This is a genomic window from uncultured Williamsia sp., assembly GCF_947494875.1.
Classification (GTDB): Bacteria; Actinomycetota; Actinomycetes; order Mycobacteriales; family Mycobacteriaceae; genus Williamsia_A.
In genome coordinates this window covers 55,244-101,696 of sequence record NZ_CANLWM010000011.1, presented here as the reverse complement: position 1 = coordinate 101,696, position 46,453 = coordinate 55,244, and the positions used below count along the sequence as shown (strand labels likewise).

General features: G+C 65.4%; 46 protein-coding genes and 1 pseudogene (1 of these 47 only partly in view). 23 read left to right on the top strand and 24 right to left on the bottom strand.

Features of this window, described 5'->3' with window-relative positions; genetic code table 11:
* The 6 genes and pseudogenes from Q1A98_RS22305 to Q1A98_RS22280 all read left to right on the top strand — a co-directional run.
* A pseudogene (locus Q1A98_RS22305) lies at window positions 1-254 on the top strand (hypothetical protein); the annotation flags it as partial.
* On the top strand, window positions 251-1,675 hold the full coding sequence (locus Q1A98_RS22300; protein ID WP_299577633.1) for a dynamin family protein: 1,425 nt from the start codon (window positions 251-253) through the stop codon (window positions 1,673-1,675). The pseudogene Q1A98_RS22305 and the gene Q1A98_RS22300, both read left to right, overlap by 4 nt.
* A gap of 24 nt (window positions 1,676-1,699) precedes the next feature.
* Entirely contained in the window at window positions 1,700-3,529 is a 1,830-nt protein-coding gene (locus Q1A98_RS22295; protein WP_299577631.1) for an Hsp70 family protein, read from the top strand.
* Between the two features lie 101 nt (window positions 3,530-3,630).
* Window positions 3,631-3,759, top strand: a complete 129-nt coding sequence (locus tag Q1A98_RS22290) for a hypothetical protein (RefSeq protein WP_299577629.1) — start codon at window positions 3,631-3,633, stop codon at window positions 3,757-3,759.
* Window positions 3,756-4,139 carry a hypothetical protein gene (locus tag Q1A98_RS22285; RefSeq protein ID WP_299577627.1) on the top strand — a complete coding sequence of 128 codons (384 nt, stop codon included), beginning with the start codon at window positions 3,756-3,758 and terminating at the stop codon, window positions 4,137-4,139. The genes Q1A98_RS22290 and Q1A98_RS22285 overlap by 4 nt, the downstream gene beginning before the upstream one ends.
* Window positions 4,136-4,720, top strand: a complete 585-nt coding sequence (locus Q1A98_RS22280; protein WP_299577625.1) for a sigma-70 family RNA polymerase sigma factor — start codon at window positions 4,136-4,138, stop codon at window positions 4,718-4,720. The genes Q1A98_RS22285 and Q1A98_RS22280 overlap by 4 nt, the downstream gene beginning before the upstream one ends.
* Window positions 4,721-4,891: 171 nt before the next feature.
* On the opposite strand, the gene Q1A98_RS22275 is transcribed toward Q1A98_RS22280, so the two are convergent.
* From Q1A98_RS22275 to Q1A98_RS22265, 3 genes are all read right to left on the bottom strand, one after another.
* Window positions 4,892-5,296 (bottom strand): CD225/dispanin family protein, encoded by a 405-nt coding sequence (locus tag Q1A98_RS22275; RefSeq protein WP_299577623.1) that lies wholly within the window; start codon window positions 5,294-5,296, stop codon window positions 4,892-4,894.
* Window positions 5,297-5,607: 311 nt separating this feature from the next.
* Window positions 5,608-6,237, bottom strand: a complete 630-nt coding sequence (locus tag Q1A98_RS22270; RefSeq protein ID WP_299577621.1) for an MspA family porin — start codon at window positions 6,235-6,237, stop codon at window positions 5,608-5,610.
* Between the two features lie 150 nt (window positions 6,238-6,387).
* Complete coding sequence (locus Q1A98_RS22265) at window positions 6,388-7,098, bottom strand: hypothetical protein (RefSeq protein WP_299577619.1); 711 nt, start codon at window positions 7,096-7,098, stop codon at window positions 6,388-6,390.
* Between the two features lie 273 nt (window positions 7,099-7,371).
* Here Q1A98_RS22265 and Q1A98_RS22260 point away from each other — a divergent pair, with 273 nt between their 5' ends.
* Window positions 7,372-7,653, top strand: a complete 282-nt coding sequence (locus Q1A98_RS22260) for a hypothetical protein (RefSeq protein WP_299577617.1) — start codon at window positions 7,372-7,374, stop codon at window positions 7,651-7,653.
* A 251-nt stretch (window positions 7,654-7,904) separates the two neighbouring features.
* Entirely contained in the window at window positions 7,905-8,480 is a 576-nt protein-coding gene (locus Q1A98_RS22255; protein ID WP_299577615.1) for a TetR/AcrR family transcriptional regulator, read from the top strand.
* A gap of 10 nt (window positions 8,481-8,490) precedes the next feature.
* On the opposite strand, the gene ligD is transcribed toward Q1A98_RS22255, so the two are convergent.
* Window positions 8,491-9,450 (bottom strand): non-homologous end-joining DNA ligase, encoded by a 960-nt coding sequence (gene ligD, locus Q1A98_RS22250; RefSeq protein ID WP_299577613.1) that lies wholly within the window; start codon window positions 9,448-9,450, stop codon window positions 8,491-8,493.
* Window positions 9,451-9,505: 55 nt separating this feature from the next.
* Between ligD and Q1A98_RS22245 the strand changes: the two genes are divergently transcribed.
* Window positions 9,506-10,288 (top strand): TetR family transcriptional regulator, encoded by a 783-nt coding sequence (locus tag Q1A98_RS22245; protein WP_299577611.1) that lies wholly within the window; start codon window positions 9,506-9,508, stop codon window positions 10,286-10,288.
* A 22-nt stretch (window positions 10,289-10,310) separates the two neighbouring features.
* On the opposite strand, the gene Q1A98_RS22240 is transcribed toward Q1A98_RS22245, so the two are convergent.
* A complete protein-coding gene (locus tag Q1A98_RS22240) occupies window positions 10,311-10,514 on the bottom strand; it encodes a hypothetical protein (protein WP_299577609.1) in 204 nt (67 codons plus the stop codon).
* Window positions 10,515-10,589: 75 nt separating this feature from the next.
* Window positions 10,590-10,862, bottom strand: coding sequence for a hypothetical protein (locus Q1A98_RS22235; protein ID WP_299577607.1), 273 nt, complete (start codon window positions 10,860-10,862; stop codon window positions 10,590-10,592).
* 330 nt (window positions 10,863-11,192) lie between these two features.
* Between Q1A98_RS22235 and Q1A98_RS22230 the strand changes: the two genes are divergently transcribed.
* Complete coding sequence (locus Q1A98_RS22230; RefSeq protein WP_299577605.1) at window positions 11,193-12,482, top strand: diguanylate cyclase; 1,290 nt, start codon at window positions 11,193-11,195, stop codon at window positions 12,480-12,482.
* A gap of 64 nt (window positions 12,483-12,546) precedes the next feature.
* Here the strand turns inward: Q1A98_RS22230 and Q1A98_RS22225 are convergent, their stop codons facing one another.
* A complete protein-coding gene (locus tag Q1A98_RS22225) occupies window positions 12,547-13,980 on the bottom strand; it encodes a diguanylate cyclase (RefSeq protein WP_299577603.1) in 1,434 nt (477 codons plus the stop codon).
* Window positions 13,981-14,227: 247 nt separating this feature from the next.
* On the opposite strand from Q1A98_RS22225, the gene Q1A98_RS22220 reads away from it, so the two are divergent.
* Window positions 14,228-15,391: a beta-ketoacyl synthase N-terminal-like domain-containing protein gene (locus Q1A98_RS22220; RefSeq protein WP_299577601.1), complete on the top strand. Its 1,164-nt coding sequence runs from the start codon at window positions 14,228-14,230 to the stop codon at window positions 15,389-15,391.
* A gap of 473 nt (window positions 15,392-15,864) precedes the next feature.
* Here the strand turns inward: Q1A98_RS22220 and Q1A98_RS22215 are convergent, their stop codons facing one another.
* Both Q1A98_RS22215 and Q1A98_RS22210 read right to left on the bottom strand, forming a co-directional pair.
* Window positions 15,865-16,077, bottom strand: coding sequence for a hypothetical protein (locus Q1A98_RS22215; protein ID WP_299577599.1), 213 nt, complete (start codon window positions 16,075-16,077; stop codon window positions 15,865-15,867).
* A 241-nt stretch (window positions 16,078-16,318) separates the two neighbouring features.
* Complete coding sequence (locus tag Q1A98_RS22210; protein ID WP_299577597.1) at window positions 16,319-18,538, bottom strand: hypothetical protein; 2,220 nt, start codon at window positions 18,536-18,538, stop codon at window positions 16,319-16,321.
* A 369-nt stretch (window positions 18,539-18,907) separates the two neighbouring features.
* Here Q1A98_RS22210 and Q1A98_RS22205 point away from each other — a divergent pair, with 369 nt between their 5' ends.
* The gene (locus tag Q1A98_RS22205) at window positions 18,908-19,411 is read left to right on the top strand and encodes a hypothetical protein (RefSeq protein ID WP_299577595.1); all 504 of its coding nucleotides are present in this window, start codon (window positions 18,908-18,910) and stop codon (window positions 19,409-19,411) included.
* Between the two features lie 107 nt (window positions 19,412-19,518).
* Window positions 19,519-20,136: an SMI1/KNR4 family protein gene (locus tag Q1A98_RS22200; protein WP_299577593.1), complete on the top strand. Its 618-nt coding sequence runs from the start codon at window positions 19,519-19,521 to the stop codon at window positions 20,134-20,136.
* Window positions 20,137-20,710: 574 nt separating this feature from the next.
* Here the strand turns inward: Q1A98_RS22200 and Q1A98_RS22195 are convergent.
* A complete protein-coding gene (locus Q1A98_RS22195; RefSeq protein WP_299577591.1) occupies window positions 20,711-22,273 on the bottom strand; it encodes a hypothetical protein in 1,563 nt (520 codons plus the stop codon).
* A gap of 757 nt (window positions 22,274-23,030) precedes the next feature.
* Here Q1A98_RS22195 and Q1A98_RS22190 point away from each other — a divergent pair.
* The 3 genes from Q1A98_RS22190 (at window position 23,031) to Q1A98_RS22180 (ending at window position 25,321) form a co-directional block, all read left to right on the top strand.
* Window positions 23,031-23,507, top strand: coding sequence for an HNH endonuclease (locus Q1A98_RS22190; protein ID WP_299577589.1), 477 nt, complete (start codon window positions 23,031-23,033; stop codon window positions 23,505-23,507).
* A gap of 181 nt (window positions 23,508-23,688) precedes the next feature.
* Complete coding sequence (locus Q1A98_RS22185) at window positions 23,689-24,876, top strand: DUF1524 domain-containing protein (RefSeq protein WP_299577587.1); 1,188 nt, start codon at window positions 23,689-23,691, stop codon at window positions 24,874-24,876.
* Between the two features lie 196 nt (window positions 24,877-25,072).
* The gene (locus Q1A98_RS22180; protein WP_299577585.1) at window positions 25,073-25,321 is read left to right on the top strand and encodes a hypothetical protein; all 249 of its coding nucleotides are present in this window, start codon (window positions 25,073-25,075) and stop codon (window positions 25,319-25,321) included.
* A gap of 206 nt (window positions 25,322-25,527) precedes the next feature.
* Here the strand turns inward: Q1A98_RS22180 and Q1A98_RS22175 are convergent, their stop codons facing one another.
* Together Q1A98_RS22175 and Q1A98_RS22170 are read right to left on the bottom strand one after the other, a co-directional pair.
* Window positions 25,528-26,793: an adenylate/guanylate cyclase domain-containing protein gene (locus tag Q1A98_RS22175; protein ID WP_299577583.1), complete on the bottom strand. Its 1,266-nt coding sequence runs from the start codon at window positions 26,791-26,793 to the stop codon at window positions 25,528-25,530.
* Between the two features lie 691 nt (window positions 26,794-27,484).
* Entirely contained in the window at window positions 27,485-28,297 is an 813-nt protein-coding gene (locus Q1A98_RS22170) for an acyl-CoA thioesterase domain-containing protein (protein WP_299577581.1), read from the bottom strand.
* Window positions 28,298-28,461: 164 nt separating this feature from the next.
* Between Q1A98_RS22170 and Q1A98_RS22165 the strand changes: the two genes are divergently transcribed.
* On the top strand, window positions 28,462-29,577 hold the full coding sequence (locus Q1A98_RS22165) for an ATP-binding protein (RefSeq protein WP_299577579.1): 1,116 nt from the start codon (window positions 28,462-28,464) through the stop codon (window positions 29,575-29,577).
* A 198-nt stretch (window positions 29,578-29,775) separates the two neighbouring features.
* On the opposite strand, the gene Q1A98_RS22160 is transcribed toward Q1A98_RS22165, so the two are convergent.
* The 4 genes from Q1A98_RS22160 to Q1A98_RS22145 form a co-directional block, all read right to left on the bottom strand.
* Window positions 29,776-30,867, bottom strand: coding sequence for a patatin-like phospholipase family protein (locus Q1A98_RS22160; protein WP_299577577.1), 1,092 nt, complete (start codon window positions 30,865-30,867; stop codon window positions 29,776-29,778).
* The gene (locus Q1A98_RS22155; protein ID WP_299577575.1) at window positions 30,864-33,482 is read right to left on the bottom strand and encodes a ThiF family adenylyltransferase; all 2,619 of its coding nucleotides are present in this window, start codon (window positions 33,480-33,482) and stop codon (window positions 30,864-30,866) included. The genes Q1A98_RS22160 and Q1A98_RS22155 overlap by 4 nt, the downstream gene beginning before the upstream one ends.
* On the bottom strand, window positions 33,475-34,779 hold the full coding sequence (locus tag Q1A98_RS22150; RefSeq protein ID WP_299577573.1) for a hypothetical protein: 1,305 nt from the start codon (window positions 34,777-34,779) through the stop codon (window positions 33,475-33,477). Before Q1A98_RS22150 ends, Q1A98_RS22155 begins: the two co-directional genes overlap by 8 nt.
* Window positions 34,780-35,259: 480 nt before the next feature.
* Window positions 35,260-36,468: a pyridoxal phosphate-dependent aminotransferase gene (locus Q1A98_RS22145; RefSeq protein ID WP_299577571.1), complete on the bottom strand. Its 1,209-nt coding sequence runs from the start codon at window positions 36,466-36,468 to the stop codon at window positions 35,260-35,262.
* A 67-nt stretch (window positions 36,469-36,535) separates the two neighbouring features.
* On the opposite strand from Q1A98_RS22145, the gene Q1A98_RS22140 reads away from it, so the two are divergent.
* Entirely contained in the window at window positions 36,536-37,099 is a 564-nt protein-coding gene (locus tag Q1A98_RS22140) for a helix-turn-helix domain-containing protein (RefSeq protein WP_299577569.1), read from the top strand.
* Window positions 37,100-37,268: 169 nt separating this feature from the next.
* Here the strand turns inward: Q1A98_RS22140 and Q1A98_RS22135 are convergent, their stop codons facing one another.
* The 4 genes from Q1A98_RS22135 to Q1A98_RS22120 form a co-directional block, all read right to left on the bottom strand.
* A complete protein-coding gene (locus Q1A98_RS22135; RefSeq protein ID WP_299577567.1) occupies window positions 37,269-38,336 on the bottom strand; it encodes an LLM class flavin-dependent oxidoreductase in 1,068 nt (355 codons plus the stop codon).
* Window positions 38,324-39,268: a 3-oxoacyl-ACP synthase III family protein gene (locus Q1A98_RS22130; protein WP_299577565.1), complete on the bottom strand. Its 945-nt coding sequence runs from the start codon at window positions 39,266-39,268 to the stop codon at window positions 38,324-38,326. The genes Q1A98_RS22135 and Q1A98_RS22130 overlap by 13 nt, the downstream gene beginning before the upstream one ends.
* Before the next feature lie 195 nt (window positions 39,269-39,463).
* Window positions 39,464-40,000, bottom strand: a complete 537-nt coding sequence (locus Q1A98_RS22125; RefSeq protein ID WP_299577563.1) for a GNAT family N-acetyltransferase — start codon at window positions 39,998-40,000, stop codon at window positions 39,464-39,466.
* Window positions 40,001-40,293: 293 nt separating this feature from the next.
* Entirely contained in the window at window positions 40,294-40,659 is a 366-nt protein-coding gene (locus tag Q1A98_RS22120; RefSeq protein ID WP_299577561.1) for an Lsr2 family protein, read from the bottom strand.
* A 905-nt stretch (window positions 40,660-41,564) separates the two neighbouring features.
* On the opposite strand from Q1A98_RS22120, the gene Q1A98_RS22115 reads away from it, so the two are divergent.
* The gene (locus Q1A98_RS22115) at window positions 41,565-43,010 is read left to right on the top strand and encodes a hypothetical protein (protein WP_299577559.1); all 1,446 of its coding nucleotides are present in this window, start codon (window positions 41,565-41,567) and stop codon (window positions 43,008-43,010) included.
* Window positions 43,011-43,207: 197 nt separating this feature from the next.
* Here Q1A98_RS22115 and Q1A98_RS22110 read toward each other — a convergent pair whose 3' ends face one another.
* The 4 genes from Q1A98_RS22110 to Q1A98_RS22095 form a co-directional block, all read right to left on the bottom strand.
* Window positions 43,208-43,639, bottom strand: coding sequence for a hypothetical protein (locus Q1A98_RS22110; protein ID WP_299577557.1), 432 nt, complete (start codon window positions 43,637-43,639; stop codon window positions 43,208-43,210).
* A gap of 201 nt (window positions 43,640-43,840) precedes the next feature.
* Entirely contained in the window at window positions 43,841-44,245 is a 405-nt protein-coding gene (locus Q1A98_RS22105; protein WP_299577555.1) for a hypothetical protein, read from the bottom strand.
* A gap of 39 nt (window positions 44,246-44,284) precedes the next feature.
* Window positions 44,285-44,701 carry a hypothetical protein gene (locus Q1A98_RS22100; RefSeq protein ID WP_299577553.1) on the bottom strand — a complete coding sequence of 139 codons (417 nt, stop codon included), beginning with the start codon at window positions 44,699-44,701 and terminating at the stop codon, window positions 44,285-44,287.
* Between the two features lie 39 nt (window positions 44,702-44,740).
* The gene (locus tag Q1A98_RS22095) at window positions 44,741-45,112 is read right to left on the bottom strand and encodes a helix-turn-helix transcriptional regulator (protein WP_299577551.1); all 372 of its coding nucleotides are present in this window, start codon (window positions 45,110-45,112) and stop codon (window positions 44,741-44,743) included.
* An 80-nt stretch (window positions 45,113-45,192) separates the two neighbouring features.
* Here Q1A98_RS22095 and Q1A98_RS22090 point away from each other — a divergent pair, with 80 nt between their 5' ends.
* The 4 genes in view from Q1A98_RS22090 to Q1A98_RS22075 are tightly spaced (at most 25 nt apart) and all read left to right on the top strand, a layout consistent with a single transcriptional unit that may run on beyond the window.
* Complete coding sequence (locus Q1A98_RS22090; protein WP_299577549.1) at window positions 45,193-45,492, top strand: hypothetical protein; 300 nt, start codon at window positions 45,193-45,195, stop codon at window positions 45,490-45,492.
* A 14-nt stretch (window positions 45,493-45,506) separates the two neighbouring features.
* Entirely contained in the window at window positions 45,507-45,743 is a 237-nt protein-coding gene (locus tag Q1A98_RS22085) for a hypothetical protein (RefSeq protein WP_299577547.1), read from the top strand.
* Window positions 45,744-45,768: 25 nt separating this feature from the next.
* Entirely contained in the window at window positions 45,769-46,335 is a 567-nt protein-coding gene (locus tag Q1A98_RS22080; protein WP_299577545.1) for a hypothetical protein, read from the top strand.
* Window positions 46,332-46,453: the 5' portion of a hypothetical protein gene (locus Q1A98_RS22075; protein ID WP_299577543.1), read on the top strand. It continues 115 nt past the right edge of the window; only the first 122 of its 237 coding nucleotides appear in the window; it begins with the start codon at window positions 46,332-46,334; its stop codon lies off the right edge, out of view. Before Q1A98_RS22080 ends, Q1A98_RS22075 begins: the two co-directional genes overlap by 4 nt.

The following is a 46,453-nucleotide window of genomic DNA, read 5'->3' as shown; positions in this document are numbered from 1 at the left end:
CCGCGCGCCTGCTCGAAGGCGCCATCGCCCAGGCCCGTCCCGACATCGTCGTGCGCTACCGCGAATACCTGCGCACCTCGATCGAGGACCTGCAGAAGCAGGTCAAGTCCGCCCGCGACGCCGCCGCGACCAGCGCTGCCGAACGCGACAAGGAGATCGCCCGCCTGACCAGCAACGCCGACATCGTCACCAAACGACTGCGCGATGTCGACTCCAACATCACCCGCATGCACTCCGGAGGTAGCGCGGCATGACCGGCATCGTGATGGACCCCGTGCAAGAGGCCCTCGACCACGGACTACGCAGCCTCGCCGGGCTCGGCGGGGACCTCGTCGACCACGCCAACCGCATCGGCGCCACCCTGTTCTCCCCGCCGCGCGTGGTCATCGTCGGCCGTCTCAAGGCCGGCAAGTCGACCCTGGTCAACGCTCTCATCGGCGCCCCGGTCGCCGAGACCGCCGCACTCGAGGCCACCCGCCTGGTGGCCGTCTACCAGGACGGAGCGCCGTCGCGGGCCGAGGCCGTGGCCGTCGACGGCACCCGGCACCCGATCACGCTGACCCGCGGGCAGACCGCGCGGATGCCGATCGAGGAAGAACGCATCGCCTACATCAACCGGTGGCTGCCCTCGGCGGCGATCCGCGACCTCACCCTCATCGACACCCCCGGCCTGGCCACCCTGACCACCCGCAACGAGACCGCCACCCGCCGGGTGCTCATCGACGGTTTCGAGCAGACCCGCACCGCCTCGGTCGACGCCGACGCCGCGGTGTTCCTTTTCGACTCCACCCCCCGCGCCGACGAACTGGCGTTCCTGCAGGAACTGCCGCTGTCCCCGCTCAACACCCTCGGCGTGCTGTCGCGGGCCGACGGGTTCGGCGAAGGCGCACTGGGCAGCCGCGACCCGATCGAGCAGGCCGCCGAACACGCCGGCCGCGTCGCCACCCGCCTCGCGCACGCGGTCAGCGCGGTCGTCCCCATCTCCGGGCTGATGGCCCAGACCAGCCACACCGGTGCCCTGTCCGAACAGCACGCCCGCACCCTGGCCGCGCTGTCAGCCCTCGACGCCGAGGAGCTCGTCGACGAACTCGACCGCGACGACGACGGCGTCATCGACGCCCGCATGCGCGGCGAGCTGCTCGACTTGCTCGGCGAATACGGAATCCTGCACGGCCGCATGATCGCCCGCGACGGTGCCGCCGCCCTCAACCAGTGGTTGTCGCAGCGATCGGGGGTGCCCATGCTGCACCAGTTGATGCAGTCCTCGCTCAGCGAGTTCGCCATCCTCAACCGTGCCCGCCGGGTGATCGCCTACGTCGACCAACTCGCCTACAACCACCCCGCCCGCGACCAGATCCGGATGATCGTGCACCAGATGCGCACCCACCCCGCGATGCTGCGGGTGGCGCTGCTCGACGATCTGCAGAAGCTCCTCGCCGCCGACCCCTACTCGGGCGTGGTCGAGGAGATCCGCACCCTGCTCCTCGCCGCCGACCCCGCCGAATGCGTCGGGCTGCCCGCGGGGTCGTCCACCCAGGACGTCCACCTCCACGCCAACCAGCGGCTGTCCGCAGCGCAGACCCAGGCCCTGTCGACCGCAACCGCGGCCGAGGACGCCGCCCTGGTCGACGTGGCCCGCGCCTACACCGCCCTCGCCACCACCGGCCGTCTCTAAATCCTCGGAAGGACACCACATCCCATGGCTTCGGACTGGGTTCTCAGTATCGACTTCGGCACCTCGAACACCGCCGCCGCGCACTCGGCCGCGGTGTCGGGGGCGATCGAGTCGCTGTCGCTGTCGCACGCCAGCAACCTGATGGCCTCGGGGGTGTTCGTGGAGAACCCCGACCGGATCGCCGTCGGCGATCACGCGGTCAACGAGAGCCAGCGCAACCCCGCCGCCTACATCCCCTCACCCAAACGCCAGATCGGCCCGCCGACCATCTCGGTCAACGGCTACAGCATCCCGACCTGGCTGCCGGTGGCGGCGGTGTTCTCCTCGGTGCTGTCGCGGGCCAGTTCCGCCCACGCCGGCGAACTGCCCGCGCACCTGGTCCTGACCCACCCCGAGGCGTGGCCGCAGCCGCAGATCAAGGTCCTCATCGACGCCGCGGTGTCAGCGGGGATGCCCGCCGAGGCCATCACGACTGTCTCCGAACCCCGCGCCGCGGTCGCCCACTACGCCCGCTCCACCCGTCTCGCCGAGGGCGCCCGGGTCGCGGTGTTCGACTTCGGTGGCGGCACCCTCGACGTCGCGGTCCTGGAAAAGCAGGCCGACAACTCGTTCACCGTGCTCGCCGCCCGCGGCGACAACTCGCTGGGCGGGAAGAACTTCGACGCCCTCATCCGCCGTTGGGTCGACCAGCAACTCGACGCCCGCAACCCCGAGCTGCTGCAGTACCTGCGGCGCGAGGCGCCGATCGGCATCCGGGTGCAGCTCGACGACTCCATTCGCCGCGCCAAAGAACTGCTCTCCGACACCCCTTCGGCGACCATCACCGTCGCCGGCGGCGGCTTTCACGAGACACTGCAGCTGACCCGCGACGAGCTCGAAGAACTCATCACCCCACCGTTGACCGTGGCCCGCCAGCTCACCCAGGCCACCCTCGCCGACGCCGGCATCCGCGGGCCCGGCGACCTCGCCGCGCTCTACCTCACCGGCGGAACCTCCCGCATCCCCCTCGTCCACGACACCCTCGCCCCGCTCGGCCCGGTCGCCACCCTCGACGACCCGAAAACCGTCGTGGCGCAGGGAGCGTTGGCGACGTGGATGGCCGCCAACCCTGAACCGTCCGGAAGCCAGGCGCCCTACATGCCCGACTTCACCGGCGGCCGCGACACCACCACCCGGCCACTGGGCGGAACAACCGCACCCCCGGGATGGGCTGCCGCCCCCGACTCGAGCCCGCCCAACCAGACGGCGGCCACGAAGTCACGACGCACACCACTGCTCATCGGGGGAGTGGTCGCCGCGATCATCGTCATCGCCGCCGTCGCGGCGATCGTCCTCACCTCCGGCGGGGGTTCATCGAACAACACCTCAGCACCGTCATCAGCGGCACCGTCGTCGCCACCGGTCACGCTGTCCTACAACCAGGATCAGGTGTTCGCCCAGCTTCCCGCGAAGCTGCGCAGCGACCTGCAGAACTGTGTGCAAGACCCGTACGGGGGCAGCACCTTCAACGCCTACACCGTGAAATGTGTGGTCCGCGTCGACAGCTCGCTGTTGTCGGGGATCGCCGACTCCAGCGACGACATCAGCGTCAGCGCCTACATCGACCAGCGGTCCAGCCAGCGCAACCTCGTGAAATACGAGGACGTGCAGAGCGGCGGGGGATACGTGCGCAACTTCGTCGCCGGCCCGGACTCCACCAGCGGTGTGCAGTTCACCCAGTCCACCGCCGACGCCGGCCCGAACTGGACCGCGTCGTACGCCAACAGCAACACCTACCTGAGCCTCGACGTCGGGAACTTCAGCAGCGAGGACAACGCCAAAACCTTCCTGCAGCGAGTCGGTTTGTTGTCGTGAGCGACGACAAACACCCAGGTCGGGAACATTCGGGCAGTCCACCCGCATCAGATAGCGTGAGGGCACATCGTATCCCGGCGACGTCGTAGAGGAGGGCAGCGGTGAACGAGGCCACCTCCGTCCTGCACGCACTCGGTGTCGACGTCGATCACGACTACGCGGTTCCCGCCGACGTGTGGCGCCGCGTCACCGCCGCGGTGGCCACCGCGACCGCGAAGGAGACACCGTGACCGCACCCGACCCGCAATCGGTTCTCGCATCACTGGGCATCGACCTCGACAGCGTCCCTGAACCCGACGGCGACCAGTGGCAGGCCATGCTCAACACCGCCTTTGACCCCGACACCGCGCCGGCCGACCCATCGGTCGTCCCGGTCATGGACGACGAACAGACCTACCCCGACGACGATGCACCCACCCCGCCTGCCGGCAACGACGACGGACACGACCACCACGACCCGGGACGCGACCACGACGCCGGTGCGCACCACCCCGATCCGACGGACCCGCATAGCGACCCCAGCCTGAGCGATCACCCCGACACCGAGCACCACACCGATCACCCGGGCGACGACCCCGGACACCACGAAGCCGGACCGTGGCACGGATGATCGACCACGCCAAGTCGGCCCTGGACGACAGCGAACTCCTCGTCCAAGCCCGCGACGGGGATCAAGCGGCATTCGCCGAGATCGCCACCCGCCACCGCACCCGCATATGGGCGGTGTGTCTCAACATCGTCGGCAACCAGGCCGACGCCGAGGATGCTTTGCAGGACACACTGATCGCGGCCTGGCAGAACCTTCACAAGTTCCGCGGCGAGGCCAAACTGACCACGTGGCTGCACCGCATCGCCGCCAACAGTGCCCTCGCGGTGGTCCGCCGGCGCAAGCCCAACACCGACATTGTCGACTTCAACGACCCCGAACGCCCCGTCCTCCTCGACGACGACCCGCCACTGGCGTTCGACGACCACCTCGCCATCCAAGACCAGCTGCGCATCGCACTCGCCGAGATTCCCGACGCGTTCCGCGAGGCCCTGGTGCTCCGCGAGTTCGCGGACATGACCTACGAACAGATCGCCGAGCACCAACAGGTCCCGGTGCAAACCGTGCGATCCCGGCTCAACCGAGCGAGAAAGCAACTTGCCGAACGCATCCAGGCATACGACTACATCGACACCGGCCAATAGGCGGCCCGGGTACAGCCGCAACAATTCGCCGCCAAGATAAAGACGCGACGGTGTACGCGCACGGGCACTCGGACCCGGTGAGGAGATGCAACCTCGGGGCTCTGTGCGCGCACGGTGGACACGTCTGTGGGCCGCACCCGTCCGGGTGCGGCCCACAGAGGTGAGGTGGGATCAGTATCCGCCGGAGTTGTAGCTGGGCAGCTCGCTGTAGGTGGGGATCGACCCGTGGGGCACGCTGCTGGCGGCGTCGTTGACCGCCATCAGGATCACCACCACGTAGAACAGCACCAGCAGCACGGTGAGGACGATCCCGATGATGACGGCGATCTTGCCGAGGCGGGCGACGGACGCCGAGGCGTCCTGGGCCTCCTGGTAGCGGCCCTCGGCCCACAGCATGGGCACCGACAGGGCGCGGCTGAACGCGACGAACGCCAACGGCCAGAAGAAGATCAGCGTGGCCGCGGCCCATCCGCCGTGCGGGCGGGGAGCGACGGGGCCGGCGGCAGTGTCGCTGCCGTAGCGGTTCTCCGAGGCGTAGGTGTACTGGTCGGGACGGTAGGTGCCGGGGTTGGACATAATAAGTTCCTTCTGCCTGGTCCGAGGTCGGCCGCGGTCATGCGGCCACACAACTTGGATGGGGCGGGGCAGCGGTTAGTTCCCGCCGCCATCCCACGAATTCGTCGGGCGGTCTCGCGCACACCGGTGGGCCACAGCGCGGCCCGGCCCGGCGGGCAGGTCGGGGGATCGGGTGTGGTGCTGTTCGGTGCGACGGTCATCTGTGTTCCTTTTCCGGTCGTGGTCGACGCACCCGGGTGGTTGCGGCGACGCCGCCGAGCCCGGCCACCGAACGGTGACCGGGCCAGCGGTGCCCAGGGGTGGAAGGTCGATCAGAGACCGATCGGTGTGCCGTAGACGGTGTTGCCGTCGTCGCTGGCCGGGGTGCTCAGCTGCACGGTGGTGTAGGAGCGGGCGGTGACCGGGCCGATGCAGCCGTCGACCTTGATGTGGGCGTTACGAACGCGGATGGTGGCGTCGGGGCCGACCATGCTCTTCTTGCCCAGCGGAACGTCGGTGATCTCGCCGGGCCCGAGGTTGACGGTGATGCTGGGGCCGATGGAGGCGTTCGGGCCGAGGCTGCCCCCGCCGGTGCCCGCGGTCCCACCGATCCCGACGGTGGCGTTCGCGCCGATCCCGACGCCCTGGAAGCTGGCCATGCACCCGATCTGGTAGCCGGTGACCAGGGTGCCGACGGTGCCCGGAGTTGCCCCGGCCACGCTCGTCGAAGCGGTGAGGGTCGCGAAGCCCTCGCGGGTGGTGCCGGCGGTGGTCAGCGGCGGCACCTTGTTGATGACCTCGCCGGTGGATGAGACGGTGGCGGTGGCGCCGTCGTCGAGCTTCCAGGTGATCTGGTGGTCGGCGGCGTGCACCGGCTCGGCGAGCGCGGTGCCGGCGGCGAGGGTGCTCACCGCCGCCGCGGCAGCAGCTGCGGTCAGGGTGGCGCGAATGGCCGTACGCATGATGAGGATTCCTCCCGGTCAATTCGGCCCAGCCGCAGTGGGTGTGGCGCCGAAATGGTCTGCAGGCGAGGCGGTGTGCTCACCTGTCGACACCTCTGATGGCCGGACTGGGTAGGAAAGTTCCCGAATTTCTGCGATGGCGACGGGGGTCTAGCGCATCTTGGCTGCTGTGGCGTCGATCGCCTGCTGCAGGACCGCGGTGTCGATGGGGCCGCCGGTGGCGACGAGTTGGATGACGGCGTCCCGGGTTTCGAGCAGGGCGATGGAGGCCGTGTCGCGTTCTGGGGGTGTGGAAGCCAGCTGGGTGAGCGTGGTTCGTCTGACCGCCACGGCCTGCGGCACGCCGGTCGCCACGAGAGGAAGTTCAGTGGTCAGCTGCGTCACCGTGTATGGCTTGCCGCCCGTTCGGCCCGCGACGGTGACTGTGGCGCAGTCCCCGAGCGTCGTGCGCCGGAACGTCGACACCGAGGCGTAGGGCCCGCCGTCGGCGGGGTCGATCACCGTCGATGAGATCACTGCACCTGACGTCTGGTCGACGAAGGTGGTTCTCGGCCGGATCGCGGCAGTAGGCAGCGTGACCGGGGAACGACACGCAGCCGGTGTGATGACCTGATCCATCTGTGCGCCGCCGGATGGCGCTGGGATGACCGGAAGCTGCTTCTGGCGATAGCTCGACGGGACATCCTGCTGTGTCAACAGGTACCGCGCGGCCGTTGGCGTCGACGATTCCGCAGCGGCGGGTGGGGCAGCCCGAGAAGCCGAGGGCGGGTGAACCGCGGCCGGCAGGCCCAGGCCGGCGACCGTTTGCGACGCACACCCCGCCAGGGCCAGCGCGGAACAGATGGCGACTGCGAGCCGCATACAGCGCATGAGAGTTCCATTTCGGGTCGATTCGTCCGGGCGGTGTGGGTGGGACACGGGCGTTCCCCAGGTCAGCACGGACAGCGGGTCCTCATCGCGGCGGATCGCGCCGGGCCGGCGGTCCGTACGAACGGACAGGCTATCCAATCGGGCGGTGTGCCCCGACCCTTCAGCGAATGCAAACCGTTCTGCCCACAGCGGGAACCTTTCGACGCGCTGCTCGCATCAGACCGTCGTCCGGTAATTCACCGGACATGACCACAAGGAGAAGTTATGCAGCAGAAGTCGAAGACCGGCGGTCGCCGGACGAACAAGCACCGTCTCGCCGTGGCCGCATCCCTGGCAGCCGGCGCGGCCGCACTCACGATCGGCGCAGGGAGCGCATCGGCCTACACGTGGCTGGCGCCGCCACACGGCTACGGCGACGGCTTGCAGCCGCGGGCCTGGGAATGCAGTGAGCAGTTCCCATGCTCGAACACCTGGGCCAACGATCTGCAGTCCAGGAACGGGATCCAGGGCCCCTACCTTCCGTACACGATGCTCCCTCCCCGCTGACCGCGATCATTGTTCGAGTCCCGCCCGGGCGACCTGGCGGCGCTACGACGGCGGGCTGACTCGGTCGGTGATCCCACCCCAGAACGTCGCTGCCTGCGCTCTCCCTAGCCCGGGCGGCGACGTTCTGGCTTCTACGGGGTCGTTCCCCGCCATCGGCTCCGTCTCGTCCTGTCGTGGCGGTTGCGTCGGGGCTCACGCAGTCGTCGCCCCTGGCCCCGGCCCGACCTCTGCGGGCATGGCACCGTGGCACCGTGACCGCGAACAAATCGACGACCCGCGGCGGTGCACGCGCATACACGCTGGAGAAAGTGTGGGAACTCATCGCCGATGGGGGAGTCGGCGCGTTCTCCATGCGCGACGTCGCGACTACGGCTGGCGTGAGTTTGGGGACCGTGACCCACCACTTCGGCAGCCGGGAACGCCTCGTCGACGAAGCATTCGCCGCCCTCGCGGAGCGGTACAGCACCATCGGTCACGTCGCGATCACCAGCTCACGCAGTGGATCTCACAACGAGGCGTGCAACACCCTGATCTACGCCCTGCATCACCTGTGGGGTGAACGCGCCATCACTTTGGCCGCCGCCGAGTTGCGTACTCACGCCGCACGAAGCGCCGCAGCTCGAGAATGCGCCGAGTCGGTGACAGAGATCTGCCGACTCGTCGTCGCGGAGCTGCACCGCATCACCGATCGGACCGGGACCCCGCCGAGCCAGGTTGTCGATCTTCTCGACACCGCCGCGGTGCGGCTGGCAGTACGCCACCAGTCGCCGGACAACTTCCGCGTCGCCATCCGCCGGCACGTCAACAACGTCTACGTCTACGCCTGACGCCGGGGGATCAGCCCGGCCACCGTGCATCGGCTAGTGCAGCGTCGGGGCGCAGCCCGCGCCAGCTCGCGTGACGTAGACGGGTCGTGAACTCACGAAAGTGCACCTCGCCGAGCAGGACTGGGTGCACCCACCGGACGTGATCACCGGAGGCCCATCGCGGGGGAGGGCTCGCGAACGGGTGCGTCGGACGTTCGATCGCGCCGAGCTGGTCCAGGAGGTCCTCCCGGTCGACCCGGGTGAAGCCGGTCCCGACATGACCGATGTAGCGCAGCCCACCCGTCGGGTGCACCGCAGCGAGCAGCAGTGACTCCATCTTCTCGGGTGTCCCGATCCAGCCCGCAACGACCACCGTCGCGCTGACCCGCAACGGTTGCTTGATCCAGTCGGGGGAGCGCTGACCGGGCCGGTAGCGCGACGACAGGCGCTTGGCCACCACGCCCTCGAGGCCGTGCTCGGCGGCGAGCTCGAGCATCACCTGGCCGTCGACCCCGTCGGCCGCGGTCCACGACGGCGGTACCTGCACCACTGGATCGCCCGGGCTCACGAGATCCTCGAGCAGTGCCCGGCGCCCGGTGTAGGGCAGGCCCGTCACGTCCCGGCCGTCGCTGGCGAGGACGTCGAACACGAAGAACCGCGCCGGCACCTCACGCACGAGAGCCGCAGCGGCCCGCTGGGTGTGCATGCGACGTTGCAACAGCCCAAACGAGGGACGGCCGGACTCATCCAGGGCGACCACCTCACCGTCCAGGATGGCCTCGCGCCCGCCCAGTACCCGGCGGATGCCGGCGACGACGTCGGGGTAGGTGCGGGTGATGGTGGTGCCGTTGCGGCTCGACAGCCGCACACCTCGACCGTCCACGGTCGCCATGCCGCGCTGGCCGTCGTACTTCATCTCGTAGGCGAACCCATCGCCGAGCAGCACCGATCCCGGTGTCGCCAGCATGGGCGCGACCCGAACGGCAGCCATCCACCCAGGATGGCGTGCGTTCGGCGCGCGCTGCGCCACCGGTCAGAATGGGGGTGTGGTCAGGCCCTCCCTTTACGACGAACAGACCCGGCGACAAGCCGTCGAGATGTACCGAGAACGTATTGCCGCGACCGGAGAGTCCCTGGTCAAGGCCCGCCGTTACGTCGGCGACGAGCTCGGTATCAAGCAAGGAACACTGCACCGCTGGATCCGGACGGCTGACGCCGACCAGGCCGCGGCACGAGACGGCGTCGGGCAAGTATCACGATCAACCTCGCCGGGAACCATTCGCCGCGGGACCGGCCGCGCCGCCCTGGCCGCCGGCGCCATCGGCGAGATCGCCGAACTCGGGGTCGGGGGAATGCGGCTGCGCGAGGTCGCCCACCGCGCAGGCATCTCCGTCGGGTCGGTGGCCTACCACTTCCCCGAGCGCAAGGACCTCGTCGACGCCGCTGTCGACACCTTCGCCGAGCGCCTCGACACCCGCTGTGCCGAAGTGTCGGACCGACGGGCTGCGGCCGCGGTGCTGCGGGACTTCTACACGAACCGTGAGGCGTCGCTGTTCTGGGCCGAAACCCGCATCCACGCCACCCGTGACGATCACGCCGGCGACGTCGCCGACCACATTCACACCGCGCTGGCCGCCCTGGTCCGGCGGGCCACTGACACGACCGTGTCGGCTGCGGGAGCTCGCGCGATCGTCGCGACGCTCAACACCGCCGCGGTCGACACCGCCCGTCGCCACCGCGACCCCGGCCCCTACAGCCGGGCGATGACGCAGACCGTCCGCCGCGCCCTCGCGGGCCCCTCTGCCACGACACCGGCCGGCAGCCAATAACCGGTCGCCCGCTCAGCCGCGCCTAGAGAAGCGGCTCGACGGTGCCGCCGACCTCGTCGGCGTAGCGCTGGGCAGCGGTGCGCTCGTTACCGGTGAATGCTTGGACCGCGGCGGGATGTCCTGGCACCCGCACGATCAACGTCAGATCCTTCGCGGAGACTTTGGCCCTCTTGGGTCGCTCGCTGCTCGCGATCGTGCCCCGCACGACCTGTCCGGGCTCTGTCACCCGCTCACGGTATCCACCAGCTCGGACACCACCGGTCCGACGACGCGGTCTGGATCGGAGGAGCTGTGGCGGCGATCAGTTGATGACCTCGCCGTCGACGATCACACGATGGCCTCGATCCTCTACTCGGTAGTTCTCGATCAGGATCCAGCCGAGTGCATCCGGTGAGTACTTCTCGATCCGGTAATGAGCGACAAGACCAGCAGCTCGAGACGCGTGGCGGCGCGCAGACCCCCGTGCGCTGACAAGATCCGGCAGAACGGTGAATCGGCGGCCGAGGATCGAGCGGCGGCATCGACTCTCATCGGTGACAACGAAACGCCCGTCCGAGCGGCGAACGCGGTACACGCCAGGGACTAAGGCTGCCCGCCGTGGAGTCTGCTTACGCAGCCGTCGGCGCGGCGTGCCTGTCCACCTGTGAGGCCCCGTCCACACACGATGCAGCTTGTCACGCCGTGCACTGCCGCGCTCAACGGCGGCACTGAACGACAGCCCGGGTCGGGAAGTGCATGCTCGGGGTGCGAGCTACGGCGCGGCGCGAGGACCGGAGTTGAGGTGTGCGTCGCAGGGCACGACGCACAGGCGGAGCGTGCGCCGTGCCACCTAGGCTGTGCTACGCACGCATGCGATTGCCGCCGGGCTGGGGCGCTGGAGGTTGAGGGGAGGAGGGTGAGCCCAATGCAGCCAGGCGACGACGACGGATGGCAGCTTCTTGTCGACCATCACCCGGACGCGATCTGTGTCCACGACGGACAACTCTTGCTCTTCGCGAACGTCGCTGCGCTGAACCTGGTTGGTGTCGACTCCGCCGGGGAAGTGGTTGGTCGGCCGCTCCTGCAGTTTGTTGACGCTACGTCCGCGGCCGCCCTGATCGAGCGGATCGCAGGACTGACCCAGCTCGGCGACACCTCCGCCCCCAGTGTCATGAGGCTTCTCGACGCTGATGGCAGCCTGCGCACGGTGCAGGCCCAATCAGTTCGCACCCGGTGGAAGGGTGAGAACGCGTATCTGGCGATCATGCGGGACATGACCGCCCAAGAGATGGCTGAGGCCACCGCGAGGCGCGCCGAGCAGCGCTTCACCGAGGTAGTCGAGGCGCTGATCGATGGGGTCGTCGTCCATGACCGTCGCGGTTACATCCGTTCGATCAACCCTGCCGGCGCCGCGATCCTCGGAGTCGACGTGCACGACGCGGTCGGAAGCTCCATCAGGACGATGATCGACGAAGGCCGTATTCGCAGGGCCGACGGGGTGTTGATCACACCCTTTGACCTCCATCGCAGACCGTTCACTTCGGCCCCGAGCCGCTACGAACTCGAACTGACGCCTCCTCGCGGCCAGACGACCTGGGTCAGGTGCGCAACATCTGTGATCGGCGACGGTGCCGAGCGGCACCTCATCACCTCGTTCACCGATATCACCGCAGAACGCGACGCGACCGCCAGACTTCAGTATCAGGCCCGCCATGACGCGCTGACCGCTCTGCCGAACCGGCACGACATCCTCGACACACTCAGTGCCGCGCTCAGCGAGCAGGACCGTCACCACGACATCGCCGTGCTCTATATCGATCTCGACAAACTGAAAGCTGTCAACGACACCTACGGTCACAGCGTCGGCGACGAGGTCCTGCGCATCGCCGCCCGCCGCCTGGCCAGCGTGCTACCGCCCGGCAGCTCGAGTATCGGCCGGGTCGGCGGCGACGAGTTCGTCGCCGTGGTCAGCGGAGGATCGTGCGCCGCAGGCGATCTCGCCACGTCCTTGCATCAGTCACTCGACTCGCCGATACCCGTTCGGGACGCCCAGTTAGTTGTGCGTGCCAGTATTGGCGCCATCCGAGTCCCGCCCGGCGACACCCGAACCGTCGACCAGCTTCTGCGCGACGCAGACATCGCGATGTACCAAGCGAAAGACTCTGGTGGCAACCGCACGATCTTCGCCGCGCAGGACCCCATCGTTTTCTGGTGAGCGTCCGGCGCGCCCTCACCAGCAGCATCTCTTTGCGGCGTCGTCGGACAGTCGATCACCCTCGTCAGCGTCGGTAGACGCGCCTGAGTTCACCAGTGGGGGGCGGCGAGTCGCCCCGTGTGTTCGGGGACTCGCCATCTGCGTGCGCTCTCATCCCGCCGTTGCCCCGCGGCGCTGGGTGGTGCACGGTCTGGTCTCCGCCGTTCTGCTTGGCGGTGTACATAGCGGTGTCCGCGTCGTGGAGCAGGTCGTCGATCGTGCGGGTATCTGAGGGCGGGACCGTGACTACGCCAACGCTGGTAGTGATGATCAGGGTCCATCCGTCGAGAGTGATGGGTTGCGCCAGGGCTGCATGGAGCGCATCGGTGATCGCTCCGAGACCCGAGGGTTCGGCGTGGATGATGGCGACGAACTCGTCGCCGCCGACTCGGCCGATGATGCCGTCTCCGGGGATCGCCTGTTGGAGTCGGCGGGCGGCAATGCGCAGAACGTGATCGCCGGTGGAATGCCCGAGAGAGTCGTTGGCGGCCTTGAGGTTGTCCAGGTCGAGAAACAGCACAGCGATTGGGCCGCGGTGAGGGTTGGCGAGCGTAGTGGTGAGAGTGTCGACCAGGCGCAGCCGGTTGGGAAGACCAGTCAAGGCGTCATGGGTGGCCTGATACTCCAGGCGCGCGCTGGCCTCTCGTTCGGCGGTGACATCGCTGAACGACATGACGTACCGGGTCGGGGGAGGGGAGAAGTGTTGTGTGGTCCCTGAGATCCAGACGACCGTGCCGTCGGGACGATGTATCCCGGCGGTGAAGGTGGCGGGTCGGCCCGTTCGGCGGGCGCGGGCGAACGGGTAGATCTCGGGGTCCAGGGGTAATCCGGTGTCGGCGCTGATCGGATTCAGGGTGCGGGCGAGGGTTTCGAGATCCGTGCCGAGGACGTCGGCGGGGTCGACGTCGAGAATGTGGGCGGCGGAGGTGTTCATCGACAATGGCACGCCTTCGTCGTCGAGGATCATGACTCCCTCGACCAGGCACGACACCACGGCCCCGAATTGCAGGTTCGCTGCGTCCGCCTCAGCCCGGGCGGCATGTTCAGCGGTCAGATCACGCAGGACCGCAAGGTAGGCGGGCCGCCCGACCCAGATGGTGCGTACCGATCGGGCTTCGACGGGCACGTGGTGGCCGTCGAGGCGGCGCAGGGTCATCTCCGTCGGAGATGATGCTGCTCCCAGGCTGTCGAGGCCCCGGATGCGCTCGAAGAGCGCAGCGGTCGACTCCTCGGTCACGAACTCACCCAGAGGATGGCCGACCACGTCCGCGGGGTCGGACGCACCGATGAGCTGGAGGCCGGCGGCGTTGACGAACACCAACTCGGCGCCTTGGTGGACCACGATTGCATCGGGGCTGTGATCGATCAGAACTCGGTACTGCACCCCGGGATCGTGAGCGTGTGCCGGGGCCGCGGGGCTGGGGGCGGTGCCGTCGTCTGCGAAGTCGCCCTCGTCCACGCCGCCTTCCTCGTTTAGTCACCCGTGCTTGATGCCGCAACTCATTGAACCACTCCAACAGGAGTTGCGGAGAACAGCGAATAGTCGGTCGCCGATACCCGTGGGGCGATATGCCGCTATTTCAAACGGCGGGTTGGGTGTAGTGCATTCGATCGCTTGCTTTTTGCGAAATTACCTGTTGTGGCGGTTAATCGTTGTGACGGGGCCTCGGTGGGGGGATTCCGCATCCGTTAGGGGGAAATGAACAATGGCAAAGAATGGTGTGAACATCGTGGGAGTGGGCGCGGCCACCGGGTACGGGTGGGGTGCTGACGCACTGTGGCGGGGAGTGTCGTCGGGCAAACCCGCGGCGGTGCTGCATGGCGGGTACGGCGCCGATGGTGATGACCAGGTGTGGTTGGCGAAGGTTCCCGCAGGTGGGGACCCGGCGGATAGTCCTAGCCTGTTTTCGCAGGCCATGCGGGGTGTGGCGCGTGAGGCGATCGGCGATGCGGAGTCCCGTGGCTGGACACCAGGACGCCGGGTGGGGTTGCTGCACGCGGTCGTGCTCGGTGATGTCGCCGACTGGCGGCAGTTCTATCTCGGCGACGACGGGCAACGCAGGATCCGCGACTACATGCGGTTGCTGCCCTCGACCCCGATCTCGACGCTGATGCAAGAATTCGGATTCCACGGACCGGCAATGAACGTCTCGGCAACATGCAGTTCCGGAAATGTGGGATTGCTGACCGCGAAAATGTGGCTCGATGCGGGAATTGCCGACGATGTCGTGTGCGTGGCCACCGATATGTCGTTGACGCCGGAGAACGTGGACCATTTCGTCCGATTGGGTGCCGGCGTCGTCGATGCCGAACCGCTCGATGCGTGCCGCCCGTTCCAGGAGGGCAGCCGCGGGTTCGCGATGGGGGAGGCCTCGGTCGGGTTCGTTGTCTCCAAGTCGCCGGCGCAGAGCTATCTGTCGATCCTGGGTGGGGCGATGAGTCACGACGGGTTCCACGTCGCATCCGTCGACCCCGGTCACCGAGAGATCATGCGGTGTGTTGATGACGCTCTGGCCGACGCCGGGGTGGACGCCCGCGACGTGCGCTACCTCAACGCGCACGGGCCCGGCACCGCCCAATGCGACGCCGCCGAACGCGCAATCCTGTCGGAGATGTTCGCCGAGGCACGCCCGGATGTGTACTCGATCAAACCGCTGACCGGTCACTGCCAAGGCGCCGCGGCCGCCGTCGAGATTGCCGCAACCGCCCTCGGCTCCGAGCACGGAATCGTGCCTGCCCCACCACACGTAGCTACCGCGCACCCCCAGCTCCTCGACGGTGCCACACCAATGGCCGAGGGCATCACCATCAAACCCTCACTGGGAATGGGAGGACACAACTCCGTCGTCGTCCTCAGCACCCCCAACTGAACACTCGAGCAGACGCCGCGACACTCGCACATTTTCAGCTTGTCCTGCTGGTGATCACCCGGTCGAAGAGGCGGTCGGGGAGCAGGGCACGTAGGAACAGCGCCGACCGCGCCTGGTAGCCGGTCGCAGAGCGTTCCCGCCCACCCGCTGTGGGTCCAGAAGGTCTGGTGACCGCTACCGGCACGTCTATGACCACGACAACACGGGCCGCGCGCGAGTCGCACAGCGACCAGCTCGCGACCGCGGTCACTGAGCGTCGCGCGCAGCTCTCGCTCAGCATGGCCGCGGCCGAGGCCGCCGGCGGACCATCGCAACCCACCCTCGTGCGCGTCGAGAGCGGCCAGTCGTCACCGCTACGACCAATCACCCTGGCCAAGCTCGACCGGGCACTGCAATGGAAACGCGGTACAGCGGCACGGGTGTACGCCGGCGGCGACGCAGCGGCTCTCGACAACGCCGACTGTGTCGATGCATCAGCGCTGACCATTGGTGTCTCGATCGACGAGACGGCGCGGCTGCTGCATGCCGCCGCCGACGTCGCCGCGGCACCGGACTTCCCTCCGGAGTTGGTGCAAGGGTTTCGCCACGCCGCAGCCGACCTCGTCGGTGACGTTCTGCCGCGCCTGGCCGCATGCGACAACGCCGGGCGACGTCTCCGCGCTCGCCCGGGCGATCCAGCGCCTCATCGTCCAATCCCCATACCCCGCACACCCCAACGCGGATTTGGGCGGCCAGGAGACATCACGAGGCGCATCGCGGACCAGCGATCCTTGCTGCGGCTTATCGGGGGCTGGGCAGGATGGATGGCATGCCGTCGGGGCCGACACCGCGTCATCTTGTGCGGGAGAGCCATTTGTACCGGACGGGAAGTGCGGTGTGGCCCGGACTTGCTAGACCACACCGCCCCGCCCCGCCCCGGCGCCGGCGCTAGTGGTATGCGCTCACCAAGAACCCGTCGGTATCTTCTCCGTAGGCCAGAATTCGATTGAATCTGTAGAACGACGGGAGTATCCCGCCACCCGCCGAGTTCTGCTTAGCCGGGATGTAGCAGGAACTGTATCCTGCTGGATTCTGGAACGTGTCGCCGTTAGGCAGGTACTGATACGGAATCCCGCAGAAATAGAACGTGCGACCCACGGGGTTCGCGTATTTCCCAGCCCCCTCGCGCGTACTTGCGAACGGATATTCGTCGCAGGTAGTGCCAGACGGGGGTGTGAAGCGTGTCGGGAACCAGCGCGGGCAGGCCGTTGACCTATTCTTCCCGTACTGCGAATCGCCTTCTGTTATTCGTGTTAGCTTGCTGAGCTTACCCAGGAAATTTTTGATAATGGGGTTTCCTGGCACGAGTGAATTTTGCGAACGGAGAATATGATCGTAGAGCAACGTGTCGTTGTTCTTTGTTGTGGTCATATCCAGCACTGGAAGGTTCTGGGAATTCGCGTCTTCGCGAATGACGCATCCAACTCCCTTGAAATACGTCAGTGAGTCACAACGCCAGTCGGGGAGCCTAAATCCCCTTGTCGCCGCAGCTGTAAGCGGCTCCGGATTGGAGGCCCTCATGTTGAGGATCTCTGAGATGACACTCAATGTCCCCGGAGTGTTCTCCAGGCCCTTCGCCTTGATGTCGTACCGCACATTTGGGAATCCATCGAAAAAATTTCCCTTGGCGGTTCCTGCAGTGTTGGTGATCTCGTGATTGTCCGACGGCAGCAGATTGCCAAAAGAAGATTCGAGAACTGTTGATCTGCCGACGCCGGTGAACGTTTTCCCGATTGCCTTCACTCGCACCGAAGCTGTGGGGGAGTTGTTCAGTGTTGCAACCGAGAGATAGACCCAGCCCTTTGCCCAGCCGATAGTCTTAACCTGACCTGTGACCACGTCGAGCTGCCTGATGCGCAATTTCGCGCGCTCTTTTGCGCACACCAGGAACCGTTTCCCGTGAAACTCGCCGGTGGCGGGTCCGTTGTTGCACAGGGCGTTGCCGCTTCCGAAGAAGTCGCTCTCCGCGGCTGTGTCGGGCGCAGGGTCGTCGGGGATGGGGAAGTCGTCTGTGGGTTCGTCTGCCGGGTCGTCGACCAGGCGGATGTGCGGCGGAGTCTTCGTCGAGATCGCCGGTGCAACCGAGCTCGTGGTGGGGGAGTTTTGCAGTTGCGGCGTGGGCGAGGCAGAGGTAGGGGCCGGAGTCGAGCTGCTTTCGCTGGTGGGCGCCGGCGAGCTGGTCGACGGGGGTTCGGCGGTGGGGCTGTCGCTGCTTGGCGCCGGCGCTGAGGACGGCTCAGACGATGGTGCTGGCTCGGACGGGACAGAGGTTTCGGGAGACTGGCTCGGTGACGGCGCAGGGGCCCGACGTGCGTTCGTATTGTTGTCGGTCGGGAATTCTTCGTCCCCAAATCCCAGGCACATTTCGACGCCGTTGCTGGAGGTGTTGCACTTCGACCCAGTTGGGGAAAGGGCCAGTGAGAATCTGCTGGGGTACTTGTTGTACGGGTCATCCTTTCCGATCACTGGATCGGAGTCATCCGGGTTGGCATCCACGACTGGGCCGACGTTCCAGTTCAGGTAGCCGCCTTCAAACTGCTGCTGGTAGCCGCCGCGGAGCTCGTACTCGTCTGTGACCGGGTACCCGAGGTTGCCGTTCTCGTAACCGCTCTTGCCCCACAAGTCGCGGAGCGCACCCCACACCTGGTGAGCGCCGGTGTTGGGGCTGTAGTAGATCGACCCGCCTTGGAAGGTGTTGTAGCTCCCGTTGTTTTTTCCGAGGGCGGCCTCGCTGATCGTGGGAAATCCGAATGGGCCGCGCTCATAATTAAACTGAGCCCATTTGGCGCGGATCGCTCCCCGAACCATCTTTGCGTATCCATTTGCCACGTTGGCGTTCCAATAAATCGCCGAGTCGTTTGCGAAGTTTTGGTACTTGGAGTTCGCGACAGCGGCATTGGCCTCGTTCATCGTAGGATTACCCAGCTTTGCTGGACCGCCTTGAATGCGGTATTCGTCGAGAATTCGGCCAACTACATCGTAGTTACCGTAGCGGTCCGCACTCGCTGGCGCGGCGCCGAATGCGGCCGCGATAAACAGGACGGTCAGAAGGTAGGTCACGGCTTGTGAAAAGACGCGCACCACCGACCCTCTCGGTTTCGTCAACATGCTCGCCGTCCTTTTCTTCCGAGGCCGAGGTCATCGAGTCCGCAGCGCGAGCCTCAAGTGTGCTGTTTCTCTCATGCGTCGCACAGCTTCCACTCAGGGTCGGTGTCGACCCGCTGCCGTCCATTAGCGGCAATTTGCCTGATCAAAGCGGCCGCGGCCGTCAGAAAAAAAGAATGCTAACTTGCTAGAAAGTTAGAACTGTCAGGCAAGGCGATCGAGCTCAGGCAACGGTTTCGCTTACGCGGCTGGCATTGCCGAGAATTCGTGCGACGCACCAACCAAGGTTCTAATGCAGTTGCGTTCGGGCTCATCTGGGCAGCGCGCGCGATATGGTGGCGGCCAGTAACGAGTCCTTGTAGGAGGTAGAGGTTGGCCAGCAATTGCCGGTCCGTTGCGTTCCTCTTGCTGGCGGTGTTCTTTTTCGCGGCAGCGTGCGGGACCGGTTCCGACGGCACAGCACCCTCGCGGTCTGCTGCGAGCACCTCGGCAAGTCAGACGTTCGCGGTGGTGGTGGCCGTGCAAACGCCGCCGCCGCAGGTACCAACGTCGGTCGGGCTGGGAGAGTTCGATGGCGATATCATCTCGTTGCCTCCAGAGTTCCTGACAGGTTTCACCTCGGCGGCTGTTCATCAGCGGGTAGCGGAAGCAACCGCCAGCAAGACGGGCCAGGATCTGGACCGAGTGCGCGATGGATTCTCGATCCGGCAGCGATCCGCCGACTCGCTGACGGTGGCCACGTCGGGTCGAGGCGATGCAGAGCTCTCACGGAACGCGGCGAACGAGCTGGCTGATCTAATACGTTCCGATCCGCTAGCGCGCCGTTTCAGCGAAGTATCTCGAGCGAATGTGATTGTCACAGTGTCGGCGGCGTGAGGCGTGGTTCGCCGACGACATCATCCAGCCGGGTCTCTCGAACACCCCGTTCAGCCGGGTTTAGGCAGCTAGTAGACGTCAAAGTCGACCAGGCTTAAGGAGATGAAGTGGAACTTGCAGCTCGATGGGAATCTCTGATTGCAACTCTCCGCGACTACGCGCCCGCGACTGCCGCCTCGTTCAGGCCCGGGGCGACGGAGGCGGCGGTCGCAAGGTGTGAGGAAGCGATCGGGGTTCGCTTCCCTGCTGAGTTGCGCACCTGGTTTCTTCTTCAAAACGGCCAGGCCGACACCGACACCGGCCCCGCCGGCGAGTTACTGCCCTTGCAGGTGTTCTTTTCCCTAGACGAGATCGTCACCGAGCATGCTGCGCTGTTGGAGCTCAGCTCGGAGATGCTCGACTACGACCCCGACTATTACGGCAGCCTCTCGGCGATCGCGAATGGCGCCCCGAATGCTGGTGAACCCACTGACCTTTTTATCGCGTCTTACATCCCGATCAGTGGCTACCAGAACATCGACTACTTCTGTGACACGCGCCCTGGCGATCGACACGGATCCATCGGATGGTGGCCATACAACGCGGGCCCCGCTGCACCCACAGAGTGGGGATCGATCGCCGAGCTCTTGGCCCACATCGAGCACAACCTCACTGACGGGCCCCCAGACGGTTGGCAGATTGTCGTCGACGACGGCGCCATGTACTGGGAATCAACCGGCCCGTAAGCCACGGATAGGCCAGGCTCACGCAAACCCAACGGACGTTGCCGTTCAGAAGTCAAGTTGTAACCTTTGAGAGCCACGGGCCCTCATGAGATGTGCTAAAAATTTGACAACGCTGAATTGCGGCGAAAAGTACCTATGGACCAAAGGGGTCAGCACAGAAATGACCACTCCCTCCCAGTTGCAAGGCCTCGCAACCAGAGTGGACCGAAACTTGATGCGCGCGGTGAAAGTGCGCGCAGCGCAGGACCAAATGACATTGCAGGCCGTCTTTCACCAGGCGCTCACCGATTGGCTTAAGTCACCCGATAGGCGCCGGCAGCGGTGATGCGCGGGTGGGTGGATACGTGTCACTGATCACGTATCACGCTGCGATGAAAGCTTTCGGTCTAGCGGCCGACCCGACCCCCTCGTAATCTGGGCTGCCCGGATCGTCGGCGACTTGAAGCTGTCAGTGACTGCGGCCTGTTGGCACGACGTACGAATGATTGGGACAGCCGCAGGCTAAAGCCAGCCGGGTCGTTCCCCGGCTCACGTCCCTGCCCCCGCAGGTGCTGGTGTGGCGGATCGCCGGCCGCTAGACCTCGGGCCAGGCGAACAGGGACCGGTAGAACAGTTCACGGGGGTGGGGCGGCGGTTCGGCCTGCCCGGGTTGTGCTTGCACGCAGCCGAGGATCGAGTGCGGCGCGGTTGCATTTGCAGGTTTGTTCCGCAGGATCAGCTTGGTGAACGCCTCGATTAACGCTGTGCCCGCGCTCAGCAGCGTGACGGCCGATGTTGCGAGATCGGCAACGGTGGTATGTGCGCCGAACACCCCCATCGGGTCCGCTCGCCACACGCCGAGGCTGTCGTAGTGATCTTGAGTGAGCTTCGGGTTGGCGCCGGGGAGAAGGTCGGGCATGGCGTCGAGGTCCAGTGCGATGTTCTGGGTGCTGCCGTAGCCGCGCCCCGGATGCTGGTCGACTGGCAGGATGCCGTCGTGGATGTGGTTGCGAAGGATCTTGCACACCCCGGCGTAGGGGTGGAGCCGTTCTACATCCACCAGCGCGTCGGCGGGGTACTCGCGACTCAGATGGTCGGTGATGTACCCGCCGGCGTCGAGGGAGAGCCGGAACTTCTTCGAATCTCGAGTGGGGTCGATCAACAGCAGGTAGCGGCGCCCGTAGATGTCGAACGCCGCGGCGAGGTAGAGGAGTTGCCGGTCAAACGCTTCCGCTGCCGCCTCCACGACATCGATGCCGCGCTTGCCGCTGATCGGGTTCGACAGGACAGCGAGTAGCTGGTCGAGTGCGCGCGTGGCGCGGCAGAGCCTCACACGGATTGAGTTGACCGCCGAGGACAGTTCAGGATCCCCGGTCCGTGGAGCGATGATGCCGTGCAGGCTGTCGAAGTACGGCATGGCCGCGCCGACACCCCAGTCATAGAACTTCTCGATCGTCGCGGTGGACTCCGTGCTCTGGACCAACCCGCCACCGACGAGTCTGCCGCGACGCACTTGGACGATCGGATTGCTTGTCGAGCGCAGGTGGTGACCGATGAGCGCGACCGCCTCGTCGGGCGTCACGCTGATCACGATGTCGTTGTCCGCGACGTCGCAGCGCCCGACGGTCGAGGCTGTCGTTACGATCGCGTCGATGCCAACCGCGGCTGCAGCAGCCGCGTACGCCGCCGCCCGGTTCCGATCCGCCAACGTGACGGCCTCCGCGCCGGGGGTCGCACTTTGCTCGTCAAGCTGTTGATACACGGGGAAAAAGTTCGCCGATTGCCAGGAGCGCTCCCTCTCGCAGTCGGTGGAAACTCCGAACTCGACGGTGTCGAGGTGCCGGGAGGCCTCTTCGACCGTGGTGAACCCAATCTGCCGCACGAGCGGGTTGTCGAGGGCACGTGCCCAGTCGTCGGGGACCTCTGTGCCGTGGGGTATCAGAAGCTGTATGTCCAGCTCCTCACGACCTAGGAATGTGGAGACGGCCCCGTCTGGCGGAGCGGGGATGGTGGCGACGTCGATCCCGAGTCGCAGCGGGCGTGTCGCTGGCCGCATCGGATAGAGCGGCGGATGGTCACCGTCGTCATCCTTACTGGGGGGCCTAACGAAGCGCATGAAACGGTGGTCCGGCTGTCCATCTGGAACGCTTATCGTCACGCTCGAATCCTCTCGTCAGGACATGCACCCGATCCGGGCCCCTCTGTGATGCTTGTCGACCCCGCTCACCTCAATCAGGCGACTGTATGGGCCGTTCTGGGCAGTGTCATCCTCTTGGTGCCATCTCCGTGTTGGGCTGCACTAGTGCAAAGCGGCACCAGCAGGTACTCGCTGACAAAAGATTCCACCCTGCGGATGATGGTTAACGAGAAGTGGGATGTCCCGAGTGTGAGGCGCGGTTCGTCGTCGCAAGCCGGGACGTCGACTCAATCGTCACGCTCCGCGAGGCAAACATGTTACGAGCTCAACGACTTCGACTCGCGGTCTCTTTCCAGATCGCCTTTGTTCTGACCATCTTGGCGGCCGTCTTTATTGAGGCTGCCGCCCGACTACCGTAACTCGCGCCACATGGTCAGGCCAGCACTGAACTCGCACAACGAGGCTCGCCCGAGTCGAGGTTGTTGACGTCCGTACCCAATTCTTTATCCGTACCAATAGGTACTATTAAGGTATGAAGTGCAATGTGGCGAACTGCTCGGCGACTACGAGTCGACGGGGGATGTGCGGCTCGCACTACCGTCGTTTCCTCCGCCACGGCGACCCGCTTGGAGGAGGCGCGTCGAAAGCGCCCGTCGATCGATCGCAGCCCTGCGTGACCGCCGGTTGTGATTCCCTCCGCGAGCGCGGCGAGTACTGCTCCCGGCACTACCGCCGCGTGAAGCGCCACGGGGACCCAGCGGCCGGTCGGCGGCCGAACATGGATTCGCTGGACGACGTTTTCGACTACTACATGCCTGGTGATCCGCCACCCGCTGGTGTGGTGTGGCCTTGGGCCGGACCAACGCACGCGGACGGGTACGGCGTGCTTCAGTGCCAGCACGAGTTTTGGCTCGCTCACCGCTACAGCTACCAGCGCTTCGTCGGGCCGATCCCGCCGGGCGCCGTTGTCCGACATCGGAACGACACGCCAATCGACGTGAACCCAAACAACCTCGAGCTCGGCTCTCAGGCTGACAACGTTGCCGACATGCATGAACGCGGCCGTGCACGGAAAGCGCGGCCAGTAGGAGAGATGAACGCGGGGCACAAGCTCACCGATGCGGAGGTTCGAAAGATTCGGAACCTCCGCAACAATCACGGTTGGAAACTTCGCGAACTGTCCGAGCGGTTCGGTGTCGGTGAGAGCGCCGTGTCAGCGATAGCCCGCCAAAAAACCTGGCGTCACCTCGAATGATCGAGGACGTCGGCGATGTCGGCGCTTGGTCGAACTCGGAGGCGCTGCGCCCACTGGATTGGAGGTCGTCCCGCCGAGCGCGTGGTCCCGAGTAGCGCGTAACGCTGTCGGCGCCGTCACATATACATGTGTTCGGTGCGCGGGTCCGCGACCGCTTCCTCCGGTTAGAGAGCTTCTGAGAATGTCGACGCCCCCACCCGATCCCGACCTGTCCGGGTTCAACTTCGAGCGGCCCGGGTCGCAGCTGCCGCCCTGGGTGCTTCCCCCGCGGCAGAAGCGGCGACGCAAGTGGCCGTTCGTCGTGGCCGCAGTGTTCGCACTGCTCGTGATCATCGGCCTGGTAGCTCCGAAGGAGCAGACCGACACGTCGGCAAAGGCCGCCGACACCAGCACCGCCGCGACGTCGACGATGACGTCCACGAGTGCGCCGACAACGTCGACATCGACTCCGACGGCGGAGCCGACGTTGGCGGTCGCCCCGGTCGCCGGCACCGTGACCGCCGCGGCACCGGCGAACGCCGCGCTGGCCAAGCTCAACACCCTCGCGGTCAAGGGCCGCGCACCCAAGACCGGATACAGCCGAGAACAGTTCGGACAAGCGTGGTCTGACGACGTTAATGTCGAGTCCGGCCACAACGGCTGCGACACCCGCAACGACATCCTGCGCCGCGACCTCACCGCCATCACCGTCAAGCCCGGCACCCACGGCTGCGCCGTCGCCACCGGCACCCTGGCCGACCCCTACACCGGCAAGACCATCCCGTTCACCCGCGGCTCGTCGACCTCCTCGGCGGTGCAGATCGACCACGTTGTCGCTCTCTCGGATGCGTGGCAGAAGGGCGCCCAGCAGCTCACCGCCGAGCAGCGCCGCTTCCTGGCCAACGACCCCCGCAACCTGCAGGCCACCGACGGCCCCACCAATCAGAAGAAGGGCGACGGCGACGCCGCCACCTGGCTGGTCCCGAACACCGGCTATCGCTGCACCTACGTCGCCCGCCAGATCGACGTCAAGGCGCTCTACAAGCTGTGGGTCACCCAGGCCGAGAAAGACGCCATGATCCGGGTCCTCACCACCTGCGGAGCGACCCCGCCGGCGATGTCCGCAGCCCCGCGCCCCGCGCCGACCCGGACCTCGACCGCAACGCCTGCGCCCGCGCCGACGACCCGGGCGTACGTGCCGCCGCCGGCGACGACGCCGTACACCCCGGCGCCTGCACCGGCGTATGAGCCGCCCGCCCAGGCCGCACCCGACGTCGACGCCAGTGTTCCCAGCGGGGCGACCGCGATCTGCAACGACGGCACCTTCAGCAAGAGCAAGAGCCGCAGCGGAACATGCTCACGTCACGGGGGAGTGGCGAAGTGGCTGTGACGTCTAGGGGAGCCTGCGTTCGGCGGCGGGTGTCGTTGCGCGAATAGGGATCGGCGGCAGCCTGTTCGGAGTGCGCGGGGGCATCTCGACCCGCGGCATCGGCGTCGGCGCGGGACCGCTGTCCGTCAGCTCCTCCTGGGGTCGTCGAGGACGGCGCCGATCCAGCGGCGGTGGGGGAGCCTGAGCCGGGCTCGTCATGCTGATAATCGTCGCCTCCATAGCGGCCTGGCCGTACCTGTTGGCGACCTTCGTCGCCGTGCAGCTCGGCGCCGACAACCCCTCCACCATGCGCACGGTCGTCGGATGGGTCTTCGAGGCGCCCTGGTTGCTCTTCCTCATCTTCGTGGGTGGGGCCGCGGTCTTCGGGTCGTCCGCGACGTCCGACGACGAGACGCTGGCGTCGACCGCCCCCGACAACGAGATCCGCAGGGTGAAGCGCGGGTAGTCGTCGGCGTACGTGCATCCCGCGTGCACCGTCAACCACCGGACTCCGGAGACCGCGACCCGCTGCGCCGTCCGCCGCCGTTGACCACCCGTATTGATGCTGCGCCTGCGCGCGTACGACGTGGCGGAGACAGCGAAAGGGGCCCGCCTGGCTGGTGGGCCCCTTGCTGCCGGGTCTTCCGGCTGATCGATACTGCGGGTGAGCGACTACGCCGCGTTGTTGTCGCCGTCGTCGAGGCGAGCGACGTTGCCGGCCCGGAGGCCGCGCGGCGTCAGCTCGACGTCGAAGCCGACCTCGTCGCCGACCTGGATCCAGCTGAGCGAGTCGGTCATCCAGAGATAAACGCTCTTGGTGATGCCTGACGGGTGCTCGACCCAGATGAACCCGTGGCTGCGGTTCGGCGCGATCCAGTGGACCTTGCCTTCGGCCTCGCGGTCGACGATCAGCGCGGCCATGGCTTCCCGGCTCTTGCCCTCCTCCGGAGCGGGCTTGGCGACGAACGCCAGGCTCTTGTCGGTGGACAGATGCTCGGCGTCCTCCGGGTAGCACAGCGACTCTGGGGTGAAGTGGAAGCACTCGCCGCTGGCGGCGACCTTCACGAACCCGTGCCCGGAGGTCGGGTTCCACTTCACGATCGAGCCGTAGAGCTCCTCGGGCTTCTTGTGCCCGAGGATGCGGGTCACCTTGGTGTGCTGGCGGGTCGAGTCCCCGGTCCCCTCGGCGGCACTGCGTGCGGTCAGCGTGGAGACCGACGCGGCTGTCGCGGTGACGCCGAAGGCAGATCGCGACCAGAACAGCTCGTAGAACTCCTGCGCCTCCGGCCGGCCCTTGACGAAGATCTGCTGCGCGTCGCCCCGGTACTGGCCCGGGGTGCGGTTGTCGACCAGGCCCTCGGGGGAGTGGACACGGCGCCACACGACGTCGTCCGCGGTGGAGTTGTGCATGACAATCGCCTGGGGTGCGGCGGCAGAGCAGAGGCGGGCTGCCAGGTCGACCGCCGGACCCACGTGGTCGACGCCGCCGTCAGGGAGGCGGAATCGCTTCACCGGTCCACTGGCCATGCCGATCGACACCTGGTAGCTCACGTCGCCGGCCTGATGGCCGGGAGGTGCCATGTTCGCGAGCCGCAGCTTGTCCTGGATGACGATCGCGGCGTTGACCGCGACCGTCGTGTGGGCGGTGTTCCAGGTCAGCAGGGCACCGTCGCCGATCATTTTGATGTGCGGCATCTGCATCGGCTCGTTGCTGAATGCGGTGTCGAAGATCAGCTTGTAGAGGTGGCCGAGGCGCGTGACCCACGCCGCGGTGTCGGCGAACAACTTCATCTCGGTGCTACCCGCCATGTCGACGAACATGGCGACCGCTTCGAACGTCGAGCGCTCGTCGACGAACGCGGCGTCGAGCGACGGGAGGTCGAGGCCCTGACCCTGGTTCCGGTCGTAGGAATCCTCGTTGAACAGATTGGCAGACATGCCGTTCTCCTTCGGGTTAGAGAACGCCGGTCTAGGGCATTCTCTTGGTGGACCACCCGGAGTGCCGCGAACGGCACTCCGGGCGGGTGTTTCCATCTGGTGGATAACCCCGCTGCCAGGCGGGAGAGCGTTGATCCGGTCTGATAATGACCGACGTTGAGCCGCCGTGTCCATAGGTGTTCCTTACAGAAACCTATGAACCCAAAACAGGCCCCCATGTCGAGCATGGGAGCCTGCTGTGGTGCCGAGCGGTTCTGGCAAACCGCGCCAGCTATATTCAGATGGAAACACCGCCCGAAAGAGCGGGGCCGCGGCGAATGTCTACTATTTAGCCCGCAAAGCAAAAAGACCTCGAGACATGGTTGTCTAAGGCCAGATTGCCCGGGAGGCCGTCATAAACAGCGCTCGCGACAGCTCCACTGTGCGCCGCACGACCCCGCGATGCAAGTGGAAAAACAAGTAATATCGGTCTCTGTTACCAAATCGATACTTAAAACCGGACATCCGCTGCGTCATTGCTCGGTTCATCGAAGGTTGCCCCGCCTGAATGTCCTTGCAACAGCGCACAATTGACCGATAACTTACCTTATGTCAGGTAGTTGCTTAAAAGTACTGTGCTGCTCTGTCTCTCAGTAATGTAAGCGGACTGGTTGGCGCGTCGCGCGCTCGACAAGCGACTCGAAGGACTGGATCATTGGCTGCCGAGGTTGAGTTGACGACGGGCGTTGGCGATGGCGGTAACCGCGCACGTCCCGATGTATCCGTCACGGTCGAACATGGTCGCAACACCGATCGAGAGGCCCGACCGCGAGCGCTGGTGGTCAGCGATGAGGCCCAGGCCGACCCCTAGCGGTAAGCGCGTCAGGGCGAGCGTGGTGTCGATGTTGATGAACCCGGCGCCGGCGGAGCCCCAGTGACAGACCAGGCTCGTGGTCTCGGCCATCACGGCGGCCCGGACGAATGGTGATATCTCCTCCCCCGCAACAAGCGGTGGGAAGCGTTGCCACACAGCTTTGCGATTCGAGTTCTGGTGCGCGGCGAAGCTGCCCGACCACGATGCGCCGTCGCTCATGAACAGTGGCGGGGCGGGCTCATCGTCGCAGTCGGGCGGCTCGGGTAGCGCGTCCCGGCGGCGCCACACCTGTCCCGGTGGTTCCTCACTGGGCGCCGCGTACACCGCACGGCCCCGGGCGGTGACATCCTCCCCGCGGCCTACCGTCGCGTCCACAAGTCGCAGGCGAGGACTCCGACGGACCTCCACTGCGTGAGCCTCCACTCCGGCGACATCGACCGGGGCGCACAGGTCGACTGTGAAGCGCAGAGGAACCAACTCGCCGTCCTGCGCGACCGCTTCGATGGCCCGCGCGAGTACCCCGCACACCGCATATCCCCCGACCTGGGACGTTGACCAGGGGCTGATCGCGAGCGGTTCGGGAGTGAGCGTCTGGCCGTTTTTAGACGTGAAGAACGATGGAGGTGGCGGTGTCGCGTCATCTGTAACCACGTACAGAAGTGAAACACGTTCCACCTCTATGTGTTCGTGGGACGCAGCTACCGGCCGATTGTTCTAGGCCCGCATCTTTGTGGGCGGGGTGCCGCTGAACAGCGCAAGTAAAGGAGTCTAGCTAATCTAAAACAATCTAACCGACTGGTGATAGGGTCCGATCCGTGTCTAACCCGTTCCACGCCAGCTTCGGTGTCAGCCCTCCTCTTCTGGTAGGTCGAGAAGCGGTGCTCGAGGAGTTCGACGAAGCACTCGAGGACGGGCCCGGTTCGGCGGGCCGGGCGACTCTGTTCACCGGGGCGCGCGGTGCGGGTAAGACGGTCATGCTCAACGCGGTCGAGGACCTGGCGAGGCGCCGTGGCTGGCTGGCGATCAGCGAGACCGCAACGCCGGGGTTCGTCGACCGGATCACCCAGCAACATCTGCCGCGGATGCTGCGCGAGTTCGACCCCGCCGCGGTCCGTCGCCGGCTCAAGGGCATCACCGCGCCAATGAACGCCGGTCGTGTGGATTGGGACACCATCGACACACACGTCACTCAGGCCGGACTGCGAAATCAGCTCGAACTGCTTACCGACCTGCTCGCCGAGCATCAGACCGGGGTCTTGATCACCCTCGACGAGATCCACCAGAACCAGCTCCCCGAACTACGGGAGCTAGCCGGCACTGTGCAACATGCTTTCCGCGAGGGCCGCGAACTGGCCTTTGTCGGTGCCGGGCTTGCCGCCAGCGTCAGCGACGTCGTCAACGACGACGTCCTGACGTTCCTGCGCCGCGCGGAACGCCACACCCTCGGCTCAGTGCCGCGCCGCGACGTTGAACGCGGGTTCCGCGAACCCATCCACGCCGCCGGGCGCACCATCAGCACCGAAGCGCTGCAGGTGATGGTCGACGCCGCTGGCGGCTACCCGTTCCTACTGCAGCTCATCGGCGCCCAGACCTGGCGACTGCACCCCAACGAGGCTGAAATCAGCGTTGACGATGCTGTCGAGGGCACCATCCGCGCCCGCCGCCGCATGGGCCGACTGGTTCACGAACCCGCGCTCGCTGCCGCCTCTGACATCGACAAATCGTTCCTCCTCGCTATGGCCCAGGACGACGGGCCGTCCGCCATGGCCGACGTCCGCACCCGCCTCGGAGTCGACGTCAACTACGCCAGCCAATACCGCCTGCGACTCATTGCCGCCGAGCTCATTCACTCCACCCGCCGCGGATACGTCGACTTTTCCCTCCCCTACCTCCGCGAGTACCTCCGCGACCACGCCGCCTCCGACGCATAAACTTGGCGAGGTCGGCGCAGGAGTCAAAACCGCTGCGCCACAACCGACACCGATAATTTATATTATGTCAGGTAGTCGCCGAAAAGCGCTGCTGCACCTCAGTTTTGACTGTGCTATCGCACAGCGCTGTGTCTCGATGCCCGCCACCTTATCGAGTTCGTCTCGGAGTTGCCGTTGGGCGTCGCTGACACGGTCCCGCTATCCACCCAACCCCGGACAGTAAAGATCGATTAGGGCTCGCGTCAGCTGCTCTGCGCGGTTAGTTAGGAGGTCGAGTTTGTCCGTCGGAACAGGTGAGAAATTGGTTGGGTAGTCCTTGACCGCGGCGTGTGGCACTAGGTCCGGGACGGGGACAGGAAGGCGGTTGTCGGGCATTCCGAGATATGTGTAGGTAAGGCCTTGTAGACGTCCGGCTGATCGGTGTTCGTGGACGAGGGCGCGCATACCATCTTGTGAGCGGGTGTGTGCGATCTCGAAGCTCCGTCTGAGCCGTCCGGTCATGAAGTTCGGTGCGCGCTTGGTGATTCGGCCGCCGCCGGCGTCCACGACGATGATGTGGTCTAGGTCGTGCACGTGGCTGGTGTGTTGCGGTGAGCGCCCCGGCAAGATCGGGCTCAGTGCGAGGTTGTCGTAGACTCCGCCGTCGGTCATCAGCATAGTTTCGCGATGGGTAGTGCCATCGGATCGAGTGAAGGTGTAGCTGCGGTTTACCTGCGGGAGTAGGGCTGGGAAGGCGGCCGAGGCTGCGGTGGCCTCGGCGACAGTGACGGGCTCGACGATGGTTCCGTGCGGCGAGCAGGAGCTGATGGTGTTGCCGAATCGAACCGCGTTGCCAGTGGCAAGGTCAGTCGCGGAGATGATGGTGTTCAGGCCGGGGTGGGTGACCTCGCTCAAGAGTTTGGTGCCAAATGTGCGCGCTCGGAGCGCTGCGACCAGCGCCTCGGTGCGGGTAGAAGTTCGGTCGCGTTTTAGTTGCCCCGGTGAAAGTGCAAGCGCAACACTGCGTGTGTTGCTTGCTACGAGTCGGGGATGGACACAACGGCGAAGCAGCTCACGCTGAAGGTTGGTGTGCAGCATTGTGATGACGGACGCGTCGAATTCGGCGAAGTCGGTTGGTCCGTAGGCCCACATTGCCGTGAGCAGAGATCCGCCGCTGATGCCGGACACCACCCGAACGTCCGGTAGTACGCCCCGGTCGTTCAGGGCACGTAACGCGCCGAGCCCGAAGGCGGTGGCCCGGAATCCACCGCCGGAGAATGCGAGCCCGATTCGGGGACGCTGTGTATTCATGTGGCCCGTCGCGGACGACGCCGTAGGCGTAGCCATCCCGCTCGATCCGGGACCCCGGTTATTGCCCGTACGAGGCCGCCCGCAGTGACGTGCACCGTTCCGCGTGTTCCTCCACGAAAGTAGGTGCCAGGCGGTAGTTGTTGGAGGTCGCGGCCTCCGACATAGCCCGGGTGGCCCGGCGCGGGGGGCTCGGTGGAACGGGGCACGACTCTGGCGTAGACGTCGGGTGTGTTGCCGGCTTTACCGGTTCTCCAAGCGTTCCATCGGTCAGCGGAGCCGCCGAGGATCATCATGAGTGCTCGTTGACGGCTGCCGTCAGGTGCGACGATCGATGCCATGCCTTGCTCGTCTGTCTGACTCGGACGAGCGGGTCCGCAGGGGTGGGTGTGCCAGAAGCCGAGAAAGCCGCTGGTGCCGCTTGTCCGCTTCACCTCGTTCTCGACACGTGTTTGGACCCCCTCGATGCCATGCTGGAAGTAGTCGCGGGATAAGAAGCTGTCGGGCGGCGGCCCTGCGACACGGTCGACATGGATCACGCCGGTTGCGTCGTCGAACGCCCCCAGCAGCATGCCGCCTGTCTCGATCAGGGGGCCCCGGATGCGTTCGCCGCGGCGAACTTCGGCGGCGACTTCGTTGTAGGCCGCAGCGGCTATGCGGACTTCGTAACTGGTGGTGCGGTCGATGGTTACGAGGTCGGGTTTCCAAGACGCCCGCGTCGTTCCAAGGTTTCCTGGCGAAGCAGCTCCGAGACGGACGGCAGAGGCGTATTGCGTAGGTGTACCAGATTGTTGGGCGTCGGCATCCGACACGGATGTGAGGATGCTGGTGGCTTCGTTCAGCATCAAGCCCGCCAGTGCCGCTGTCTGCGCGGCCGATCCGACAAAAGTGGGTGCCGAACACCCGGGCTCGGGGAAGAAGATGGCCGTGCGCGGTTCTCGGGGAAACAAGTCCTCCCCCAGGTCATGCCACCCCGGCGTTTCTGATGAACGCAGGAGAGCAACCTTCCGGAAGGTGTCGGTACCAGCTCCATTCGCGGTGGGCAGGTTGGTCGTGACCAACCCGCGAGACGCCTCGTGACCGATGACCATGGTGACCAGTGCCGGGCGGTGGGCGCGGCCTTTCCAGGCGCGCTCGATCGCTGACCGTACGGATGCGTCTGCGGTGGCGTCGATGACGAGGTCGTACTCGTACGCCGGGTTGGAGATGTGGTCGGTGAATCGGACGTCTTCGTGCAACGGGTCCACAGAAAGATCCCGGCGGATGGCGGACAAGCGGGCGGCTAACGCCCGGGCCTTCGATTGTCCGATATCCGCGTCCGTGAACAGCTGACGGACCAACACGCCAGGTCCGACCACCGATTTGTCGGCGACCGCCAGGTGCCTGACGCCGGCACGTACGCAGTACTCGGCCGTCGGGCCACCGAGCGCACCGCACCCTAAGACCAGGACCTTCTTTCCGCGTAGCCATGAGGTGGGGGCTGAGTGGTCGCGGCGGCGGGTGACCTCGGACCGGTTTTCCATCAGTTGCATCCAGCCCACGTTGGCCGCTTCGAACCAGCCCTGGGCGAGTGACTCGACACGCTCGGGCAAGTCAGAGTCGCCGAGACCCCGCACGGACCCGTACAGGTTAGCGATTCGGGAACTGAACGAATCCAGATGCCAGGCAGCCAAATGCGCCAGATGTTCGCCTTCGTCGACGCGACGGGAGGGGGTTCCGACAAGCATCGCTGTCACGAGCGGCGACTCACTGTCGTCGTCGGGGACCCACAGCTCCCCCGCGGCCTCGGGGTGAGTCGCCAGCTGACGTTTACGGAGCCAGCGATTCATCAACGACCCGGAGGCCAGATCCCAGAGCATCTCGATGTCGGAGTAGCCGTGGGCGGCCAGTCCCCGGCTCAGCTCGCGGACCGTCTGTGGATACTCGAACCCGAGCTGTCCCGGGATGAGCGTCGTCGCCACGACTATGCACGGCCTTTCGTCATGAAAGACCGGTGCGGTGTCATCCAGCACTCGAGCAGCTGCGGTGCCCGCGTCGACCCACTCCAGCACGTCTATCCGACGATCGTCGACCACACACCAGGCGAACACCGTGGTCGGTGCCGATCCGTCGCCTGCGGCGTCCCACGGGACCCGGTCACCCAAGTCCGGGTGCACGAGAACAGTGCCAGCACTTGCACTTGCGTAGGCGGTCGGGGGGTGAAGCGGCTGTCCCTCGGGATCGAGCGTGCCCGCGGCCGCGTTCTCCAGCCATCGCGTGAGCCGAGTGAGGAACCCGTACATTCCGTCCGCGGGATCCCACTCCACGCCTGGAGCGACGTACAGACACAGAAACCGGCCCCACTGAACATGCGGGGTCCCCGCCCACCGACGATGTGCCGAGTGCACCCTGGGTGGGTCGAACGGAAAGCTCGATCCGATCGTGATCTCGAACAACTCGCGGCCACGGATCTGAATTCCGTTGTCACCCTTCTGCAACCCCGAGGTATCGAGGGAAACATCGAAGACGTGCACATGGGCACTGGTCGATCGTTCCCCGACGAGTTCGATCGCACCCTCACTCGCGGCGGCTAGTTCGCGTAGTTGACGACGAGCCAGCTCATGGCCGGCATCAGGCACGCCCGAACCCAACAGTGGTAGTGGGTGCGGCGGCTTGGCCCCGGCCGGCTTCGACCGCGGACCGCACCCGTTCCGGCCCCGTCTGCGTCTGCGCCGCTCCTGCCGACAGTTGTGTGGCCACGGCCCGCCCGGCGGTCGTGGCCGCAGCCGCGACTCTGGTAAGGCGCTGATGCGCCGCGACAGACGCCGTCAACGCGTGCGCGGCGAGCTCGACGACCTCGTCATCCACGATGTGTGCGCCCGCGTCACCGATAGCCAGTACCACCGGCGACGGATCGGCGATCGAGGGCCACTCCATCGTGCAGATGAACTCGAAACGGTCCTGGTACCGATTGGCGGCCTTGCGGTGGGGTGGGTTGGCGCCTGCCTTGTCCGTGGTCGGAATTGGTTGGCTACTCGCTACAACGACTGCATCGTCTCGGCTGTATTCCTCAAACTTGTCCAGGATGTCGCTCTTGAGTGTGTCCTCACCGTCCTCGACTACGTACATCACCTTCTTCGAGCAGTGGTGCGGCGCCAGCAGCAGGTTCCACTCGAGGAACTCCTGGCGTGAGTGGCCCTCGCTGTAGTTGAAGATCTTGATGATCGTGTCGTACGCGAGGTCGCCGAACAGAAGCACCTTGACGTCGAGGCCGTTGTCGTCGGTCAGGGTGACCTGCATGGACAGGGAGGTCTCGTTGCGGGCGGCCGCGCAGTCGTCCTTGAACGGAGCGTGAATGAAGGCGTTGAACCGGCCGATGTAGTCGACGCCGTTGATCTTCGTGACACTGTTGCCAGGCTTGACGAGGTACTCCTCGGGAAGGTCGTGGTAGCTGTGCTCGGCCTCCGCGGTGTCGTACCCAACTACGATGACGCGATCCCCCAGGTCGATCTCATCTCCGGCGGCGACAGCCTTCTTCACCGCGTCCACCCGGCGCCTGACCTCCTTGTGAAACGCCTGAGCATCCTCGCAGAGCGCCGCGTCTGGATCGTCCGCCAGCTCGCGCCACATACGCGGTGTCGCCCACAGCTCACCGATGGTGGCCTTCTCGAGGAGATCAGCGAACCCGCTGCAGTGGTCCTTGTCGGCGTGCGTCAGAACGAACGCTGCGAGGAACGGCCTCCCATCTGAACCAATCGGAAGCGCGTCCACGAGAAGGTCGACAACGGGAACCTCGGGATTTGCCTCATCGTCCGCCTTCTCGCGGTCATTGAGGTCTACTTGCACCAGAATCTCTTCTGACACCACAACGGTCGAGCTGTCGCCAGTGCCGACCGGCCAGAACACAACACCTACATCAGGAAGCGTTTCGGTCATGAGTCGCTTCAATCCCCTCTCAGGGGTCGGTGAAGACGCGCGTTCTTCGACACAGGCCGGGTTCACATACCGGCACCGATCGTGCGGGTGTAGCGTCTGCGGTGCATCGACCAAATGCGAATGCAGACCACCCCGTCGGAGAGTGCGCACGAAGCCACCCACCTACGGGGTGCTTCTGTCTTCGCTCATTGTTGAGCAGTGATCCCTCGAGACCACAACATGTAGTTTCTCACATCCAACCTCGACACAACAGCTTGCGAATGACATTCGTGAAAGTCGCAGGTCGCGACAGCCGCGGCGGCCGTAGCAGAGAGTGTCTGGCGTCACATTTGGCGCTCCGGCGGCGTGCTCAGGTGGCGGGTGCGTCATCTGAGCGGGCGCTGTCGGCGACCACCCAGATATAGGGCGACTCAACATGCTCAGTGGGCTCGAATCGAACCAACCGGGCCGAACTTCGGCGGCATGTCTGCAGGTCAGTATCTACTGCCGGTAGTTCGCGAGGAACCGTCCGATGCGACCGATGATCGCCTCGAGTTCGTCGGCGTGGGGCAGCGTGACGAGCCGGAAATGGTCGGGGCGGGGCCAGTTGAATCCGGTGCCTTGCACAATGTGCAGCTTCTCCTGCAGAAGAAGGTCGAGGACGAACTGTTCGTCGCTGCGAATGTCGTAGTGCGCGAGATCGATTCGTGGGAAGACATACAGTGCTCCCTTGGGTTTGACGCAGCTGATCCCGGGGATGGCGTTGAGTGCATCGGTTGCGCGGGAGCTGGCTGCAGCCAGGCGACCGCCCTCAGCGGTGAGTTCAGTGATGCTTTGCCTGCCGCCGATTGCGGCGGGGATCGCCTGCTGCCCGGGTACGTTGGCGCACAACCGAAGCCCGGCCAGCATTGTGAGGCCCTCGATGTAGCTGGTGGCGTCGCTGGTGGGTCCGGAGAGGACCATCCATCCTGCTCGCAGTCCGGCGGCTCGATACACCTTCGAGAGCCCGGAGAAAGTCACGCAGAGGACGTCGGGGGCGAGGGATGCGGCGCTGACATGCGGTGTGCCGTCGTAAAGGATTTTGTCGTAGATTTCGTCGGCGAACACGATGAGGCCGTGCTCACGGGCGACGTCGAGGACCTGTGTGAGCACGGCCTCGGGGTAGACGGCGCCAGTGGGGTTGTTCGGGTTGATCAGCACGATGGCGCGGGTCCGGTCGGTGATCTTCGACCGGATGTCGTCAAGGTCGGGGTTCCAGTCGGACTGCTCGTCGCAGATGTAGTGGACAGCTCGTCCGCCGTTGAGGGTCGTCGAGGCTGTCCACAGCGGGAAATCCGGGGCGGGGATGAGGACCTCATCCCCGGTCTCGAGCAGGGCGGTCATACACATCATGATCAGTTCCGAGACCCCATTGCCGAGGAACACGTTCTCGATGTCGGTGGTGACGCCGCGGGTCTCGTAGTACTGAGCGACCGCGCGGCGGGCGTGCGCGAGGCCCTTGGAAGAGGAGTATCCGGTCGATGCCGGCAGTGATCGCACGACATCTGAGAGCAACTCCTGGGGTGCGTCGAGCCCGAACTCGAGCGGGTTGCCGGTGTTCAGTTTGACGATGTGGTGGCCCTCGGCCTCGAGGCGAGCTGCGTGCTCCGCGATGGGTCCACGGATCTCGTAGGAGACGCCCGCCAGCTTGCTGGACTGGGTGACACGCATTCAAGGCACCTTTCAGGCGTTCCGGTGTTTACTTGGAATTTCCAAGTGCTGATCTACGATGGTCACCATGCCATACCGCAGTTATCAGCACCACTGCGCAGTGAGTCGGGCTTTGGATGTGGTGGGTGACCGTTGGAGCCTGTTGATCGTCCGTGAGTTGTGCGGCGGCCCACGTCGATACAGCGATCTGTTCGCCGACCTTCCTGGAATCAGTACCGACATGCTCGCTACCCGACTGCGGGAGTTGGAGGCCCGTGGAGTGGTGCGGCGCCGCGACGGTGAGTCTGGTTCGCGCCGGGCCGCCTACGAGCTGACGTCTGATGGAGAGGACCTCCGTCCGATCCTTGGTGCTCTCGCTCAGTGGGGTGTTCGGCACCTGGGCGACCGGAATCAATCTGATGCGGTGCGCGAACACTGGCTCGCAATACCGTTATGCGAGGTGTTGGCCAAGGGTGGGAATCACCAGACCATCAATGTTCAGATCGCCGGCGGGCCTGGCTTTCACGTGATCGTCGCTGATGGTGAGGCGACGCACCATGACGGGCACGTGCCTAGTGCCACGCGTCTGTTAGATCTCGATCTAGACGAAGCCAATGCGATCGTCGCGGGTCAGGTTGGCCTCCCTGTCTAGCGCCTGCGTGAGCGGGCTGTGAGCGTTCTTTCCGCGGCAAGGGCGCAGCGGTAGACAAATCAGGCCCGTAGGCCCACCCACCGCTGCCTATGAGAGCTTTCGGCCCGGCTTCCCGCGCGGGCCGCCGCTCATGCTCGGGTCTCGCGGGCGCCCACGGCCACGCGAGGGTCTAGGCCAACGCGGGATCCAGGGCGTCCAGGCCCAGTGTGCGCGGCTGCCAGACGGTGTCGTCTCCCCCGACAGGTAGCAGCAGGGTGTCGACGAGACCGTAGTAGCGCTGCTGCAGAAGCATCCCGATGTCGCCCGGATCTGAAGAGATGGTGACGAAGCGATGAAGGTCGTCGCGATCCAGCATGGTGGTCGTACCCGACGACGCAGTCCGCTTGGCGCCCCCAACCTGGACGTGTTCGGCGTACCTTTTCGTTCCCAGCCACAGATTGACGAGTTTCTCGTTCTGGGCCAACGATGCGTGAAGCTCGTCGGGGGTGCGTCCGGTTGCGACGAGTGGTGAACACACCGTGAGGAACTCGGATCGGCGGCGGCCGGAGATCTGCAGGCCGCGGTACACCGCCGGCAGGAGGACCGAGCGGATGTGGTCGTCGGTCGCGTAGGGCGGTATCACGAGGCCGTCGCTCACCTCCGCCGCGAGCTGGGCCATCTTCGGGCCGTGCGCGGCCATCATGATCCGAGGAAGCCCGTAGGGGTTCGGCGGCGGGGTGAAGAAGGCATTCGACACGGTGTGCTTGTAGAACCGTCCGTCGAAGTGATAGGGCCGCTCCTCCTGCCACGATGACCAGATCTCACGGACGGCGGCGACGAATTCCCGCATGCGGGCAAGCCTGCTGTCCGCCGGCATCGAGAACCGGTACTTAAGGTTTACGGGCAGCTGCGGTCCGATCCCGACGGTTGTGTTGCCCCCGTTGTAGGCGTGGAGGTCGAACGCCGCGTGCGCGAGCGTCATGGGGTTTCGTGCCAGGGCGACCGTCACCGCAGTCCCCAGATGAAGACTCGGGTGTCCGGTAGCCGAGGCGAGCGCAATCGTCGGGTCGTACCGCTGCTCGGTCGCCCATAGCCCGGAGTAGTTGTATTCCTCGCATAGACGAGCAGCGGTGTGTGCGTCGGGGCGAGAATGGTCGTGATCGAACGTGATTGGCGACAATAGGCCGTTGACGCGTACCGCCGCGGCGTCCGGGACCTCATTGGTGGATGACAGAGCGTTCACGATCAACCCATCCACCGGATGAGGGAGAACGAGAACGTCATCCCGATCCCGATCGCCAGCATCAGGATCACGTCGCCCTCGCGGAGGCGGTCCTCGCTGCGGGCGATGTCGAGAGTGGTCGGGATGGTCGCCGACCCGGTGTTCCCGAAGCGGTCCGCGGTGGCGTGAACCTTCGCAGGGTCGACCTTGAGCATGTCCGCCATGGACTGCACCAGTCGATGGTTGCCCTGGTGGGGAATCACGTGGTCGATCTGGTCGCGGTGATAGCCCGCCCTGTCGAGGAAACGGTCCAGCAGGGTGGGCACGTTCTGCTTGAAGATCTCGCCGATCCTTCTGCCGTTGAGCGCCACGAAGTGCTGGGCGTTCTCCACTGTCTGCGAGCTTGCGGGGGTGCGACTCCCGCCGGCCGGAATACCGCCCGTCTCGAGCTCGGTCGGGTATCGGGTGTACCAGGTCGCAAGGATCTCGGCCTTGCTGGTGGCCGTCGACCTGGGTCCGATCACAACGGCTCCCGCCCCGTCACCCCACAGCGCGGTGCTCCGCTTGTCCCGGTCGTTGCGGAAGCGCGAGTAGACGTCGGTACCGATCACCAAGGCGAACTCGTCGGAGTCCCGCATCCCGCGGTGCGTGATCGCCATGGCCGTAAGGAACCCGCTGCAGGCCGCGTTCACGTCATAGGTGCCGGTGTCGAGAGGGCAGTCGAGAGCGGTAGCGACCTGGCTCGCGACTGCGAAGCCGAGGATGTCTGGGGTGGAGGTGGAGACGACCACTTGCGACAGCTGTGAGGCTGACACTCCCGCATCGGCGAGGGCCTTCGTTGCCGCCGCGTAGGCGACGTCTGACGTCGCCTCGTCCTTGGCGACCCGCCGCCGGGACACGATGCCCGTCTTCTCGAGGATCCAGTCCTCGGTGACGCCGGCGGGACCGCAGAGCTGATGGTTGAGCACCTGCTCGTCCGGGAAATGAGAACCGGTTCCAACAATCACTGGGTGTGCGGCACTTCCAATGTATGCGTGCATGATTCTGCGAGTTCCTATCTGATGGGTCGACAATGGACGCAGACGACTACCGCAATGCGGAGGTCCCACGTTGCGGAAAGTGATCCGGTCGGATGATTGCGTTTGAGGATTAGGCCGGGGTTGCTAATTCAGCCAGTCGTCACGCCGATACCAGATGACGTCCGCATCTCCGTAGCGTTCGCGATTTTCCTGAATCCAGCCGGCCTTGATGAGTGCCGCGTTCACGGCGGCGTTGCTGGCTTTTGCGAAGGTTCGCGATCCGGACAACTGCAGCCGTCGGCCTATGGCCTCGACAGCCGCAGAGCCCAGTCCTTGTCGGCGGTACCTGGCAGCGAGAGCGCCCGACCAGATCGGATACGGGTGTCCCGGCACAGGATGCGGGCCCGCGAAGCCGACGAGCTCAGCCCCGCGGCGTATCGCGTACGGCCCCCAGTGGTTTGCCGTCCAACTGTCCTCCCACCGCGAAAAAGCGGTCAACAACTTCTCTGGTGAGTCGTAGTAGTCGAGCGCCATCTGGCCGACGATGTCGGATTCGATCTCGAGGAGACGCGCAAAGTCATGGCGATCCGAATCGCGCCATGGGCTCAGTTCGAAATCCCCCAGAGCTATCTCCCCGTCGACAAACGATGTGTCGCGGGCGTTGTGTTTACGTGGCGGCACTAGTGGTCTCCTGGCGTTCCCTTGTTCCGGCGAATTCGTCCACCGGTTGGCGACGCAAAGTGTGCCTAACGAATCGAATAGCCGCAAGAAACTACATATGTAACTTCTCCGCACACGCGCTGATCCGGTTCAATTGTCGTATTTCAGCAGCGAGCGCGGCGCTGTCCGATGCGCCGACGCTTTACCCGTGGTCCGCGAATACCTGGCCAATATCAGTCAGGCGCTGGATCGAGTCCGAGGTGCCTGCAACGGCGACGGTGGCAACTCCTACCGGCCCGCGCCGGGCCGTCGGCTCATCTCGAGCGGGACCGCGCGGCCAGGTAGTTGTCGCGGATGGGTGCGGGAATGCGTCCTCGGTCGGGGACCTGGATGCCGTTGTCGCGGGCCCATGCGCGGATCTCGGCCGCATCCGCACCGACCGTGCTTGCCCCGACAGGCCGGACCGCTGCCCGTCGCCCGCTGACCCGGCGCGACACCGCGAGCAGCTGCGCCACAGTGGTCGTTTCGTCGGCGGACTCGAACCCGGCGAGACGGTCAGCGCTGGTGTCGAATTCGTAGTCCACTCCGCGCCAAGACCACGCCACTGTTGTGGCCTGGTCTGCGGTGATCTCGGTGTCATCGAGATCGTCGACGTAGATGGTCTTCACGGTCTGCGCCATATGTGATCGCCCCCAAAGCTGGTGTCTATCGGTTAGGCCCCCACCCAGCCCGACACCGTACCGAACACACGCGCGACGAGGCCACAACCTGCGGAACTCACCCGAAAAGCGGCGCGCTGCGCGCTTCGAATCTGAGCTCCCTGCGGTCCCACAGTTGCCCCCGGCCTTGCGGCCGCGGTGAGTTCGTTGCTTCGTCCTTCTGGCCGTCCGATTGCGACCGGCGTCGTCCGCCGCACAATACTGCGACACTGCCGCGCCCTTCGGGTCGAGAAACTCTCAACCTGTCCGCGCTCGAGACTTTCTCGCGCCGCTTTGCATCACGATTCATGGTACATATCGTCACCGGTGATGAAATACATTGCTTGCCAGCATATTTGGCGGATAATTTGCGTTATGTCAAGTAGCACTTGGCTACTAACGCACAGTCATGCTTGCGCGCACGTGTCGAAGCGTCCCGAGACCGCGCGTGGGCGGGTCGACGCTTCAGAGGCGTGTCCGACCCCGGCGTCGTCTTACCCTGATGCGTGGGGCCGCTGGCACCGCTGCGCGGTGTCCAGCGTCCGGTGTTTCACCGTGCAGCCTGCGTGGACGTAGGCCACGGACCGTCCGTTCTTGGTGGCCCTAATCTCCGACGCAGTGGCCTCGGGGCCGACCACTTTCTCCAGCCAGAGCAAGGTCACTCCGAATGCCGCTCCCCCTGCTAGCACGGCCGCAGCGAGAGATTGACCCGACAGCTCCGTCATCCCGCCGGCCGCAACGCCGACAACGACGGCGATGAAGAGCAAAGTTGCGCTTCGAAACTTGATCATGCGATCACCTCCTCTCGCCTTATAATGGAATCAGAGTTCAAATTGGCTGTACACGCCAAACTGAACATGTGAACCAAGTTGGAAGCTGGAGGGTCGATGAATGCGGACGATCGACGAGGCCTTGCGCGAAAGAAATCCGGAGTCACCCGCCGGATGGCATCCAGAGAAGCCATCCTCGGGGCAGCGGAGACCCTGGTCGTCGAGTCACGCGAGACTGGCGGCAGCCCGACGTTCGTGACGGTGAAGCAGATCGCGAAGCGGGCAAAGGTGTCCCCGTCTACGGTGTACAACCAGTTCCCCGGTGGAGTCGGCGCTATCGCGTTGCAACTAGTCGACCGCCGTCAGGCCGCCGGAGCCCCCACTGACGACGACCTTCTCGCCCTGGCACGAATGGAGCAGGCGCGGGCGATGGCTAGCGGCGATCCTGAGGCGAGTCTCCGCGCGGAGCTGACATTTCTGTACATGCGTGAACACGCCGACAGGGCCCGCGAACTGATGCGCACCGCGGATAGCCAGCGGCTTGGCGCCGAGGTCCGGTTCCTCACCCGTTACGCCATCGCCGAAACGATCGAAAACGCGCTGCCCGACTCCCGGAACGAGATGCTGACCCTGACCGCCGAAGCGGAGGAGCTCGCAGAAGTTCACGGCGCACCACATGTAGAGCGTCTGATCATGCGCGACCACCGAGTCAACGCTCTCATGGCGCCCGTCGACGATGACATCCATGACGGCGCGATCGAGGAGGCAATAGCCTTGCTGCGAAGTAGTTCCGAGTACATCCGCCACCACCAGGTCTCGCTGACCGGTTACGGCTGGCGCTACGACGCCGCATGCAGAGACCTGATCGCCGCAGGAATTGAGATGCGCGAGGTCGACAACGAGCTGGAGCTCCGGGCATTCTTCGCGGATCGACTCGGTGAACTGGTCGACGTTTTGCAGCAACCGCGTGAAGGCAACACGGGCTCCGCTGTTTTGGCGACCGCCGAGGTAGCGGACGCTGTGGTCATCCTTGAGGCCCTGGACCTCATCGAGCAGTCAGACGCATCCAAGTTGCTTAGGCAACTCGATGATCTTCACCCCCAGAGTGGGGAAGCTCGCCATCGCATCCTGGCCTATGAGGGGGCGGTTTTGGCGTCCGCAATTCTGCGAGGCCACAAGACCCGCATCGACGACCTCTCGAATGAAGAACTCGACGCGCTGACCGTCAAGACGACCGCAACGATGATCGCGAGTCTTAGTTTGGCCGCCCCGCCCCATGATGCGCTCTGGCCAGGCCTCATATGCCAACATCCCCGTACGATCAATCGTGTCCGGTTTGAATGCTTCGAGCCCGAGTTCGCCATATTCGAGAACTCGGAGGCGCGTCGACGGCTCACTGCCCTCGTCGATCGACACCCGCCGGCGCCGCAGGGATACACCGAGATACGGGCCGAAGTTCTGGACGAGTTGGAGGCAAGTGCACGCCGCGCCGTCGAGTCAGGCCAACCACTCACCCCGAGCGCACGCCGACGCATCCGTGGGGTCTTCAACCTGGTCGGGTGAGCGGCGCTAGGTGAGTCACTCTGGTCGCGCCCCCACCTCGCGGGTCCGAAAACTACGCGAACCGCGCTAGAGAAGCCGCGCTCGAGGATGGTGTCAGGTCAGTACGACACCGGCTGATCGGCGGCGCGTCCCGCCGACGTTGGGTGAGGCTGCCCGCGGGCCAGGGCGAGTCGAAACAGCGAGAGACGGTTTCCGGTTCACCGCTCGAAGATGTGACGGTGACGGTGCCGGTGCAGTGCGGATCGTACGGTGTGCTCTGCGCCGAGCTCTTTCGCGATTGACAGTTCGCCGGCCAACAACAACGCCACCCAACCGAGGATCGCTGCTAGCCATCCCGTTTCGACAATGGGCCCCGGAGGCCACGCGCCGACGGTGACCCGCCAGGTCGCGCAGACACCGGCGACAACCACGCCGACGGGCAAGGCGGCCAAACCGAAGAGACCGATGTACCACTTGAACCGGGCGGGCGCCGGTGTCGGTCCGAGCTCCGGATGCGGCTGCCAGCGCACCGCCCGGACAGGTTGTGTTGCTGCGTCAATGACCGCGGCGACCCCGAACCTCGACCAGTAGATGAGGCCAGTCAACAGCACGAGTTGCCAAACGAATCCCGCCGCTACTGCCTGAGTCACAACCACTCCCAACCGTCTCGATTTCGTGAACAGTGCTTCCCGAGGATGGTGTCAGGTCGGTCCGACACCGTTGCGGGCCAACGACTCCGCGAGCTACGCCCTCGCGATACGGGAGAGCATGTCGACTCTGCTCTGACGTTTCCCCTGGCCCGAATACTTTGGTTGACGTCGTGACCGTTCCTGTTGCGAGTTGTGGAGCGATCACGACATAAGCGCGCAGATGCTGGGCAACGCGGGAGCGCATACGAGCAGGGCGAGGAACACGGCGAGCGGGCCGGTTAGCGTGAGACGCTTTTGGAAAGCGGCGCTATCCCTGGGTGATGGTGCTGCGGGCGGGACGGCGATGTCCTCGATATCTGGCTGACCTACCGGCCTGTTGGCCGAAAGCTCGCATCGCGCAGCGAGCAGCGGGACGAGGAACACCAGAGCGGTGATCGCCGGCACGATCAACAATGCCCAGCCTAGTGATGCGAATACCGCAGGCGGTCGGACCGTAACGATCACGTTGCCGATCCCAACAGCAGCCGACCCATAGAGCGCAGCTTTTGCCGCGTCGTCGTAGGCCGCAACAAGGCCCCGACCCTTCGTTACGTCTGTCGACTTCATCAGCTTTCCGACCCTCTCCCCTCTGATTTCGAACCGAAGCTAGACGGCAACCGGAACGCGGACAATCGCGGCCCACTTGCCCCGGTCATCAAGCCGCTCAATGCGGTAGCCGGAGGGCGGCGGAGTCGTCCCGCTGTCGCGGATCGCAGCCAGGCGCGCCCACTGCTCGTCCGTGAACACGCTGTATCGAGCACCCAGGAAACCGTGTGTGCGGTGATGGTGGCCCGGACGGGGGTCGCTGACCACGAAACCTCCATCGGGTCGGCGAACGCGGTATACGCCCGCCCGCAGTGCGACTCGACGCTCGTCGCGCTCACTCCTCGCCAGCGCTCTGCGATGGACAACGACGACGCCGGCGGCCGCGAGGCCGAGACCGATCACACCGCCGACCGCTATCCAGAACGCCACTGCGAGCAGCGGATCGACGTGCGGGAAATGCAGCGAGGGAGGGATCATCGGGTGTTCCTATCGTTCACGTACGGGGATGGTGTCAGGTCAGTCCGACATCGGTCGGCTATCAGCGTGCGTCTGGCCTAGGCCCAGGACCGCGTCGAGGGCCCGGTCCAGCTCTGCCTCGATCTCGGTCGTGCTCTGCCCCGCCTGGGCAGCGGCGGAACGTCGGGCCGTCAGCTCGGCGATCACGTCGTGCAGTTCCTGGTCACCGACAAGGGAGTCGGTGGTGACACCCAGATGGTCAGCGAACGCCCACAGCGTGCGCAGCGTGATGTTCTCCCCACCGCCCTCGATCCGAGACAGGTGAGTGCGGTGGATCCCCACCGCCGCCGCGGTCTGCTGCTGGGTCTCACCCCGAGCAAGTCGAGCCTGACGCAACTTCTCCCCCAGCCGACGTAACCGATCCTCGCTCACGATGTGGACTATAGAACACACCGCAATGTAGACTATAGAACACACTCACTCCGCGTTCCTCAGCACGAAGGGGCAATCACATGGCCAATGGCGATCTGCACTCCTCCCGCCCGTCGCAACGGCAACAACAGGACGCCATCCTCCTCGAAACCATCCTCATCCTCGGCGTCATCGCAACCGCCGTAGCCATGAAGCTCCACTCGATGCCCGCGACACCGCCGCCAGGCGAGAAATGGCCCTGCGACCCGCACTTTCTTGTCGACTACTGGACCGGCGCAGCAGCCTTCTGCTTCGCTGGCGCGATCCTGACGGGGGTACTGCTGGCGGTCGGTCCGGCTGCCCGGAGGGGTCAAACCGGAACCGGGGTGTCGGACGAATGAGAGACAATCCGGGCATGCAGTTGAAGGACCACGGCACCTTGCGTCAGGGCGCCGCCACCGCCGTCGCCGGCCTCATCATCGCCGGCCTCCTCGTCTACGGGTTCATCACCAAAGACTGGGCCACCGCATGGCTCATCGGCGTCCCCGTCTTCGCTATCGGCTTCGCGATCAACCGCATGCCCGCCCAGACGTTCAACCGCCGCTGGTCCGCCACCGCCCGTCGCCTATCGCGCCGCAATCGCGGCCACTGACCGTCAAGAGGCAGGAGAATCGCTCATGGCCGTACTCGGACTCGTCCTCAGTGCCATCACGTTGGTCTTCGCGATAGCGCTGCTCATCCGCGTCAACCGGCAGACGCCGACACGACGCGAACGCGAACTCGCAGACACCGCACTCGTCGCACGGGTGAAGCACGCCACCCAGCGGCGCGACGTACTCGCAGACGCGGACGAGCTGCTCACCGGCGAGCCAGGAGCGGCGCACACGCACGCAACCGGATCCGCCGCGGCCGCAGTCGCCGATGCCTTCACGAACACCTGGAACGACGAGCTGATCATCCCCCGCCGGCTCCGCACCCTCACCGGCCTGGCCAACGCCCTCGAAGAGCGCGGAGGCACCCGCCTCGAGACCGAGATGGTGATCCTCGGCGACTGGCAGTACCCCGCCCAGGCCAACCCCGACGATGACCGCGCCAGCGAGCAACGACGCCACGAAGTGATCGCTGCGCTCGCCGCCGAACTCGCCATCTCCCCCGACACCGTCGAGGATGTCTACCAACTCGCCCGCCGGCGACAACGGCAGCCGCGTCTCACGCACTCACGGACCGACAGGAATTCGCAATGAGTTACTCGCACAGCAACGTCTACATCGTGAAGATCGACGACACCACCAGCGACGGCGAACCCAACACCTGGTACCTCGGTCCCTACGGCTCCACCCGCGCCGACCAGGTCGCCGACCA

Bases quoted from the DNA above. Each gene is read 5' to 3' on its own strand.
- Q1A98_RS22300 (WP_299577633.1), top strand. From the start codon at position 251: ATGACCGGCATCGTGATGGACCCCGTGCAAGAGGCCCTCGACCACGGA.
- Q1A98_RS22295 (WP_299577631.1), top strand. From the start codon at position 1,700: ATGGCTTCGGACTGGGTTCTCAGTATCGACTTCGGCACCTCGAACACC.
- Q1A98_RS22280 (WP_299577625.1), top strand. From the start codon at position 4,136: ATGATCGACCACGCCAAGTCGGCCCTGGACGACAGCGAACTCCTCGTC.
- Q1A98_RS22275 (WP_299577623.1), bottom strand. From the start codon at position 5,296: ATGTCCAACCCCGGCACCTACCGTCCCGACCAGTACACCTACGCCTCG.
- Q1A98_RS22270 (WP_299577621.1), bottom strand. From the start codon at position 6,237: ATGCGTACGGCCATTCGCGCCACCCTGACCGCAGCTGCTGCCGCGGCG.
- Q1A98_RS22265 (WP_299577619.1), bottom strand. From the start codon at position 7,098: ATGCGGCTCGCAGTCGCCATCTGTTCCGCGCTGGCCCTGGCGGGGTGT.
- Q1A98_RS22260 (WP_299577617.1), top strand. From the start codon at position 7,372: ATGCAGCAGAAGTCGAAGACCGGCGGTCGCCGGACGAACAAGCACCGT.
- ligD (WP_299577613.1), bottom strand. From the start codon at position 9,450: ATGGCTGCCGTTCGGGTCGCGCCCATGCTGGCGACACCGGGATCGGTG.
- Q1A98_RS22230 (WP_299577605.1), top strand. From the start codon at position 11,193: ATGCAGCCAGGCGACGACGACGGATGGCAGCTTCTTGTCGACCATCAC.
- Q1A98_RS22220 (WP_299577601.1), top strand. From the start codon at position 14,228: ATGGCAAAGAATGGTGTGAACATCGTGGGAGTGGGCGCGGCCACCGGG.
- Q1A98_RS22215 (WP_299577599.1), bottom strand. From the start codon at position 16,077: ATGAGGCGCTGGATCGCCCGGGCGAGCGCGGAGACGTCGCCCGGCGTT.
- Q1A98_RS22210 (WP_299577597.1), bottom strand. From the start codon at position 18,538: ATGTTGACGAAACCGAGAGGGTCGGTGGTGCGCGTCTTTTCACAAGCC.
- Q1A98_RS22190 (WP_299577589.1), top strand. From the start codon at position 23,031: ATGGATTCGCTGGACGACGTTTTCGACTACTACATGCCTGGTGATCCG.
- Q1A98_RS22185 (WP_299577587.1), top strand. From the start codon at position 23,689: ATGTCGACGCCCCCACCCGATCCCGACCTGTCCGGGTTCAACTTCGAG.
- Q1A98_RS22180 (WP_299577585.1), top strand. From the start codon at position 25,073: ATGCTGATAATCGTCGCCTCCATAGCGGCCTGGCCGTACCTGTTGGCG.
- Q1A98_RS22175 (WP_299577583.1), bottom strand. From the start codon at position 26,793: ATGTCTGCCAATCTGTTCAACGAGGATTCCTACGACCGGAACCAGGGT.
- Q1A98_RS22160 (WP_299577577.1), bottom strand. From the start codon at position 30,867: ATGAATACACAGCGTCCCCGAATCGGGCTCGCATTCTCCGGCGGTGGA.
- Q1A98_RS22150 (WP_299577573.1), bottom strand. From the start codon at position 34,779: ATGACCGAAACGCTTCCTGATGTAGGTGTTGTGTTCTGGCCGGTCGGC.
- Q1A98_RS22145 (WP_299577571.1), bottom strand. From the start codon at position 36,468: ATGCGTGTCACCCAGTCCAGCAAGCTGGCGGGCGTCTCCTACGAGATC.
- Q1A98_RS22140 (WP_299577569.1), top strand. From the start codon at position 36,536: ATGCCATACCGCAGTTATCAGCACCACTGCGCAGTGAGTCGGGCTTTG.
- Q1A98_RS22120 (WP_299577561.1), bottom strand. From the start codon at position 40,659: ATGGCGCAGACCGTGAAGACCATCTACGTCGACGATCTCGATGACACC.
- Q1A98_RS22115 (WP_299577559.1), top strand. From the start codon at position 41,565: ATGAATGCGGACGATCGACGAGGCCTTGCGCGAAAGAAATCCGGAGTC.
- Q1A98_RS22105 (WP_299577555.1), bottom strand. From the start codon at position 44,245: ATGAAGTCGACAGACGTAACGAAGGGTCGGGGCCTTGTTGCGGCCTAC.
- Q1A98_RS22100 (WP_299577553.1), bottom strand. From the start codon at position 44,701: ATGATCCCTCCCTCGCTGCATTTCCCGCACGTCGATCCGCTGCTCGCA.
- Q1A98_RS22090 (WP_299577549.1), top strand. From the start codon at position 45,193: ATGGCCAATGGCGATCTGCACTCCTCCCGCCCGTCGCAACGGCAACAA.
- Q1A98_RS22085 (WP_299577547.1), top strand. From the start codon at position 45,507: ATGCAGTTGAAGGACCACGGCACCTTGCGTCAGGGCGCCGCCACCGCC.
- Q1A98_RS22080 (WP_299577545.1), top strand. From the start codon at position 45,769: ATGGCCGTACTCGGACTCGTCCTCAGTGCCATCACGTTGGTCTTCGCG.